This is a genomic window from Desulfotomaculum sp., from assembly GCF_982386235.1.
Window position 1 is genome coordinate 57,672 of the sequence record NZ_CEVWQM010000002.1, and the last position, 57,671, is coordinate 115,342.

General features: G+C 44.9%; 59 protein-coding genes and 2 riboswitches (1 of these 61 only partly in view). Of the genes, 12 read left to right on the forward strand and 47 right to left on the reverse strand.

The window, feature by feature from the left end:
- The 3 genes from AC1U9Z_RS01345 to AC1U9Z_RS01355 all read right to left on the reverse strand — a co-directional run.
- A protein-coding gene (locus AC1U9Z_RS01345; protein WP_333530712.1) for a DNA topoisomerase III crosses the window boundary here: on the reverse strand, nt 1–646 show its start. It extends 1,442 nt beyond the left edge of the window; the window shows 646 of its 2,088 coding nt (coding positions 1–646); it begins with the start codon at nt 644–646; its stop codon lies beyond the left edge, outside the window.
- A gap of 135 nt (nt 647–781) precedes the next feature.
- Nucleotides 782–1,573, reverse strand: coding sequence for an NRDE family protein (locus AC1U9Z_RS01350; protein ID WP_479955414.1), 792 nt, complete (start codon nt 1,571–1,573; stop codon nt 782–784).
- Between the two features lie 35 nt (nt 1,574–1,608).
- Complete coding sequence (locus AC1U9Z_RS01355; RefSeq protein ID WP_479955416.1) at nt 1,609–4,158, reverse strand: PEP/pyruvate-binding domain-containing protein; 2,550 nt, start codon at nt 4,156–4,158, stop codon at nt 1,609–1,611.
- Nucleotides 4,159–4,592: 434 nt separating this feature from the next.
- On the opposite strand from AC1U9Z_RS01355, the gene AC1U9Z_RS01360 reads away from it, so the two are divergent.
- The gene (locus AC1U9Z_RS01360) at nt 4,593–5,375 is read left to right on the forward strand and encodes a respiratory nitrate reductase subunit gamma (protein WP_479955417.1); all 783 of its coding nucleotides are present in this window, start codon (nt 4,593–4,595) and stop codon (nt 5,373–5,375) included.
- Between the two features lie 344 nt (nt 5,376–5,719).
- Here AC1U9Z_RS01360 and AC1U9Z_RS01365 read toward each other — a convergent pair whose 3' ends face one another.
- From AC1U9Z_RS01365 to AC1U9Z_RS01435, 15 genes are all read right to left on the reverse strand, one after another.
- The gene (locus AC1U9Z_RS01365; RefSeq protein ID WP_479955418.1) at nt 5,720–7,009 is read right to left on the reverse strand and encodes a TerD family protein; all 1,290 of its coding nucleotides are present in this window, start codon (nt 7,007–7,009) and stop codon (nt 5,720–5,722) included.
- Between the two features lie 3 nt (nt 7,010–7,012).
- The gene (locus AC1U9Z_RS01370) at nt 7,013–8,416 is read right to left on the reverse strand and encodes a protein kinase domain-containing protein (RefSeq protein WP_479955419.1); all 1,404 of its coding nucleotides are present in this window, start codon (nt 8,414–8,416) and stop codon (nt 7,013–7,015) included.
- Nucleotides 8,417–8,421: 5 nt separating this feature from the next.
- Nucleotides 8,422–9,672 carry a PP2C family serine/threonine-protein phosphatase gene (locus AC1U9Z_RS01375; protein ID WP_479955420.1) on the reverse strand — a complete coding sequence of 417 codons (1,251 nt, stop codon included), beginning with the start codon at nt 9,670–9,672 and terminating at the stop codon, nt 8,422–8,424.
- Between the two features lie 61 nt (nt 9,673–9,733).
- A complete protein-coding gene (locus AC1U9Z_RS01380; RefSeq protein WP_479955421.1) occupies nt 9,734–10,393 on the reverse strand; it encodes a vWA domain-containing protein in 660 nt (219 codons plus the stop codon).
- Between the two features lie 235 nt (nt 10,394–10,628).
- Nucleotides 10,629–11,888, reverse strand: a complete 1,260-nt coding sequence (locus AC1U9Z_RS01385) for a TerD family protein (protein WP_479955422.1) — start codon at nt 11,886–11,888, stop codon at nt 10,629–10,631.
- A 43-nt stretch (nt 11,889–11,931) separates the two neighbouring features.
- Nucleotides 11,932–12,618: a TIGR00266 family protein gene (locus AC1U9Z_RS01390; protein WP_333530721.1), complete on the reverse strand. Its 687-nt coding sequence runs from the start codon at nt 12,616–12,618 to the stop codon at nt 11,932–11,934.
- Nucleotides 12,619–12,668: 50 nt separating this feature from the next.
- The gene (locus tag AC1U9Z_RS01395) at nt 12,669–13,463 is read right to left on the reverse strand and encodes an HAD family hydrolase (RefSeq protein ID WP_479955423.1); all 795 of its coding nucleotides are present in this window, start codon (nt 13,461–13,463) and stop codon (nt 12,669–12,671) included.
- The gene (locus tag AC1U9Z_RS01400) at nt 13,460–14,659 is read right to left on the reverse strand and encodes a cysteine protease StiP family protein (RefSeq protein ID WP_479955424.1); all 1,200 of its coding nucleotides are present in this window, start codon (nt 14,657–14,659) and stop codon (nt 13,460–13,462) included. The genes AC1U9Z_RS01395 and AC1U9Z_RS01400 overlap by 4 nt, the downstream gene beginning before the upstream one ends.
- On the reverse strand, nt 14,652–15,995 hold the full coding sequence (locus AC1U9Z_RS01405) for a phosphoribosyltransferase family protein (protein ID WP_479955425.1): 1,344 nt from the start codon (nt 15,993–15,995) through the stop codon (nt 14,652–14,654). The genes AC1U9Z_RS01400 and AC1U9Z_RS01405 overlap by 8 nt, the downstream gene beginning before the upstream one ends.
- Nucleotides 15,934–17,121: an HpcH/HpaI aldolase/citrate lyase family protein gene (locus tag AC1U9Z_RS01410; protein WP_479955426.1), complete on the reverse strand. Its 1,188-nt coding sequence runs from the start codon at nt 17,119–17,121 to the stop codon at nt 15,934–15,936. The genes AC1U9Z_RS01405 and AC1U9Z_RS01410 overlap by 62 nt, the downstream gene beginning before the upstream one ends.
- Nucleotides 17,118–17,888 (reverse strand): TerC family protein, encoded by a 771-nt coding sequence (locus AC1U9Z_RS01415; RefSeq protein ID WP_479955427.1) that lies wholly within the window; start codon nt 17,886–17,888, stop codon nt 17,118–17,120. The genes AC1U9Z_RS01410 and AC1U9Z_RS01415 overlap by 4 nt, the downstream gene beginning before the upstream one ends.
- Nucleotides 17,889–17,919: 31 nt before the next feature.
- Nucleotides 17,920–18,372, reverse strand: a complete 453-nt coding sequence (locus AC1U9Z_RS01420; protein ID WP_333530727.1) for a tellurite resistance TerB family protein — start codon at nt 18,370–18,372, stop codon at nt 17,920–17,922.
- A 79-nt stretch (nt 18,373–18,451) separates the two neighbouring features.
- Entirely contained in the window at nt 18,452–19,030 is a 579-nt protein-coding gene (locus tag AC1U9Z_RS01425) for a TerD family protein (protein WP_333530728.1), read from the reverse strand.
- Nucleotides 19,031–19,061: 31 nt separating this feature from the next.
- Entirely contained in the window at nt 19,062–19,676 is a 615-nt protein-coding gene (locus tag AC1U9Z_RS01430) for a TerD family protein (protein WP_479955428.1), read from the reverse strand.
- A gap of 18 nt (nt 19,677–19,694) precedes the next feature.
- Complete coding sequence (locus AC1U9Z_RS01435; protein ID WP_333530730.1) at nt 19,695–20,270, reverse strand: TerD family protein; 576 nt, start codon at nt 20,268–20,270, stop codon at nt 19,695–19,697.
- 121 nt (nt 20,271–20,391) lie between these two features.
- Between AC1U9Z_RS01435 and AC1U9Z_RS01440 the strand changes: the two genes are divergently transcribed.
- Nucleotides 20,392–20,685 carry a helix-turn-helix domain-containing protein gene (locus AC1U9Z_RS01440; RefSeq protein WP_479955429.1) on the forward strand — a complete coding sequence of 98 codons (294 nt, stop codon included), beginning with the start codon at nt 20,392–20,394 and terminating at the stop codon, nt 20,683–20,685.
- Between the two features lie 75 nt (nt 20,686–20,760).
- Here AC1U9Z_RS01440 and AC1U9Z_RS01445 read toward each other — a convergent pair whose 3' ends face one another.
- The 23 genes from AC1U9Z_RS01445 to cobT all read right to left on the reverse strand — a co-directional run bounded on the left by AC1U9Z_RS01445 (nt 20,761) and on the right by cobT (nt 44,651).
- Nucleotides 20,761–22,677, reverse strand: a complete 1,917-nt coding sequence (locus AC1U9Z_RS01445) for an ABC-F family ATP-binding cassette domain-containing protein (protein WP_479955430.1) — start codon at nt 22,675–22,677, stop codon at nt 20,761–20,763.
- Between the two features lie 307 nt (nt 22,678–22,984).
- On the reverse strand, nt 22,985–23,668 hold the full coding sequence (locus AC1U9Z_RS01450; protein ID WP_479955431.1) for a response regulator: 684 nt from the start codon (nt 23,666–23,668) through the stop codon (nt 22,985–22,987).
- A complete protein-coding gene (locus tag AC1U9Z_RS01455) occupies nt 23,665–26,382 on the reverse strand; it encodes an ATP-binding protein (protein ID WP_479955432.1) in 2,718 nt (905 codons plus the stop codon). The genes AC1U9Z_RS01450 and AC1U9Z_RS01455 overlap by 4 nt, the downstream gene beginning before the upstream one ends.
- A gap of 67 nt (nt 26,383–26,449) precedes the next feature.
- On the reverse strand, nt 26,450–26,590 hold the full coding sequence (locus tag AC1U9Z_RS01460; protein WP_479955433.1) for a hypothetical protein: 141 nt from the start codon (nt 26,588–26,590) through the stop codon (nt 26,450–26,452).
- Between the two features lie 338 nt (nt 26,591–26,928).
- Nucleotides 26,929–27,582, reverse strand: a complete 654-nt coding sequence (locus AC1U9Z_RS01465) for a potassium channel family protein (protein ID WP_333530736.1) — start codon at nt 27,580–27,582, stop codon at nt 26,929–26,931.
- 12 nt (nt 27,583–27,594) lie between these two features.
- Nucleotides 27,595–28,929 carry a TrkH family potassium uptake protein gene (locus tag AC1U9Z_RS01470; protein ID WP_333530737.1) on the reverse strand — a complete coding sequence of 445 codons (1,335 nt, stop codon included), beginning with the start codon at nt 28,927–28,929 and terminating at the stop codon, nt 27,595–27,597.
- 427 nt (nt 28,930–29,356) lie between these two features.
- A complete protein-coding gene (cobO, locus tag AC1U9Z_RS01475; protein WP_479955434.1) occupies nt 29,357–29,905 on the reverse strand; it encodes a cob(I)yrinic acid a,c-diamide adenosyltransferase in 549 nt (182 codons plus the stop codon).
- A gap of 92 nt (nt 29,906–29,997) precedes the next feature.
- On the reverse strand, nt 29,998–30,576 hold the full coding sequence (cobU, locus tag AC1U9Z_RS01480; protein ID WP_479955435.1) for a bifunctional adenosylcobinamide kinase/adenosylcobinamide-phosphate guanylyltransferase: 579 nt from the start codon (nt 30,574–30,576) through the stop codon (nt 29,998–30,000).
- 14 nt (nt 30,577–30,590) lie between these two features.
- A complete protein-coding gene (gene cobD / locus AC1U9Z_RS01485; protein WP_333530740.1) occupies nt 30,591–31,661 on the reverse strand; it encodes a threonine-phosphate decarboxylase CobD in 1,071 nt (356 codons plus the stop codon).
- Between the two features lie 11 nt (nt 31,662–31,672).
- Nucleotides 31,673–32,578: a GHMP family kinase ATP-binding protein gene (locus tag AC1U9Z_RS01490; protein ID WP_333530741.1), complete on the reverse strand. Its 906-nt coding sequence runs from the start codon at nt 32,576–32,578 to the stop codon at nt 31,673–31,675.
- Nucleotides 32,530–33,279 carry an adenosylcobinamide-GDP ribazoletransferase gene (gene cobS / locus AC1U9Z_RS01495; protein ID WP_333530742.1) on the reverse strand — a complete coding sequence of 250 codons (750 nt, stop codon included), beginning with the start codon at nt 33,277–33,279 and terminating at the stop codon, nt 32,530–32,532. Before cobS ends, AC1U9Z_RS01490 begins: the two co-directional genes overlap by 49 nt.
- Nucleotides 33,280–33,297: 18 nt before the next feature.
- On the reverse strand, nt 33,298–34,245 hold the full coding sequence (cbiB, locus tag AC1U9Z_RS01500; RefSeq protein WP_479955436.1) for an adenosylcobinamide-phosphate synthase CbiB: 948 nt from the start codon (nt 34,243–34,245) through the stop codon (nt 33,298–33,300).
- Nucleotides 34,242–35,780 (reverse strand): cobyric acid synthase, encoded by a 1,539-nt coding sequence (locus tag AC1U9Z_RS01505; protein WP_479955437.1) that lies wholly within the window; start codon nt 35,778–35,780, stop codon nt 34,242–34,244. Before AC1U9Z_RS01505 ends, cbiB begins: the two co-directional genes overlap by 4 nt.
- Nucleotides 35,781–35,792: 12 nt before the next feature.
- Nucleotides 35,793–36,416, reverse strand: a complete 624-nt coding sequence (locus tag AC1U9Z_RS01510; RefSeq protein WP_479955438.1) for a precorrin-8X methylmutase — start codon at nt 36,414–36,416, stop codon at nt 35,793–35,795.
- Nucleotides 36,417–36,422: 6 nt separating this feature from the next.
- A complete protein-coding gene (cobK, locus tag AC1U9Z_RS01515; protein ID WP_479955439.1) occupies nt 36,423–37,205 on the reverse strand; it encodes a precorrin-6A reductase in 783 nt (260 codons plus the stop codon).
- Nucleotides 37,202–37,912, reverse strand: coding sequence for a precorrin-3B C(17)-methyltransferase (gene cobJ / locus AC1U9Z_RS01520; protein ID WP_479955440.1), 711 nt, complete (start codon nt 37,910–37,912; stop codon nt 37,202–37,204). Before cobJ ends, cobK begins: the two co-directional genes overlap by 4 nt.
- Nucleotides 37,897–38,961, reverse strand: a complete 1,065-nt coding sequence (locus AC1U9Z_RS01525; protein ID WP_479955441.1) for a cobalt-precorrin 5A hydrolase — start codon at nt 38,959–38,961, stop codon at nt 37,897–37,899. Before AC1U9Z_RS01525 ends, cobJ begins: the two co-directional genes overlap by 16 nt.
- Entirely contained in the window at nt 38,939–39,685 is a 747-nt protein-coding gene (cobM, locus tag AC1U9Z_RS01530) for a precorrin-4 C(11)-methyltransferase (RefSeq protein WP_479955442.1), read from the reverse strand. Before cobM ends, AC1U9Z_RS01525 begins: the two co-directional genes overlap by 23 nt.
- Nucleotides 39,686–39,781: 96 nt before the next feature.
- Entirely contained in the window at nt 39,782–40,384 is a 603-nt protein-coding gene (gene cbiT / locus AC1U9Z_RS01535; RefSeq protein WP_479955443.1) for a precorrin-6Y C5,15-methyltransferase (decarboxylating) subunit CbiT, read from the reverse strand.
- Nucleotides 40,377–41,003, reverse strand: a complete 627-nt coding sequence (gene cbiE / locus AC1U9Z_RS01540) for a precorrin-6y C5,15-methyltransferase (decarboxylating) subunit CbiE (RefSeq protein WP_479955444.1) — start codon at nt 41,001–41,003, stop codon at nt 40,377–40,379. Before cbiE ends, cbiT begins: the two co-directional genes overlap by 8 nt.
- Nucleotides 40,982–42,094 carry a cobalt-precorrin-5B (C(1))-methyltransferase CbiD gene (cbiD, locus tag AC1U9Z_RS01545; protein ID WP_479955445.1) on the reverse strand — a complete coding sequence of 371 codons (1,113 nt, stop codon included), beginning with the start codon at nt 42,092–42,094 and terminating at the stop codon, nt 40,982–40,984. The genes cbiE and cbiD overlap by 22 nt, the downstream gene beginning before the upstream one ends.
- Nucleotides 42,081–43,478, reverse strand: coding sequence for a cobyrinic acid a,c-diamide synthase CobB (locus AC1U9Z_RS01550; protein ID WP_479955446.1), 1,398 nt, complete (start codon nt 43,476–43,478; stop codon nt 42,081–42,083). The genes cbiD and AC1U9Z_RS01550 overlap by 14 nt, the downstream gene beginning before the upstream one ends.
- A gap of 117 nt (nt 43,479–43,595) precedes the next feature.
- Nucleotides 43,596–44,651: a nicotinate-nucleotide--dimethylbenzimidazole phosphoribosyltransferase gene (cobT, locus tag AC1U9Z_RS01555; RefSeq protein ID WP_479955447.1), complete on the reverse strand. Its 1,056-nt coding sequence runs from the start codon at nt 44,649–44,651 to the stop codon at nt 43,596–43,598.
- A gap of 168 nt (nt 44,652–44,819) precedes the next feature.
- Nucleotides 44,820–45,001: riboswitch (cobalamin riboswitch) on the reverse strand.
- 124 nt (nt 45,002–45,125) lie between these two features.
- Nucleotides 45,126–45,307, forward strand: a riboswitch (cobalamin riboswitch).
- 107 nt (nt 45,308–45,414) lie between these two features.
- Here cobT and AC1U9Z_RS01560 point away from each other — a divergent pair.
- From AC1U9Z_RS01560 to cobI, 6 genes are all read left to right on the forward strand, one after another.
- Nucleotides 45,415–46,236, forward strand: a complete 822-nt coding sequence (locus AC1U9Z_RS01560) for a sirohydrochlorin cobaltochelatase (protein ID WP_479955448.1) — start codon at nt 45,415–45,417, stop codon at nt 46,234–46,236.
- A gap of 77 nt (nt 46,237–46,313) precedes the next feature.
- Nucleotides 46,314–47,066, forward strand: coding sequence for an energy-coupling factor ABC transporter permease (locus AC1U9Z_RS01565; protein WP_333530756.1), 753 nt, complete (start codon nt 46,314–46,316; stop codon nt 47,064–47,066).
- Nucleotides 47,050–47,373, forward strand: coding sequence for an energy-coupling factor ABC transporter substrate-binding protein (locus AC1U9Z_RS01570; RefSeq protein WP_333530757.1), 324 nt, complete (start codon nt 47,050–47,052; stop codon nt 47,371–47,373). The genes AC1U9Z_RS01565 and AC1U9Z_RS01570 overlap by 17 nt, the downstream gene beginning before the upstream one ends.
- Nucleotides 47,333–48,139 (forward strand): cobalt ECF transporter T component CbiQ, encoded by an 807-nt coding sequence (cbiQ, locus tag AC1U9Z_RS01575; RefSeq protein ID WP_333530758.1) that lies wholly within the window; start codon nt 47,333–47,335, stop codon nt 48,137–48,139. Before AC1U9Z_RS01570 ends, cbiQ begins: the two co-directional genes overlap by 41 nt.
- A complete protein-coding gene (locus tag AC1U9Z_RS01580; protein ID WP_479955449.1) occupies nt 48,139–49,002 on the forward strand; it encodes an energy-coupling factor ABC transporter ATP-binding protein in 864 nt (287 codons plus the stop codon). The genes cbiQ and AC1U9Z_RS01580 overlap by 1 nt, the downstream gene beginning before the upstream one ends.
- A gap of 3 nt (nt 49,003–49,005) precedes the next feature.
- Nucleotides 49,006–49,716, forward strand: coding sequence for a precorrin-2 C(20)-methyltransferase (gene cobI / locus AC1U9Z_RS01585; RefSeq protein WP_479955450.1), 711 nt, complete (start codon nt 49,006–49,008; stop codon nt 49,714–49,716).
- A 69-nt stretch (nt 49,717–49,785) separates the two neighbouring features.
- Here the strand turns inward: cobI and AC1U9Z_RS01590 are convergent, their stop codons facing one another.
- On the reverse strand, nt 49,786–49,986 hold the full coding sequence (locus AC1U9Z_RS01590) for a hypothetical protein (protein WP_333530761.1): 201 nt from the start codon (nt 49,984–49,986) through the stop codon (nt 49,786–49,788).
- 28 nt (nt 49,987–50,014) lie between these two features.
- Nucleotides 50,015–50,269: a hypothetical protein gene (locus tag AC1U9Z_RS01595; protein WP_333530762.1), complete on the reverse strand. Its 255-nt coding sequence runs from the start codon at nt 50,267–50,269 to the stop codon at nt 50,015–50,017.
- A gap of 278 nt (nt 50,270–50,547) precedes the next feature.
- Here AC1U9Z_RS01595 and AC1U9Z_RS01600 point away from each other — a divergent pair, with 278 nt between their 5' ends.
- Both AC1U9Z_RS01600 and AC1U9Z_RS01605 read left to right on the forward strand, forming a co-directional pair.
- Nucleotides 50,548–52,008 carry an AlkA N-terminal domain-containing protein gene (locus AC1U9Z_RS01600; protein WP_479955451.1) on the forward strand — a complete coding sequence of 487 codons (1,461 nt, stop codon included), beginning with the start codon at nt 50,548–50,550 and terminating at the stop codon, nt 52,006–52,008.
- An 11-nt stretch (nt 52,009–52,019) separates the two neighbouring features.
- Nucleotides 52,020–52,559, forward strand: coding sequence for a methylated-DNA--[protein]-cysteine S-methyltransferase (locus AC1U9Z_RS01605; protein ID WP_479955452.1), 540 nt, complete (start codon nt 52,020–52,022; stop codon nt 52,557–52,559).
- Between the two features lie 160 nt (nt 52,560–52,719).
- Here the strand turns inward: AC1U9Z_RS01605 and AC1U9Z_RS01610 are convergent, their stop codons facing one another.
- Nucleotides 52,720–54,276: an ABC-F family ATP-binding cassette domain-containing protein gene (locus AC1U9Z_RS01610; RefSeq protein WP_479955453.1), complete on the reverse strand. Its 1,557-nt coding sequence runs from the start codon at nt 54,274–54,276 to the stop codon at nt 52,720–52,722.
- A gap of 131 nt (nt 54,277–54,407) precedes the next feature.
- Between AC1U9Z_RS01610 and AC1U9Z_RS01615 the strand changes: the two genes are divergently transcribed.
- The gene (locus AC1U9Z_RS01615; RefSeq protein WP_479955454.1) at nt 54,408–55,712 is read left to right on the forward strand and encodes a hexokinase family protein; all 1,305 of its coding nucleotides are present in this window, start codon (nt 54,408–54,410) and stop codon (nt 55,710–55,712) included.
- Here AC1U9Z_RS01615 and AC1U9Z_RS01620 read toward each other — a convergent pair.
- Nucleotides 55,705–56,061 (reverse strand): hypothetical protein, encoded by a 357-nt coding sequence (locus AC1U9Z_RS01620; protein ID WP_333530766.1) that lies wholly within the window; start codon nt 56,059–56,061, stop codon nt 55,705–55,707. The genes AC1U9Z_RS01615 and AC1U9Z_RS01620 overlap by 8 nt on opposite strands.
- 225 nt (nt 56,062–56,286) lie before the next feature.
- Nucleotides 56,287–56,538, reverse strand: coding sequence for a YgiT-type zinc finger protein (locus tag AC1U9Z_RS01625; RefSeq protein ID WP_333530767.1), 252 nt, complete (start codon nt 56,536–56,538; stop codon nt 56,287–56,289).
- Between the two features lie 168 nt (nt 56,539–56,706).
- Between AC1U9Z_RS01625 and AC1U9Z_RS01630 the strand changes: the two genes are divergently transcribed.
- A complete protein-coding gene (locus AC1U9Z_RS01630; RefSeq protein ID WP_333530768.1) occupies nt 56,707–57,033 on the forward strand; it encodes a hypothetical protein in 327 nt (108 codons plus the stop codon).
- Nucleotides 57,034–57,219: 186 nt separating this feature from the next.
- Here the strand turns inward: AC1U9Z_RS01630 and AC1U9Z_RS01635 are convergent, their stop codons facing one another.
- Nucleotides 57,220–57,642 (reverse strand): GatB/YqeY domain-containing protein, encoded by a 423-nt coding sequence (locus tag AC1U9Z_RS01635; protein ID WP_479955455.1) that lies wholly within the window; start codon nt 57,640–57,642, stop codon nt 57,220–57,222.
- Nucleotides 57,643–57,671: the final 29 nt, after the last annotated feature.

Here is a 57,671-nt window from a genome sequence, read left to right on the forward strand (position 1 = left end):
GCTCCCAATAGGGTACAGAAGTGAAATTTTTTATTTCCTTTTCCCTGGCTACAACGATCCCCAGGGTTGGGGTTTGCACTCTGCCGATGGAGTATAAATCACCGTGCTTTTTGGTAAAGGCTCGGGTGGCATTAATTCCGATCAACCAGTCCGATTGGGACCTGGACTCAGCTGCTGCCGCCAATAAATCCTTCGCTTGGCCGGGTAAAGGATTAGCAAGTCCCTTTCGGATGGCCTCCGGCGTTGTTTCTGATAGCCAAAGGCGTTTAAAGGGTCTGTTGTAGCCTGACAAATGCAAAATATATCTAAGAATTAATTCCCCTTCTCGCCCGGCGTCAGTACCTGCTATTAACTCAACGTCAGGCCTGCTGAGAAGCTGTTTGACTATTTGATATTGTTTAATTGTGTTGGGGTTTGGCTTTAGTTTAAAGGAAGTTGGTATGATTGGCAGGGTCGACAGCTGCCATCTTTTAAGGTTGGGTTGATAATCCTCTGGTTCGCATAATTCCACTAAATGACCAATGGCCCAACTAACGATGTGCCGTTCACTTTCGAAATAACCATCCCTTTTTTCAAAGCGGCCCCCTATGGCATTTACGATATCCCTTCCCACTGATGGTTTTTCCGTAAGAATAAGCTGTTTCATAGTACCCCCAAGAATCTTTCACCTTTATTGTACATGAAAAATAAAAGCACTCCCTGCAGAGTGCTTGATGTTATCAATATTTACTTTACCTTGGCTGGCTTGATCAGTCAAGGTCCGTTTTTACCCTACAACACGTTACGACGGATTATTCTCTCGCTGCTCCTCAATATCAAACTCGAAGAAAACATCCTGCCATTTACTGGGATCTTTCTGAACGAAACTGCGCTCCCAGTACTGCACATGGTCATGGTGATCCACCAGTACAACCGTAGAGCATTTGGTTCCGTAGAAGGAACTTACAACAAAGGCTGGTGACATGATACGCTCCCACTCCAGGCTTAAGCCAGTTTGGGGTAATCGATGATCCTCCGGTTGCTCCCGATCTGCCATTATGGCAAACAACTGCTCTTTATTTATCGTTTGACTTTGCAGGCAGTCTGCCAGGGCTTTCTTCCCTTTGCTTACCTTGGGCCATGGCACATCAAGAAAGCTATTGCTAAGGCCATGGATACCGCTATCTACTTTACGAATAACCTTTTCTAAATTGGAGTAGTAGTAGATTCCTTTCGTGCTTCCCATGAGGAGGTTAAAACCATTAAATTCCGTTACTCCACTGCTTATGCTGTTTATATAGTTTTCAGGAGAAACCGCTCCGCTAAGATATTGATAAACCAGATGTCCCCGTGATGGGGCCTGGGAGTTAAAACGGGCAGGATCCCTGTAATTAGTCAAGGAGGAAAAACGACCGGTGGTGGTGAGACCCAACCAGGTCCCTCCTTGTTCTAAATCTTTCCCCGCTAGGATTACTTTATGGTCATCCCAAAAGGCAGCAGGCCTAGTGGGCCGACCATAAAACTCATCCCTGTTGGACGCCAATACCAGCCGGTATTGGGGGTGACAATTAGTGGCAAAAAGTATCAGGCACATGGCTACCTCCATAAGTGAAAAATCGCCTACATTGTTTACCTACACAAAACCTTCTGTGTTACAATGTCTGAAAAAACTTCCATTCCCTCTGTTTTGGCAATGTGGATTACATCGGAAAACGGGGTGCTTTGGGGCAAAAAGTAACCCAACAGGTTTTCTTTTTCTAAAATACGGTTGGGATTAAAGATTACATTCTTATGTCCATTAAATATTGCCACATAAAAAATTCCCGTTTCCACCAGATCCTGAAAAAAGTGACTGCCATAGGATAGTTCAGGCATAAATCCTTCATCGACGGATGCCACTTCGCAAATAACCGACATATTGCATAACTCTGTAAAGTGTACTGGTATCCCTAAGGATGGTGTTGTGGTTCCCCACCTGCCTGGTCCCAGCAGCATAACGTTTTTCTCTTTCAAAACACTGTTAATCATACCAATCTGTCTAGCAATCGTGTATTTGTTCTGTTCATTAAGTTTTAGGTAGGACTGTGCACGAACAAAAACAACAAAATCAATGGGCAAGCGCACATTGCCACCCATGAAATTTCCCTTGGTGGTAAAGAAACAATCCTGTTTATCTGCCAGCTTGGGGATTGCAACGGATTTACCTAATCCTCTTGTCTGTAAAGGACGGCACTGGAGAAGATTAACCTTAAAGCGATGGTCCTTTGTAAAATTCGCTGTAAACTCAATATCTACGGGGTAATCATAAACTTTAGACAACAAAGCAAGCATGTCTCTCATAACCTTGGGTAATTCTGTATCGACAAGTAATTTTTGAAAATCTAGAACATAGGGTACTGTGATGTCGGTATAGCCAAGTTCACGCAGGCTATTTACCCTCTTGTAATCGAAATGGCCAAATAGCTCTTTATCTACCTTTAAATCACAGGCCATAATTTCTTCCAAATTTGTGGTCTTTATAACGTTTTCTTTTAAGGAAAGTGTATCAACATAATGCTGAGAAAATTTATTTTTATCTTGGTAATTCATTGGCGGGATGCGCAAAGGATTATCGAGACAGACAATTCTCACATAATCGCCAACATTTCTGTCCACTGCCCTTGTACCAAGTCCAAAGACTAGGCGAAGCATCCCCGCGTCCATATCTACGCTTTTATCCCAGACATATAGATTTGAAGAGTTTCCGACACCCGCAGCATGGGGAAAGAAATTTTGTTCATAGTAATCCCCGGAAACGCGCTGAACCAATATCGCCATCTGTTCATCTTTCTCAAAGAGTCCTCTATTCATCCTGTAGGTAAGCGCGTCCTCATTCATGGTGCTGGCATAAACGGTGCGAATAGCCTGTTCAAAAGCTTCATAGCGTTCTTCCGGGGTGCCTTGGTTCACACAAAATACACTATCATATTTGCCCGCAAAAGCGTTGCCAAAGTTGTCCTCAAGCAAGGAACTTGAACGTACAATAATCGGAGATTGCCCAAAGTATTCTAATAACTGAATGAACTGCTCCTGGATGTTTTCTGGAAAACTACCATGCAATATTTTTTCTTTCAGCTCAGGGGCATATTTAAAGTAGCCTTCTTTCGTTTTTTGCTTTGTCCAGAGTTCCCAACAGCCGTTTTGTACAATATAAGTATAAAAAATATCGGAGCCAAGATAATACGAATCATGATGCTCCATAAAAGGAATAAAACGCTCCCCACCATCATGCTCTAAAATTTTTCTGGCCAATAGCATCCCTACACTTTTGCCGCCGATAAAGCCAGTTCCTACCTCTCTGGATGCTATTGCCAAAATATCCTTTAAGGTAAAGTATTGGTCGCACAATTCCAACATTCTTGATTCATTGCCAATCAGCATGGACATTAAAAGTTGTTTCGTTTTTTCCTGCTGCTCAGGCCGGTGCTTAAGATCTTCTTTAGCCTTGTTAAGTACAATCTCCCAATAATCAAGCCATTCCCCACCGCGATTGATACTGGAAAACAATTCAGCTGCCTGGGAACTGGCCGTGATGCAGACAGCCTCCTGACCTTGTATTAAATGAGGGAAAAACATCGTGGGGGAATAACGCTGCCAGGCCTTAAGGGGGTGGATGTAGTATTTATGATTTACCTGGTATAAATCAAGCAGAAGCTGTGTCGTTTCACGGATACCAGCAATGGTACTGTAGGTATGGGTATTACGGATGATGGCAAAATAGGCAATGGCATCCAATTCATATAAAAATGGACAGGTAACTTTAAAAAAATTACCAATCATTAGATCGGAATACCAATATTCTAGTAAATCGGTCAAGCAGTCAAAAACGTATAGGGTTTTTTTGTCCTCCTGTTCAATCAGGCTTCGTACAGCAATGGCAAAGCTTTCAAAGCCTTTTTTAGCCTCAACGGAATAAATTTTTATATCTGAGCTGCCATTTAGCAACGATTTATGTTTGCCAAAGCGAATATAGATTACCTTTCTTTTATCCTGCATAGCCTGTGCGACATAGGGCTCAACCATCTTTTTGTAATCTGATACAGAATCCACCTGCCAAACAACATTGTCTCCCAACCTAAGTTGGTCAATTATTTGATCAAGACCAGCCATACCTGTACTTACCCTATCGTGCATAACCATGGTTGGTACCTCATTTCTACGTAATTTAACCTCTCTTGTTGCTCAGCTGCGATACTTCTTATTCGGCAGCAATTGTTCAGAAGCTAAATAACTTACATAAAATATATGCACCAACGACATAGTCCTTCATAAGCCTCAGCACCTTTATAATATTTTAAGAGTCAATTGTGCTCATGATTTCAAATTATGTTATTTCAGAAAGTATTGTATAATTCGGTATTAAAATTCAAAAAACCTCTCTTTTGTTGTAGGCAATTATTAATAAAGGCTAGGATTTGCCTGTTTTATAACATCGATGGTTTAGGTTTAAAAATTTGGACTTCATATCTGACTAGGCTGAGGCAATAATAAAAAAGTATAAGAGAGACAAGAAAATAGCTAACAAAATATGAATCCGTTGCAGCCCTTTTTTCAATAAAGGAGGAATTCGAGCAATGATCACTTATTTTATTATGCAGGTGCTGCCCTATATTTCCATAACAGTTTTCGTCATTGGCCTGCTTTACAGACTGGGCAGATGGGCCAATGCTCGTATCGTCCATGCTATAACCTTAACCCCGGCACCTACTACAGAGGCAGGTGCCATCCTGAACATTGTCAAAGAAGCAACTTTTTTCAGCAGCCTCTTTAAAAGTGATCGAGCTCTTTGGGCTGGGGCCTGGATTATGCACATGTCTTTGTTTTTGATACTGGCGGGTCATGTACTGGGTATTGGATTACTAGGCAGACAATTTGCTTATATCGGACTTACCTCTGAGGAAACCAGCGAATTACTGTCAACCTTGATGGGAACTTTTTTTGGTATGGTGCTGCTGATTTCTTTGCTCTATCTCTTATACCGTAGGATAAGTATGAATGAGGTTAGAATCATATCAGCCCCCAGTGATTATATGCTGCTGCTGCTCTTAATCGGTATCGTTCTAGCCGGTAACCTAATGCGCTTTGTTCCCCAGTGGGGAATTCATTATGAACCGGTTCGTGATTATGTTGCCCGATTAATCACCCTTGCTCCTATTACCAGTGAAATGGAAGTAATGAGTAAGCCAGCTTTAATGATTCACATCCTTTTGGTGCAATTACTTATGCTAGTATTTCCCTTCAGTAAGCTGCTTCATTCTGCCGGCATGTTTGCCCACCGCTATATTATTAATCGTCCCATTGTAGAACCAGCACCTGGATTGCCGGGGTCTCAGGACAAGGTGCCGGAAGAGAAGTAACAAATGAAGGAATTTAAAAGGCACACCAAAACGAATGGGTGTGCCTTTACTTAAGCTCAAAAATTACATATTTATTCTGTTAACTTGGCGAAGTTATGAAGTAAAGGCTTCGGGTTGGTATATAATCCCTTGTCTTTTTTGGTGTTTGCTACATGACCTTATGACCGATCAAAGCATAATATAGGGAACGACAGCATAGGCAGGTGATAATTGTGAGTGAGACTCTAGCAATCGCATTGGTAACGTCCTTCGTTCTTAAGATGATGATCACACAACGCCTAGATATTTTTAAAATAACTAAAAACCGCAGTAAACACCTTGATCATCTTATTAGACGTTAACAATTAATCCTTTACTTCTAAACCGTATTTACGGCATAAATAAGCTAAATCTTCGCGGTAGCCGGAGCCAACCGCAGCAAACTTCCATTTCCCTTTATATCTATAAATTTCTGCTGCTATTAACGTTGTTTCAAGCATTGTCTGGTCATTCATTTCAAAACAAAATAATTCTTTGCCAACGGCAGCGTCTTTTGCTTTGATAAAAACCCGGGACATTTGAGCAAAGCCTTGCCGTCTCTCTTTTCCTTGATAGACCGCCAGTGCAACTATAATCTTTTGCTGTTCCGGATGGATCTTTGAGAAATCAATAATTATCCTCTCATTTATACCCTCTGCAGAATTGGGGCCAAGCAACTCCAGACTTTCATCCATCGTCCTGCGGTTACCATAGAAGATAAAATCCTCATCTTTTAGAACCTTTTCTCTTTCTCCCAGCAGGAAGGCAACTACATCAACTTCGATATGGTCGCTTATCCTACTTTTCCACCCCAATTCAAAGGTAATTTTGGTTGGGGAGTTTTCCGCAACCAGATCAACCCGATGACCTTTTTTTAACTGCTTAGGGTGTGTATTTTGCTGCACTTTTTGTAGCATCTCCGTACTTAGTTTGTTAGGCTGCGGAGCAATAAAATTTTCATTTGCCGCTCCCTTTGGTGACCAGATGATTTGTCCGTTATGGATATCGCGACCTTGAATTCCATTGACCGTACTACTAACAGCAATTCTTCGAATAAATTTAGAAACCATCAAAAAACTTCCACAAATAATCGAATTCTCCAGTAGTGGTTCAATCTTAATTGTTGTCTCAGAAAGTCCAGGACCTATATCTTCTGGTTCAAATTTAATTCCAGCGACCTTAGATATAAGCTTACAACGAATCGGCAATCGTAACCTCATTTTAAAATGGAGAGTTTGGCCATGGGGCAACTTGCCAAAATTTAGCGACAAGGGGTAATCCCAATCACCTGATTCTTCCCCGAACCCAACTACCTTCCCTTTTACCTCCACATTTTCTATGAGGGTACCGTATTTAGGGTCAGTCATGATAGCCGCTTGACAAATATCTTTCGTTTGACCTTGGGTAGCCTCTACCTGCAGGTTTTTAAGCACAACCCCTCGACAGTTGACCCGCACCACCGGACCCGTTCTTGACCAAATGGTTGTGTTGTTACCTTCGATAATTGCTGAATGGTTAAGAATGGCCGGCCCTTCATACTCCCCCGGACGAAGTTTAAGATAACCCTTTGGTTGCAGTTGGTTAATTTGATCTTGTAAATTAATTGTACCCACCATCCTTTAAACCTTAAGAAACTGCGTTAGCAGCAGACGTCCTCGGGGGTCGGAAGAAAGTCTAATCTGTAAGCCCTCTATAAGTTTAACATATTGACCCTTGGCAACATTTCTGTGTATGCCATTATCAATAATCGTTAAATTCATTTCGATATTATAGAGATACCATTCGTAATTATGATACACAAAGTATCCCTGAGGAGTTTTATCTACATTCTCCCCCGGCCAAATATTGTCAAATACGTGCCATTTGTATAGGTATAAGCCATGCCACACCACTAAACGGTGTTTTTCATTCAAAAAATTACCCGGTTTTCCAGGCTGCTCCCTGTAAAAATGCAGTGATGGAACATAGGGTGCTTGGGGCTTTTGTTTACAGAAGGGGCATGTATAATTTGTGGACTTAGACAAGACAAACCATTTCATTTCACAGCCACAAGGATAAATTAAGTCCGTAGTTCTCACTAAGGCAGTTTCCCAATCCATTGCTGTTGGCCGGTTATCCGGCATATGGAGCGAAGAAACAAAGGACTGGGTGATTAATTCAGAAAGATAGGGACCTAAGCATTCATAACCAGTTGCTAGCCCCTTGGGCCGATTGGATTTATTTAAGGGATGCTCTATGAAAAGGGCATTTTTACCCATTGATAGCTTTTCATCTTCTTCTGCAGATACGGTGGAGTTGACCTTGGGACCCCTCAGAGGATGTCGAAACATTAATGTTTGGTAAATCAGTACAGCCAGAGCATGAAGATCCGTCCGAATAGAAGGCTCAGCAGTCCCCATCATGACCTCTGGCGCAATTAATCCCGGGGTGCCGGCAATTTTAGGGGGGTGTAGCCCAGGTACCACAAGTCCGTCAAGATCAATCATGACAGTCATGCCGTTAACAGGGTCCCCTAGAAAGTTATTGTAAGAGAGATCGGAGTGGGCTAGCCCCGCTGAGTGAAGGCGTCTTGTTGATCGAGCCATGGTGATAGCCATTTGTAAATGGCCTAGCCAGGTTCCCCTTTCTTCTTGGGGTATCAGTTTGCGGCTTTTGGGATTGACAAACCAACTCAATTTTTTCTCTGTTCCGTCATTGGTAAAGAAATTCTTGGGATAAATGGGCACCCGAACACCAAGCTTGGGTGATACCACAAGACCATCTGGCCAGCAATAAAGTTTTTTCCAATATTCACCGGATCGGGTATCCAAGGTGGGGTTGTACTTTTCCACGATATTAATAATACGTTCCATTCTTTCAGGGTCCCTGAGATCGTCGTCATCCTTATAGAACTTGATAACAGATTTTCTGTCGGCAGTGAAATGAACAACTCCTTCACTACCCTCTCCAATGATTTCAGGTAAATACGCTACCCTCGTACCATCGGCCAACTTTGCCATGAGCTTGTTTTTATTTTTTGCCATGGGTATTACCTCCTGTGGAGAATCACCATCGTTCTGTCATCAAAGGAACCCCTGCGTTCGTAAGATAGCCATTTGAGCAGATTCTCGTTGGGTTTTGCCGAGCTAATAAGCTCTTGATAGACACTTTCAAACATCTTCGGCATAATGGTTTCCGGGGGGAAAAAATCATCGGACACCCCATCGGTCATCACAGCTATGGCATCTACAGCGGGCTTTATTGCGAAGAATACTTTGTGTTCCAACTCATTTTCAATACCCTTGGTAGTAATAAATTTTGTTTCGCTGGCAAAAACCCCGCTATCCGCTTTCCCTAAAATAGAAACATTACTACCTCCGTGCCAGATAGCAATTAGCCCATCACCAATTTGGATGCTTGCTATCATATTTTTTCCCTGCCAGTGGTGGTGAATTGCTATTAGAATGGTCGTGGATAGTAGGTCGAAGGTGACGCTTCTCTTTTTTGCTTCATCTTTTACAGATTGAATAATCCGTTGTACGGTCTCGATAAGAAACCGTTTTATTTGTAAAAGATCAGATTCCTTTGGTATCGCTGAACCTTCATTTTCTTCTATGATAAAATTCTCTAGGTAGGTCTTGAGGTGCTCAACCGCCATGCTGCAAGCCATTTTAGCTCCTACTCGGGATAGGCGATAGGAACCTGCCCCATCTGCCGCTGCTAGGATGCTCCAGCCATTTTGAAACCCGAAATCAAAGGAATCGTCCCTGTGACTTCCTTCATGGGCATGTGTCTTACCCCTACGGCTGGCTGCAGCCACTGCCCAGCCATCTTTTCTTTCCTGGTAGCCGGACTCTTCGATTTCTACCCAATCTTCCTTATCCGTTGGCTCAAGGTTCTTCCACTGAGGCGTTACTTCCTCTGGCCTCTGTGGCATTTGGCTTTCCGGTTCTTGGTTTGATTTTATTAGAAATAATTTTATGCCATTTATTCTAACCTCTATGGGTCTCAGCGGCTGTGTTGTTTCACCAATCATTATGCCTTGCGTCGTTCCCCATTTATTTATGATCCTTACTGAATGATCATGGCAAGTAAATTTTTTCTTTGCCTCAACTAAAAATTGGTTCATATCAATTTGCCCTGCATTAAATCGATCAATTAATTGTTGCTGCTCTGGGTCCTTGGCCTGAATGATGATACTATCCTTCGATTCTAAAATGGAGAAATCTAATTTTTTTACTAGAAGGTTGCGTATTTCCTCTAGTTTTACTGAATCTTTAAAATGCTTCTTTAAATCCACAACTTCACCTCCTAATATCAAGGAGGCCCCCTGCTGCTGCAAGAGGCCCTATGCTTAAAGGTTAGGGAATGATTTGAATAGTCGGAGGAGGTGCAGGTAAGTTTGTTGGTTGATCGCTATCTTTGGTGAATTTAATACTAGCTTGTTTAACCGATTGAGAAACCCAGCGGAAGAACTGTCTGAAGTCATCCGGCTGGTATGAAGTCATTATTAAAACAATCTCAGTAATCTTCTTAAGGGTATCCTTGTTCACATGGGGACCGCAACCAACCGCAACGATATTGGCGAGTTTACCTGCTTTTTTCTTGATTTCTTGGGCGATGTTTTCCCAGTTGTCGGTTGGCTCTCCGTCTGTCATAATGAATACGAGAGGTTTATAGTCACCCTTTTGGGTGGGTGTGGATTTACGCACTTCGGTTTCCAGGCATTGATTTAAAATGGACAGAGCTTCACCCAAAGCGGTAGTTCCGTTGGCTTCAAGGAGTGGTTCTTTAAAGGAGGTTAATTCGGTCAGTGGTATATCTTGCCTGGCATCGCTGGCAAAGGTGATCACCGATATAAATGCTGTCTCAATGGCCTGGGGTTCTTTTTTCAGTTCAGAAATCATGTACTTAACACCCTGTTTAACAGACTCGATGGGTTCTCCAAACATGGAACCGGAACGGTCTAGGAGTAGATAAACAGGTAATCTACGGGATGCACCTTCCACTTCGTTAAACATATAAAATTACCCCCCTTGGAATTTTTTTGTTTTAGTCCCAGCCTCGCAGCAACATCCTCAAGTCTCGGGTCTGCGGCATAAATGGCTGGATCGTCCTTGCCAGACCGCTTCACATCTGCCGTCTCTTCGTACATTCATCCACGCATGTATCTGACACAGAGAAGCAATTCCTTGGGCCGATCCTTTTTCCTTTTAAAGAACCGGAATCCTCTTGTCAGAGCACCCGATTGCTATCTTAATCCTTGGATCCCGCTTTCCACCGGAGACCCCACTTAAATGCTTTATCCATTTCCGAGTGTCCAGAGAAGTAGCGCACAATACGTTCAATGCTAAAGGTCTCGTTCTTGACGTTTTCGATGAGGGCAATGGCACACATGATTTTCCGATTATCGTGTTCATCCATTCTTACCACGATGTCCGGCCCCCCCGGTTGCTTAATGGTTACAATACCATCTGCTTCCGCCCAGTTGGCAACGCCATCATAGATGAAAGCAAAGACGAGGATTCTCTTGAATTCCGGTATGTGGTCGCCATTTATTCTCAAGTTTTCGCCTGCTGAAGCTGCTCCGGTTCTGTCATCCCCATCCAATGAGATGTATGGGAAGCCATGATAATTGCCAAAGCTTTTTCCCAGTGCTTGGATTACTCCTTTATCACCGTTTCTCATTTCTATTAAACAGCCAAGATCTAAGTCAACGCCACTGCTCCTGCCACCAAAGATCGAACCCAATAAACCAGTGGGCTTGCCAGATTTTTGATTCCAGTTTAGGTTGATTAAGATTTCCCCTAATTGGTTGTTGGCCTTTTTCTCAAGGCTGATCTTATCACCTTTCTTTTTAAGTTCAATCTTAGATAGATTGAGTTTTTGCTTTGGCTGCTCCGCCGGCGGTTTTGGTAGATCGATGGTTGGTGCCGATTCTTTCTGGGCCTGGTTTGCTGGTTGATCAGATACCGCAATACCAAAACCACCACACAAGGCAGCCAAGCCACCTTGATAGCCCATGGCAATGGGATTGAATTTCCACTCCCCATTATGCCGATAGATTTCTGCAACGACGATGGCTGTTTCGGAATGGAAGCCTTGCTCCACATTAAAACGTAAAATTTCTTCTTTTCCCTGATTCATTAATCTTATGTAAACTTGAGGCACTTGTCCAAAGCTATGACCTCTTTTGGGACCCTCATAAATCGTTAGGGTAAAGGCAATTTTCTGTACATCCGTGGGAACTTGCCTAAGATTTACGACTAGTTGTGTTTTATCCGGTGTGTTAGCGTTTTCTACTGATACCGCACCACCACGTCCCTTTGGATTACCGTAAAAGATAAAATCTTCATCGCTTCTACATTTTCCATCTTGTTGAAGCATAAAAGCTGCACCATCGATTTCAATGCCAGTCTGATTTGTTTGCCAACCCATTCCAATAACGACTTGCGAAAGACCAGGATACCTCTTTGTAAGATCCGTCTTTTGCCCTTTCATTACGGTCAGAGACATGAGAATCACCCCTTATCTTTAGTAGTTAACCTACGTTAAGGAATTAAGAACTTCTTGAGTTGGGCAGGAATCTTCTGATCCAGCTACCAAAGCCTCGTGGGTTTCTTGTTTGGATAATAACAGGACCAGGCCCTGTGAATCTGCAGACTAGAGCCTCGCCAGACGTAAAGGAGGAGATCCAACCCTGTGATGCCTTTTCAATGGTGTAATGCATATAATCAGGCCAAGCAACCAAGTGGCTATTGTCCACGATGAAGGATTGACCTGGATCTAAGTTAATGACATGGATGCTGCCATAGGTGTTAATAAATACGACTCCTTTTCCGCTAACCTTTACCACAAAGAAACCTTCTCCCGAGAAGAGGCCTTGGGAAAGGTTTTGCATCTTGGTAGATACTTGCAGACCCGCAGAACCTGCTAAAAACCCATCCTTTTGAACCACTAGGCTGTAGGTACCATCTAGCTCAACATCCAGTAAGTCCCCAGGGATGGCCGGTGCCAAAAGCACCTCCCCAGGTCCCCTGCGGGCAGTTAGTGTTTGAAAGAAAAAACTTTCCCCCGCTACCATTCGGGCAAGTCCCCCTAAGAAGCCTCCGTCCATTTTTCCTTCAACATCTACGGTGGTAGACATACCAACCATGGCATCTGATTCTGCTTTAATTGTTTCTCCCTGTTCTAAATTAACTTGTACTAATGGATACGCACCTTGGTATAATATCTGATACTTCATATTTAAAACCTCACTTTTGGCAAGTTAATAAGCACACGACAGGAATCATTCTAATTATCACTGCCGCAGACCATGTGATATACTTGCTGGAGAATTTCTTCCCCGGCAAGTATTCCGGATGCCTTTGTAAATTTCCATTCTTTTTCGGAACTACACTGTTCAAACAGTTCTCCATGGGCGGGTGAAATCCGATACTGAGCTTCTTTTATTAGGGGAATATCCAGCAAAGAGTCACCAGCACTGAAAATTGCTGCTTCTCCAATCCTTTCGGAAATGATCCTTAGTGCTGCCCCCTTATTGATAACACAAGGTACGAGATATAGTTTTCGACCTTGGATGGACATTTCCCACCTTTGATCCTCTGCCCACTTTTTGAAAAAATTTAATTCTTGCCAAGGGGCCTTATCCCGATCAATAATGCAGTAGTGAAAAACTCCATCTGCATGTCTCATTGGCTGGGTCCAATTGCCACAATTCAACTTATCAAATTCTTTAAGAATATCTTCACTGGCCAGACAATTATTTGCTAAAGCTTGGGCGATGCTTTTTTGGTAGTCTAGGTCTAGGTTACCATCTACTAAAAGGTTGGCCCCGTTGCTTACCACCGCATATTTAGGAGTTACTTCCCTTTGAAAAAATTGAATCCGTTGGTATTGTTCAATCGTCCTGGTGGTACAAGGAACAAAGGTGATTTCACGGTTAATTATTTTTAATAATTCGCTGGCAGGTTTGGTCATATAAGAGTTGTATTTACCATATTCAACGGCTACAACTTCTCCGGAGAAGTCCCTGAGGAACTTATCTGAGTAAATAATGGTACGGTCTAAGTCGCTGGCAAAGATCATTTAGCATCCTCCAGGTTTTTTATCAGTCCGTAGCAGGAGTAACTCAGTTCGGGATACTCTTCCACCGGAACCCCTCGGTTCTCTGCCAACAGCAGTACGTGTTTAACATCCGGGCTATTGATGTCTTTGACCAGTATTTTCCACGGTATCCGGCGCAGGAGAACCCTTGTTGTTTCCCCTACCCCAGGCTTAACATAGTTGATATTTTTAATATCAAACTCAACTTGAACCTTGGTGGTTTCTTTTTTACCAATCCAAGCAGGCGTATCATCCATACCAGTTGAGGGGTTGTTTTGAAGTATTTTTCGTGCTTTTTTTTGGGCATCTACAAAGTAACCGGATATAGAGTCAACAAAGTAGTTTGATAAATCTTTAGCCAGAAGTTGCCGATAGAATTTTGCACCATGAAAATCAAAGGGACCGCAAAGGTCATCCCTATAAACAGTGCGGGACATTAATCCGGATACAGTGGAGTTTAGGCAGGCACTGGGAATCAAAAAATCCTCCCTTGTGCCAAAGATATTGGCACAATAACCAGGGTCCGCCAGCACAGCCAGTTCCTTACTAATTGTATCAGGAACCATCTTAAATTCCTTTTCAAACGCAGTAACGGATTTAATTAATTCCAAAGTAATGGCACCTTTACCCGTCCAGCCATCGATAAACTGAATCTCGCAGCCAGGGTGGTTTTGCAGGATATAGGCAAGGGCATTTTTATCGATCCCTTTATCACGAATAATGGAGATACTGTAATGTGGGGCGGCAATGCCGTAGAACTGATGGATATATTTTTTAATCAAAACACCGATGGGCGTTCCAGCCCTGGCCAAGGATACCAATGCCACCCCTTGACCCCTCTTGATTAAAATATTTTCAGAAACAATGGCGGTGGCTAGGGCCAATCTAGGGCCATTCTCCCTCAGGGATTGATGGAATAGTTCAATGTACTCTTGGCTTGGCTCATATTCAATGGGCAGCATTTCTGAGTAGTGTCGCCCACTTTGCATGGCTCTCTCTCGTTCTTCATTACCTTGTTCTTGAATGTATGGTGCAATATCTTTTAAAAGAAAAATTGCATCGCCAATGGGGTAACTGCCAAGGGGTTCTGGACTGGGAACCTTTGGGTAGTTCTTGAAACAACCGTATGCTTTACTCTTATTAGCAGTATTTATAAAAACACCTCCCAGATCAGACACCAAAATACACAAATACAATATTTTCTATGCCAAGTTTTTTGAGTGCTTTAATGAATGGAGCCACTTGTTCAGCATCAACTCGTCTTTCCCAAAAGACGAACACTTCCTCATAACCATTAGGCGGAATATTATAGATAAAGTTTTTAATGCCGGGCCTAAAGGGATCTTCAAAGGATATGGCATGTTTTACCGCGTAGTTATTTCTAGCATGTGGATGAACCGGACTGCGGGTAGTGGACTGCACCATTACCCCATCCCCCATAAAATTGGCGATTAAGAAAGGGATATACATAAATTCTCCGGTACCCAGACACAAAGTTTTCTTACCTTTTCTCATTTGCGAAAGTTTCAAACCAATTCTCTTTGCCTCAATCAATGCCTGGTTGTTCTTTTTCGCATTGATCCCAAAGCGGCCGGTATAGCCAAGATAGGTGGCTTTAAAGCCATCTGGGGAGATTGTGTCGATCCCATAAGCCATTTTTTCATGTACATTTTTTACATCGGGAAGATCCTTTTCCATAACCAGCGGGGCTGTGTTAATCACCGGAGATTTTCCCCAATGCCGGAATTGACCTTTTAGTAAGGAGAGCACCTGAATTTTTATGCCTAGTTCCTTTTCAAATTGGCTGTATCGAGAGATTGCTTCTTCCGAACGCCAATCTAAAATCGTTAAAATGGCATAGCGTTTTTGTGGATATCTCTTTTGTATATTTCTTATAATATTCAGACAGGTATTACCTGTAGTAATTTCATCGTCAATCAACACGAACAAGTCATTATCCTTAACCATATCGGTATCACAAATTAGGCAACGCTGGTCGGGCGCATGGCAGTGGTCTTCGGTAAAATAGATGGTATCATCCGTACCCTTGAGATCCTCCCTCGTTGTATGAAGAAAATTAACATTGCCAGTGAAATTGTTAAAAACAGTATGGCCTAGGGCTGTGGCAGTTTCAGCAAAACCAATGAATAATGCTTTATTAGGAAACGGATAGGGCGAACAATAAAAATCAAGATTGGCAGGGGCGGCTAAAATAGTTGCCGCTTCGTTGATTTTGCCTTGGTCAATTTTAAGCCCCATCCATTCCGCAATTCTAGTTGCTAATAAAAAACCAGTAATCAAGGGAATATGTGGCAATACGGGTATATGTTTGCCAATTAGCTTACTGACAAATAAGAAACTTCTCTTGGGGTTATTTCTAGCTGCCATTGAGAAAATGCTCTCGGGCGGTAAGGAGTAGGGATTTTCCTCTACCCTTATACCGACCGAGAGGCTATCGAGCACGTTGTAGTTTCTCTCCTGCGTAAATGATACTTGTGTGGTCATATCTTTCATTCAGCACTCCATATATTTTTGAAAGTGTCATAATTTTTCTTGCCCAATTGGTATGTGGTTTGGCTTCGTTCATTTTATTACCGTAAACACTCTTGGTTACGCCGCCATTTCCACCGTTGGCTAAGATGTCCTTGGCATCACAGTACTCTTCGTGTGTAACGGCATACATAGCCTGGACGGGTAGGATGTGAGAGGGGTGAATAACTGTTTTACCAATCAATCCGTTTGCTTTATCCAACATTACCTCGTGTAAAAGACCATCGATATATCTGTCTAACAGGTCTAAACGAATCCTGCTCCCTTCCCCGCCAAATTGCTCTTGGAAGGGCGTTTGTCTTAGCTGTGGTTTTAACAGCCTGGTATTGCTGCTAAAATATTCCCAGACCGGGCCGGAAATCACATAGCCGTCCTGGGGTTTACCAAATACATTGACCAGGTTGGCAATAAAATCTCTTATGACTGAAATGTCATAAATGGTTAACTCCGGACTCCTTCTAAGTCCATATAACCCGGATAAATCGGTGGCACCCATGCGTACATTAAGAACGAGTTTTTTATACTGATCAAGCAAAGATTTAATGTTTAGCAAGGTTTCTGACCTTGACTCCAGATGAATGACCGATGGCCCCTCCAAAATGGGCATACCGAAGATGGTTTTTTCAGTAGTCTTATTAACCTCTACCAAGTGTTCAAAATACTCAAATCCTGAAGTCGTATCAAATTTCGGAAAGACAAAACCAGTTAGGACATTCATTGCCTCACCCAGTGTTTTCGTCAGTCTTTTCAATTGCTCTACATTGCGAATCCTGATAAAGATTAAGGGGAGCGAACTCCCCTGTCCTTTAAATGAAAGCATCGTCCCAAGCTGCAGAGCAAGATTTTGCTCTGCAGCTTCAACCTCTCGATCATCCACAGCATCCTCAAGGCAAAGAACGGTGGAAGTAAGTCCCGGAATTTCATTATTAATGACCTTACTAATTGACCGATTAGCCGTACCAGGCATATAAAGGGTTGCGCCTAAGGCGTGGGCCAAAATATTTTTATCTGTAGCCAATGAGCAATCTGCCGGGGAAATGTAGAACATTTCTTCTTTCTGTTCGATGCTCAAATAATCAAAATAGATCATGCAGCCTTTTTACCACCTTCACGAATGTGATGCAGCACAATGGTACCAACAATTACCAACGCCATAACGGAGAAGAAGATGGTGTGGGATACATGATATCCAAAGGCCTGCCCCATCAGTTTTGCACCGATTAAAGCGATCAGCACATAGGCTGAGGCTTCTAATTCAGGGTATTTATCCAGTAGTTTAATAAAGACAGTGGCAACGCCCCGCATCATGAGAATACCCAATAATCCTCCAACAAAAAGAACCCATACTTCATTGCTCAGGGCAAAGGCTGCCAGAATACTATCCACGCTGAATGTTATGTCCATCATCTCAACGGTGATTACAGTGGCCCAAAAAGGACCAACTAATTTTATCCAGAAACCGCTAACCTTTGTTTCTTGCTCCTCTTCGCCTTCATCTTCCGTATTCGATTTAGATAGGAAGAACTTCCCTGCCATCCACAATAGGTAACCAGCACCTACTATTTGAACCCAGGTTATCTTAACTAAATAGGTTCCCAGTCCGATTGCCACAAAGCGGAAGAAATAAGCGCCCCAAATACCATAAAGCAAGGCTTTCTTTTGTTGATGTTTGGGTAGTTTATTAACCAGCACAGCTAAAACCAATGCATTATCACAGGAAAGAAGACCTTCTAAAATGATTAGCCAAAAAATAATTCCCCAACTCACCGGGTCGGTGAGAACCCTCTGAACTTCTGCTAGGTTGAAAAAGTGTCCATAGTTGGCGATAAGCCCAGATAAAAACGTTGTAGCTTCCACTAAAGTAAATGCCTCCTTAAAAATCTAGGTCTTACAGTTGGAATTCCGAGGTCTCGATGCCAATTTCACGACAGATATCTCTAACTACCGCTTTTTCTTGTTCGTCAAAATTTCCATCAGCCATCCCAATGGCACAGCAAACGCTTACAACCACGCGAGCTGCCTCTCTGTTAGATCGCATTTTCATGATTGCTTTATATGCTTCTGCCTTACCAATGGTATGGTCAAAACCAAAGTTTTCCGTAAAATGGTTAAATCTTTCAATTACCTTTGAAGTATCGAATACTTTTAGTTCTTCACTTCTTTGAATATAGCCTAACATTTTGGTCTTTTCTGCCGAATCAATGTGTCCATCAGCGGCAGCCACTAGGGCGCAGCCTGCTATTACAGCATCCAAAAATTCTTTGTTTTTGAAACGTTTAACCGAATCGAGCAGGGTACTCTTTGTACTGTTAAAAAAACCTTTTATGCCAGAAAAACTCAAGAATTATCACTCCTATATTTTTTATGACTTTAAGAAGGGGTGCACGAAGCACCCCTTCTCACATATTTAATTGTTAAATCTAGCCTGCGCTTAAGCCGTAAGTTTCAGCCAAGGAGGCCAGTCCACCTTGGAAACCACTGCCCACTGCATTGAATTTCCACTCGCCATTATGACGGTAGATTTCGCAAGCAACGATACCTGTTTCGACGGAGTAATCTTCGCCCAGATCGTAGCGCATAAGTTCCTCGTTTGTTTCGTTGTTGGCTACACGAACATAGGCGTTGGAAACTTGTCCAAAGTTCTGATTGCGAGCAGCAGCTTCGTGGATGTTAATGCAAATAGCAATCTTTGCAACATCAGCAGGAACAGTGGCTAGATTGACGGTTAAGGATTCATCATCACCATCACCTTCGCCAGTACGGTTGTCCTCGGAAAGAACCACAGAACCAGAGGGATCTTGCCGATTGTTGTAGAAGATAAAGGCACCGTCGCCAGAAGCCTTACCGTCTTCTTTTACCAAAAAGGCGACGGCATCTAAATCGAATTCATTACCGCCATCATATTTATTGGTGTCCCAACCAAGTCCAATAAAAATTTTGGTTAGCCCAGGATTGGTTTTCGTTAAATCTATCTTTTGACCTTTAGCAAGAGAAATCAAATTAATTACCTCCCATATTGTTTTTATATTATTACATATATCGTCTGGTCAAGGTTTCAAGACCGGTGTCATTGGTTGCCTCGCCAGTGGCAGCAAATTTCCATTCACTATTATGTCGATATACCTCGCCAAGGATGAGCGCTGTTTTTCCATCGTATCCCTGGGATAGGTTAAATTTGCAGATTTCCTGACCGTTGGCACTGTTTACCGCACGGATATAGGCGTTTTGGATCATGCCGAAGTGTTGTTTCCGTTGAACACATTGGTAGATATTGACCACAAACACTAGACGATGAACGTCAGCAGGAACCCTTGAGAGATCCACATTAATTTGTTCGTCGTCACCATCACCTTCACCGGTTAGGTTGTCCCCCATGTGCTGAATGGAGCCACATGAGCTTTTCTTGTTGCCAAAATAAATAAGATGGTCCTTTTTCTTTAACTTTTGATTAGCATCTAACATGTAAACGGAAGCATCGCAGTCAATGTTGGCACCACCGCCACCGCCGCCAAAAAGTGATTTTAAAAGACCACCACCGCCGCCGCCGCTTTTAATGGGGTCCCAGCCAAGACCCACCGTTATTTTTGTTAGACCAGGGTTCGTTTTGGTTAAGTCAATTTTTTGACCCTTTTGTAAGTTAATCAAACTAGCTAACTCCCTTCTTTATGCATCTAAACCGTAAAGTCGCACCAGCCCTTGCAGTCCATCATTAAAACCTTGTCCAACTGCAGCAAACTTCCACTCTGCACCATGACGATACAGTTCTGCAAACACGAGGGCAGTTTCGACACTGTAATCCTCACTTAGGTCGTAACGAAGCAATTCTGCACCGTTGGCGTCATCAACCACACGCACGAAAGCATTGGATACCAGACCAAAGTTTTGTCCCCGTTCACGGGCCATGTGGATGGTTACAGTAATCGCTATCTTCTGTACGTTTGCCGGAACCTTGCTCAAATCAATGGTTACTTGTTCGTCGTCACCATCACCATCACCCGTAAGGTTGTCCCCCATATGTTGAACAGAACCGCTTTTGTGCATGAGGTTATTGTAAAACACAAAGTCATCGGCACTGGTGCATTTGCCGTTTTCACTGAGAAGGAAGGCAGAAGCATCCAAATCAAAGTCTGGTCCATCAAATTTATTGGTGTCCCAACCAAGACCGACAACAACCTTAGAAAGACCTGCTCTACCCTTTGTCAAATCAACCTTTTGGCCCTTTTGTAAATTAACTGCCACAGAAAATATCCTCCTTTATTTGTTTTGACAAAAACTACAACTTTATGTAGAATTATACTAGCTAATCGCAATTTTAGCAAGAAATATCTCGTATCCAAAATACTTTCTGGAGTTGGTATCATTGTTTTCTTATAAACCTTTAATGCTGCAGTTAATGTTGCGTGGCATTAAAAAAGCGGATTTGCAAAAAGCACTCTCCCTAAGCCCCACAACAATTGCCAAAATTAAAAAAAATAAATATCTTTCGATGGAAATACTGGATCGTATCTGTACCTACTTAGATTGTGAGATTAATGAAGTTATCCAGCATATCAAGCCATCTGTAAATAAACGACCAAAGGTATCATTAATGAAGCCGGTAAAGGTGATGCTGCTAGATAAAATTCGAATGAACAGCCAGGAGAACAATCCCTAATTTAGTCAATAGAAAGGGACTGTTTGTACTAGAACCACTGGTTCATTGTGCAACAGTCCCCTTAACATTTTATTCTTAGTGTCGACTTTGTTTTTCTATTTCTTCGGCCAGTTCATTTAAATAGGCCCAACGATCCATTAATTCTTCTAACCGAAGTTCCAATCCCTTTTGCTTCTCTATCAGTTCCTGCAATAACTCATAATTGCTGCCGGCCTGGTTAATCTTATTATTTATTTCTGCCAGTTCCACCTCTGTCTCGGCGATAATATCGTCAATTTGTTCATATTCCTTCTGTTCTTTATAGGTAAACTTTAGGGGTTTGGCTTTTTCCTTGGCCTGAGGTTCGATGGTTTTAGGGGTTGGCGGTTTCCTGTCTGCTGCTGGTTCTTGGGGCAGGTTTTCAATAAAATCCTGATAATCAGAATAATTTCCCACAAAGTTTCGGATCTTGCCATTTTCTTCAAAGGCCAAGATGTTTTCGATGGTTCGATCCAGAAAGTAGCGGTCGTGGGAAACCACAATTAAGGTGCCAGGGAAATTATCCAAATAATCTTCAAGGATGGTCAAGGTTTGAATATCCAGGTCGTTGGTTGGTTCATCAAAAAGCAGCACATTGGGAGATTCCATCAAAATCCTTAATAAATAGAGCCTTCTTTTTTCCCCACCGGAGAGGTCGGAAATGGGTGTCCATTGAACCCTGGGCGGAAATAAAAAACGATTTAACATTTGTGAGGCACTGATTAGCCCACCATCTGAGGTCGGCAAATATTCGGCTGCCTCTTTGATATAATCAATGACCCGGATATCCCTGTCCATTGCCTGGTTTTCCTGAGCAAAATAACCGATTTTCACCGTTGGGCCATGTTCTGCCTGGCCGCTATCGGGATTTAATCTGCCGGCTATTATGTTCAGCAAGGTTGTTTTGCCGCTGCCATTGGGACCAATAATTCCTACCCGCTCATCCTTAGTAAAAATATAGTTAAAATCTTTAATTAAATTTTTCTCCCCGAAGTCTTTGTTAACATGTTCTAATTCAATGACTTTTTTGCCCAGGCGTGAGGCTTCGATGGAAATTTCTAATTTGTCCGTATTGCTTTCAAATACTTTTTCCTGCAGCTTTTCAAAACGATCAATTCTGGCCTTTTGCTTGGTGCTTCTGGCCTTGGCCCCCCGCCGAATCCAGGCCAATTCCTTTCTTAGAATGTTTTGTCTTTTTCTTTCCGAGGACTCCAACTGCTCTTCTCTGACCGCCTTTGCTTCCAGATAGGTGCTGTAGTTTCCCTCATAGCGGTAAACCTTACCATTGTCTAATTCCCAGATGTTATTGACCACTCGATCAAGGAAATAACGGTCATGGGTAATCATTAGCAGGGCACCTTTGCGTTTGTGTAAGTACTGTTCCAACCAGGCAACTGTTCCATTATCAATATGGTTGGTAGGCTCATCCAGAATTAAAAAATCCGCAGGGTTTATCAGGGCACCGGCCAAGGCAACCCTTTTTCTTTGGCCCCCGGACAGAACTTCAATGGGGTCATTAAAGTTAGCGATGCCCAGTTTGGTTAACACGGTCTTTGCTTCATTCTCCAGGTGCCAGGCATCCAGCTCATCCATTTTCTGCCCCAAGACAAGAAGTTTATCTTGCAATTCTTTACTGTTTGGTTGGCAATTTAACATATCCATGGTCTTTTCATATTCCAGAAGTAGTTTCATAACCGGCGATTGTCCCCTGAAAACCTGCTGCAGCACCGTGGCAGATTCATCAAAGAGAGGATCCTGGGGAAGATATTCCACCTGTAGGTTACTTATCATGGTGATTTTGCCGGCATCAACCGGTTCCTTGCCAGCCAACACCTTTAACAAAGTAGATTTTCCCGTGCCATTTATGCCCACCAGGCCAATCTTTTCCCCTTCCGAGATGCCAAAGGAAATGTTGTCTAATACTTCCTTAACGCCAAAGTTCTTTGAGATATTTTCAACTGTTAGTAAATTCATAGAGATTCCTTCTTTTATAATTATTCTCTAATAATGTAGCACAGGATATTAACCGGTGTCCATTCCCGCTTGTTCAATCTGGGAAATGGCCATGAGTCAGGGGCTTTGGGCTTTAAGCCATCAGATTGCCATCCTGGGCGGTAGCGAATAATCTTTCTTACATGAGCACCTTCTACACCATAGCCTTGTATAATGCCGTATCCTCTATCACCAACAACCCCATAATAATATAATACATTAAAAACAGACCAAAAGATTTGAATCTGTTAACCTGCTTACCAGACTTTTCTGTCGCATCATAAGTATACTATACTAACCGATACCCCACTCCGGGCTCTGTGATTATATGACGGGGCCGGGTCGGGTTTGCCTCTATTTTCCTACGAAGCTGTCCTATGAAAACGCGTAGATAGTGTGTGTCATTTTCATAGGTTGGACCCCAACAGGCAATCAATAACTGCTTGTGGGTTAAAACCTTTCCTGCATGAATGGCTAAGTTCTTAATTAAATCGTACTCTGTAGGGGTTAGCTTAACTTCTTCACCCTGAACTAAAACCTTTCTGTGGGCTAGGTCTATTACTAAATCATCAAACTTTAACACCGGTTCATCTGTGACCTTCACAGAATGTCTCATGGCGGTCCTGATGCGAGCTAATAGTTCGCCCATGCCGAAGGGCTTAGTCAGATAATCATCGGCACCGGCATCCAGTGCTACTATTTTATCCTTCTCCTGCTCTTTTGCCGATAAGATGATTACAGGTGTCTTGGTCCATTCCCTTAAACGGGTCATTACTTCCAATCCATCCATATCCGGCAGACCCAAATCTAATATTATTATATCTGGACGAAAGGTGGTAGCTTCACTAAGTCCCTGTTGACCAGTGGCCGCTTCTGCCACTTCATAACCATGACTAGTTAATGCCACCCTCAGTAGTTTTTGAATTTGACTTTCGTCGTCAATAACCATAATGCGTGCCCCTTTACTTTTCATAGTTCTCCTTTGTAAACTAACCTATCGTTTACTGTTGGCTGATTTTCTAAGGGTAAGGTAAATATCATCTCTACTCCTCCACCCTGCCTATTGGCTGCCCAAATTTTACCCTCGTGAGCTTCCAAAAAGCCCTTACAAATGGCTAAGCCTAGTCCTGTGCCACTAACAAGTCTGGGTGATTGTAAACGGTAAAATTTATCAAAAATCCGTTTCATGTCTTCCTCTGGAATTTTCGGTCCTTGGTTTGCTATGGTTATTTCAATTTCCTTTTCATTTTGAAGGGCTGAAATGGTAATCTCGGTACCAGATTCAGAGTATTTTAACGCATTATCTAATAGGTTAACAATTACCTGTTCAATCAATGTAAAATCCACTTTTACTAAGGGGAGGTCGTTATTAATTTTGATATTAACGGACCTGTCCCCTAATGATTTCTCCAAGGAGCTAATGGCAACACCAACTATATCTTGTAAATCACACCATTCTTTATTGGGCTGGACCAGGCCACCTTCCAACTTGGCCATATGTAAAAGGTTATGGACAAAGCGGCTCATGCGCAGTGCACCCTGCTGAATGCTTTGCAGCAGATCCCGCCTGGCCTCCTTGGTATAAACCTCGTCACTTTCCAGCAGTCCGGAAACTGCACCAAGTATGGAAGCCAGGGGCGTCCTTAAATCATGGGACAAAGAATTAAATAAGGCACTACGTAAGCGTTCAGACTCTGCCAGTGTTTGGGCTTCTCTGGCCTGTTCAGCCAGCTTAACCCTGGCTATGGCCATGGAGGATGTTCCGGCAATGGCCTCCAGTAGGCGTAGTTGTTCCGGTTCAAAATAGGTATCAGGGTCTCCTGAGCGTATTCCCAATACACCTCTAATTTCATTATCTGTTCGCAAGGGTAAATAAAGCCCTTCAGCAGCACTCAAGGTCTCTGTACCTTTGCCAGCCTTTTGGCCCCGGCTGAAAACCCAGTCGGCCACTGCGTGCTCATTTGCATTAAAAAAACTATTTTCTACGGTTATATAACTTGCCTTAAGCTCTAACTTCTTGTCTCGATCCGGCAACAGAAGCACAACCTGACCTTCAATGGTTTCTGCAACCTTTTTTACAATGCTTTCCAGAACAGGTTCTAACTCCGCCACCGCCGCTATCTCCTTGCTTAAAGAGTAAAGGGCAGAAACCCTGGCCTCCCGGCGACGGGAGTTGATTACCTGTTGTCTAAGACGGGTAGATAAACGACTGGTAAAAAGAGCCACCACCAGGAATATGCCAAAGGTAATGACATGGCGTATATCGGCAACCGTTAAGCTAAAGGTGGGTGGCACCACAAAGAAGTCAAAACCTATCATAGCCATTATGGACGTGGCGATTGAGGGGCGGGTGCCCCATCTTACAGCACTAAGAAGAACCGGCAACAAATAAAGCATGGCAATATTAACTACCCCCAGTTCCTCTTTTAAAGATGAAGCTACCAGTGTTAGAGCCATAACGATTAATAACAAAGTTAGATAGGTAAGAAAAAAGGACAATTTCCTGGTCGGTTCCTGGGCAGGTTGTTGTACCTTTTGGCGTTTTTGAAGCAATTTTGGGTTTCCTGGAATAACGTGAACACTCATTCCATCACTCATCCTGATAACCTTATCTACCACCGATCCGTGCATTAGTTCCCAAAGTCTTGAATAAAGGGGCTTTCCAAGGATAATCTGGGAAATATTTCTCTTACGGGCCAGTTCCAGTAACTCTTCTGCTGCATCATTACCTGTTAGGTTTATAGTTTCTGCTCCTAATTCCTCAGCCAAGTGCAAATTCTTAGCCAGTTGATCCTTTTCTTCCTCACTTACAGGAAAGCGCCGTGGAGTATCCACATAGACAGCCATCCACTCCGCTTGCAAGCCCTCTGCCATTCTTCTTCCTATTCGAATCAGTTGGGCGGAGAAAGGACTGGCACTGATACAAACTAATATTTTTTCACCAGTGGGCCAGGGCCCGGCAATACCGTGCACTCGCATGTAAGATTCCAGTTGACGGTCTACCCTTTTTGCAGTATACCGTAGGGCCAGTTCCCTTAGAGCATTAATATTGCCCGTTCTAAAGAACATCCGCCTGGCCTCCTCAGCCTGCCCGGGTATATAGACCTTACCGTCCTTTAGTCGCTGAATTAATTCTTCCGGTCGGAGATCAATCAATTGAATTTGCGCATTTTGTTCCAGAATTCTGTCCGGAACGGTTTCTCTAACGGTAACGCCAGTAATTTGAGCCACCACATCATTTAGAGTTTCCAGATGCTGAATATTGATGGTGGTATAAACATTAATCCCCGCAGCCAGCAGTTCTTGAACATCATGATACCGTCGGGCATGACGGGACCCTGGTATATTGATATGGGCCAATTCATCCACCAGGGCAATTGCAGGTTTACGGGCCAGCAGGGCATCTAGGTCCATCGCCTGGAACTCTTTACCCCGGTATTCCATTTGTCTTGGAGGAACGACGGGAAGGCCTCTAACAAGGGCCTCCGTCTCAGCTCTTCCGTGGGTTTCCACCCAACCGATAACAACATCTACACCTTCGGACAACCTTTCCCAGGCGTCCTCCAACATAGCATAGGTCTTACCCACACCAGCTGCGGCACCAAGAAAAACAGTCAGTTTTCCCTGTCCTTCCTTTTCAATAGTGGCCAGTAGGGCATCTGGGTCTACCCGTCTTTCTTTAAACATTAAAACGATCTCCTATCCTTAAAAGGGAATCCAATTCCATATTTAACTTTAGCACAGTAACCCTAAGTTACCAAAGGATCCAAATTGCCATCCCGCTTTTGCTGCTCTGCCAATCTGTAACTGCCAGTGGATAGGCAAGGCCTGTTACCAGTGTCATGACTAATAAAGAGTAATCATGCTCGGGATACTGTTTTCGCCATTTTCTCATACTTCCCTTTCCTATTTTCTTACTAACCCTAAACCAGTTTTTTCATACAATTGCTTTAGGGGTTACCAGAAAATACTTATTGGACCCCCACATAGCAAAATTCGATAGAAATTGGCCTAACCCAATTCTTTTATAGAGGGTTAGGCCTTGCGTATGATCAAAAAATAAAAGCTCCAAGTTATCCAAACTTAGGACTTTTAAGTGAATGCCTTTATTGAACCAGATAATCAAACTTATAATACCTATAAGGGATCAACTTGCTATCCCTTAATTCTATATGGGGTTTTTTTATGCTATGCATAGTAAATATAGAGATTGATGCTCCATGTGATTAACTCTTATACTTCAACTGTGTCAAAATATTGCAGCCGTTCTGTTTTGCCAATGACCACCAGTATATCTCCTTCTTCTATAACCTGACTGGCGTTTGGGGATATAATCATCTCTCCGCCCCTGCGGATGGCTAAAACCGTTATACCATAATTTTGACGAGCACCTGACTTCTCCAGCGATTTGTTAACAAGTTTGGGTGGGGCGACCATTTCCACCAAGCTGTATTCTGGGGAGAGGGAAATCTGGTCCATAACATTTTTAGATACCAAAGCAGAGGCCACTTTTATCCCCATATCCCGCTCCGGGAAGATAACTTTATCTGCCCCTACCCTCTCCAGGACCTTCCCATGTAGTTCACTCTGTGCTTTAGCAACCACCTTATTCACGCCCAATTCTTTAAGCATAACCGTTACAAGTATACTTGCCTGAACTTCCTTACCGATGGCTACCACAACCACATCAAAATTTCTGATACCTATGCTTTTTAGTGCATGTTCATCTAAGGCATCCAAGGTAACGGCATGGGTTACATGCTCCACTATATCATTAACCCGTTCCTCATCGATGTCTGTGGCAAAGACTTGATAGCCCATTTTACTAAGGGTCATAGCAACGCTGGTGCCAAACCTACCCAATCCAATTACTGCAAATTGTTTCACTTAATAGTCCCCCTACCCTATGATTACTCGCTCCTCTGGATAGCGAATGTGGTTTTTTCTTTTAAGGCGTGAAGCCAATGCAAATGCCAAGGTTAAGGGCCCAAGTCGCCCGATAAACATGGTCAGGATAATTATAATTTGGCCAAAAGACGTAAGATTTGTGGTTAAACCCGCACTTAATCCCACTGTGCCAAAGGCTGAGACAACTTCAAACATTATTGCCAGGAAGTCTGCTTTTTCAGTTATACTCAAGGCTAAGGTAGCAAAAATCACCCAGCTAATAGCTAGTAAAACTATACTTAAGCTCTTGAATATTAAATCTTTAGGGAGTCTTCGTTGGAAAAGCTCAGCGTCTTCTTTGCCCTTAGCCAAGGTAATGACCACCAGCCCAAGCATACCAAAGGTGGATGTTTTAATTCCACCCCCTGTAGAACCAGGGGAAGCACCAATAAACATTAATAAAATCATGAAAAATAAGGTAGCAGGTCTTAGTGTTGCTATATCTATGGTATTAAAACCGGCTGTACGTGGAGTTACTGACTGAAACCAGCTGGCCCAAAGCTTAGTTCCAAAATCTAGCGGTGCTAGGGTATTATTGAATTCCAGTAAGAATATAACCACTGTACCTAGAACTAAAAGTGACGCAGTAATAAGCAACACAAAGCGGGTATGCACTGTTAATTTTTTTGTTTGACGAAAGCGTAATAGGTCTGCAATAACTGTGAAACCAATACCGCCTAATATAATGTTGAAAGTAATGGCAATGTTGACAATTGGGTCACCGACATAGGAAGTTAATCCCTTGAAGCCTCCCATTAAATCAAAGCCTGCATTATTAAAACCGGAGACAGCATGAAAAATACTAAACCATATTCCTTTTAAAGTACCAAATTGGGGTATCCAGCGGGTCATAAGAAGTAAAGAAACCATTAATTGAATGGTTAGGGTAATAAGAATAACCTGTTTGGCTAACCTAACTAATCCACTAAGGCCAATTAAATTTAGGGATTCCTGAATTAATAGCCTTTCTCGGAAGGAAATTTTTCGCCCCATTAGTAAAGCAAAAAGTACAGCCATTGTCATAAAGCCTAGACCCCCTACTTGAATGAGAGTCATTATAACTACATGGCCGAAAGTGCTCCAGTGTGTGCCAGTATCCACCACCACCAGGCCTGTAACACAAACAGCAGATGCAGAGGTGAAAAGTGCTGTCAGAAAGTCGGTATACTGGTTATTGGCTGATGAAATCGGTAGTGTGAGCAAAAATGCACCCGACAATATCACCCCTAAAAAACCTAACACCAATACCCTTGATGGATGATTTAATATAACCAATATTTTGTCCATGAGATATCACCTTCTTGTGTCCTTTAGCTTGCAATTAAAAAAAGCTAACGTAATCCGGTCGTTAGCTTTTAGATTTGCACTTTTATCTCTACGAACAATATTATATAGCTCATTCCCATAAATATAGGGTAAAGAAAGTGTTAAGGGATATAAAGAAAGTATAAAGATTTACAGTAAGTAATGCACAACAAGTCCGGCTAAGACAATCCTCAATAGCTGGTAACCACTTTTTACTGGATAAGGATGCAGTAAAGTCCTGTTGAATTAAGTTGGTTTTCGTTGGTGCCGCTAGCGGTATGGGGAACTCACCTAAACACGGAATAAGATATGTTAGTTTACATAATTATGTGATATGTAAACCAACATAAGTAAAATAATTTAATCAAATATACCCAAAAGCCCCTGGCTCATGGCCCGGGGCTAAAAATCACATCTCTATGCCCACAACAGCACCTACACCCTCATTGTAATAGTGCTTCACTGGGTTAACCTCGCTGACTAGATCCGCTGCTGCTATAATTTCCGGCTGGGCATTTCTCCCGGTAATTACCAGATGCATGCCCTGGGGCCTGGTTTTAATTAATTCCAGAACCTCCGCCAGTGGCAGAACATCATCAATGGGGAAGTTTTTAATGGCCAAAGCATTGTTTAGTTCATCAAGAATGACCAGATCATAGTCTCCGCTGGCAACCTTTTCTTTGGTAAAGGTCCAGGCCTGCCGTAAAGCCTCCCGATGTTCTTCCGGTGTCTTGGTCCAGGTAAAACCACTGCCCAGTTGAAACATAGCAATGCCAAGCCGATCGAATGCTATTTTTTCCCCGTAGGTATGTTCCGGGGATTTGATAAATTGAATCATCAGCACCCGTTTGCCTCTGCCCCAGGCACGAACAGCCAAGCCCAGTGCCGCTGTTGTTTTACCCTTGCCATCTCCGGTGTATACCAAAAGCAAACCCCGCTGGTTGTCAGGTTTGTCCATATGTTGCACCAAGCCTCCTTTTTCAATATTATTAGGGTAATTTTTATTACGGTTATATCCTTCCCACTCCACTCTGACAATAGCCTGGGGAATTACCTTGAAATTGGCAACTTAAACTCCAAGCTTTTCAGTTCAAGGGGAATCCCTGCGGTTACCAGAAATACTTGGCCGCAAACCTGAGCCAATCGTTGGTTCAGCCAGCCGGCCAAATCTCTGAATTCTCTGCCCAGCGGATAGGCAGGAACGATGCCGCTGCCCACTTCATTGCCCACCAGCAATAGGTGACCCGAAAAATCAGCGACGGCATTGACCAATGCGTCTATTTGCGAAGAAACCTTTGAGACTTCCGCTTCTTTTTCAGCCAACAGCAGCCAATTGGTGAGCCAGATGGTTAGACAGTCCACCAAAATCACTTTGTTCCCGGCCTGAACAGCAGCCTTTGTCCCAAGCCGCAGCAGTGTGGCGGCCAGTTCATAGGGTTCTTCGACGGTTGTCCAGGAAAATTCAGAATCCCTGCGGCGATTGCGGTGCAGTTGGATTCTTTGCTCCATTTCTTTGTCATAGGCCTGGGATGTTGCGATATAAATGCCACTGCTGCCCAGATAGGCTGCATATTTCTCCGCAAAGGCACTTTTACCGCTTCTGGTGCCGCCCGTTACCAGTGCGATCATTTGATCAGCCTCCATTAGGTTTTTGGCAATAATTCTCGTAGAGACAGCAGAAGTATTGCATTATCCTCTTCCGATCGAACCGCTACCCTAAAATAATATTTATCCAGGCCCATGTAGTTTTCACAAAGCCTGATTAAGATTCCCTTTGGTCCTAAGAAGTTTTGCAGCTCCTCCGCTGTATAGCCGCTTTCCCGACAGTCCACCAGGATAAAATTGGCTGTTGGCCAGAAGGGCCTGAGACCTGGGATGGAGCTAAGTCCATCTGCCAACAGGGGTCTAAGGCGATTCATTTGCGCGAACGTATTGGCACGATAGGGCTTATCCCGCAAGGAGGCAACACCGGCCACCTGAGCCATTAAGTTAACCCGCCAGGGTGGTAAAACAGCCGTTAAAGCTTCAACGACAACCGGCGATGCTGCTAAGTAACCCAGTCTAAGTCCAGGCATGGCGAAGAACTTGGTTAAGGAACGCAAGATATATAAGTGGCTATTAGCTGGCAGCTCTGGCAAGAGGGATTGTTCCGGCGAGACAAAGTCCATAAAGGCTTCATCCAGCAAAAGAGAGGCTCCGCTGGTTTGGGCCAGATCCAATAGAATCTTGACCTGTTCTTTTGCTACCAAATGGCCGGTGGGATTGTTGGGATTACAAAGGATAACTAAATCATCCTGTTTTAGCTGTTGCCCCACAGCCTCGATATCTAAGATAAAATTATTATGCCTGACCAAAGGCAGATGAACTTGTTCAATTTCCCTAAAGGCATCGGCGTACTCACTAAAAGTAGGCACTGGCAATAAAACCCTGCGAGGTTTTAATAACCTGCCCAGGGCATAGATAAGCTCTGCAGCACCATTCCCCAAGATCAGCATTTCCTCGGGCAGGCCGGTTAAGAGGGCTATTTCCTTTCTTAAAGTATCTGCCTGGGGTTCCGGATAATGCCTAATCTGGAGCAGTGACTGCTGGATAGCCTCCAGAGCCAAGGGTGATGGCCCCAGGGGGTTAATATTGGCACTAAAGTCCAGGATGGATTCTTCTTTCAGGCCATAGGTCTGTGCTGCCAACCAGACATTTCCACCATGCTTTTGCATTGCTGTCCCCCCTATTTTAGACCGCCGCTGACCATGGTTGTCTGCCAAACCTGCCACCCCGGTCTTTTATGGCCAATGTATTGGGCGGCCTCCCCTGCAGCAACCCGGTCAGGGTGCATAAGCATACCCATGACAGTACCGCTATGGGCCACCAGTACACCCAGGGCCTGCAGCTCCGCGGCCCACCTGAGCCATTGGGCTAAGTGAGGCTTGGGTAATATTACCTGGTTGGCCTGGGCGCTGATACTAGCTCCCCGCCCCAGCATTTCCCAATCCCTGGTTAATAAGCCTCTGGTTACTAAATCAGTGGCTTGACGTACCATGGGTTCCTTTTGTAAGTTCTTACTTGCCAGGTCCTTACGATGGTTAAAAAGAATGGTATCCACTGTCCCGCCGGGATCAGCAATAACCAGTTTAAGGGGCGGTGCTGGTCCTAAATATTTTTTTACCACACCGTTTAAATGATTGCAGATAATAATGCCGGGAAACATTATTCCGTCACTTGGTTCAATGCTGGTGGCAATTTTCGCGATGATTTCCGCCCTAAGCTCTTGACCAAAGGCTCTGGCAGTGGCCAGGCAAGTGGCGGCAATATCCGCACTGCTGCTGGCCATTCCTTTGCTTTCGGGCAATCGGGAGTTTCTTAGGATAGAACCCCGGTAAGTTGGCTGGCCCAAATAATCTAAGGTCATTTGCAAGGCATGGTAGGATTTTTCCAGCCCCCTGCTATGTTCACCCCACTGTCCCAGTTCAACTGTTACTTCACTCCAAAGATCAATGGGGCAAGTAATCAGAAAGGGTTCTCCCTCGATGGTGCCCTGTACCAGTTCACCACAGGTACCGGGAGCGGTGGCTGTACCACGCAGAACTATAGCATTAAGGTCTGCTGAATCAATAGGATAAGGAAAAACACCCACGTTTCCATCATCTCCCCCAAAGCTCCGTAGGTGTCACCTGTCATGCCACCTAACCTTTTTACAATGAATTCTATGGTAAACCAGGTAATCAAGCAGATTAGCCCCAGCAGGGCTAGTCCTTTCGGGCCAAAGAACCACAAACAGCCGGCGATCAGGGTTAATGTGGCCAATGCTAACTGGATTTTGCCCGCTTGCTGCAGACAGGTTCCCAGACCACCTGTGGCCCTGGCATAGGGATAGCGGGTAATGGCCAGAACCATTGCCCAGCGGCCAGCCATTGGAGCCAGCATCAAGGCTGTCAGCTTAAGTGGTAAATCAAGTTCAGATAGGAAAGATATTTTTAGGAGCAGTATTGTACCAAAGGCAATGGCACCCATTGCCCCCACACGGCTGTCTTTCATAATTTCTAATTTTCTCTGGTGATCACGTCCGCTAAAGATGCCATCGGCTGTATCCATGAGTCCATCCAGATGCAAAGCACCGGTGAGTATAATGATGGTTATCAGTCCAAGGGCATCAGCCGCTAAGTTTAAGCCAAGGGAGTGTAAAGCATAACAAACCCCGGCTGCCAGTGAACCCAGCAGTAAACCCACCAAAGGGTAATAGGCAACGGAATTAGCCAATTCCCTATGGCCTGCCATTTTATTGTAAACAGGAAAGATTGTTAAGAAACTGATTGCCAGCCGTAAAGAGCTAAACAATGGTAGGCCTCCCGTATCTTAATGAAATAAGTAATCAAATACCATGCCAACTGCCACCACCGAAGCGGTAACCCCATAGGTAAGCTTTAGTGCTTGGGCAATATGCCGATGGGATAGGGGAAATTTTTCTTCTCCCATCACGGCTCTGTGGGATACCTGACCTCGGTAGTAATTGGTACCCCCTAATTGAATTCCCAGGGCACCGGCCACCGCAGCTTCTGGAATACCACTATTGGGACTGGGGTGCTTAGGGGCGTCTCGCAGCATGGTCCGAATGGTGGCCCTAAAGCCACCGGGGTAGAATACGGCCAACAATGGATAAAAGAAACCCGCCAATCTTGCCGGGAGGTAGTTGGCCAGGTCATCCAGCCGGGCAGCGGCCCAGCCCAGATAGCGATATTTTTCATCCTTGTGACCAATCATGCTATCCATGGTGTTGACCGCCTTGTAAGCCATGGCCAGGGGTGCACCACCAATAAAAGCATAAAAGAGCGGTGAAATAATGCCATCTACGGTGTTTTCCGCCACGGTCTCCACCGTGGCCCGGGTAATTCCCCGGTCATCTAATTGATCCGTATCCCGTCCAACGATCATGGCAACCTTAGAGCGGGCTTCCTTTAAATCACCCCTGGTCAAGGGCTCAGCCACTGCCATGGCATGCTGACCCAGACTCTTCACGGCCAGTGTGGTGGCAAGTAACCATAGGTGTACCCCAAAGCCCAGATAGGGATGGACCCTTTCCGCCAATTTAATCAAGGTCCAGGTTCCCAGCCAGGCAAAGGATACAACCACGAAAACCAACAGGATACCACCCAGCCGTAATCCTGTAGGGCTTGTGGTTAATTTTCGCACAGTCCTTTCGCACCGATTAATCAGACTGCCCATGATGACCACCGGGTGGGGAATAGGCCGGGGATCACCCACCAAGATATCTGTTAGCAATGCCAGCAGGATCAGGCTGATCATGGCTTCCCTGCTCCTAAACCCATCATTTGATAGAGCTTTTGCATATCGAGATGCTGTCGCACAGCTTCTGCCAGGTGATCATATTTTTCTTCCCGATTTTCCGGCAGCTGCGCCAGGGTAAGCTTTTGTATGCCCTTAGCCTGGCGCAGGGAATTGATCCAGGCCAATAGCAGGGACTTATTATCGAATAACCCGTGCAGATGGGTCCCCCAGACAGTACCCTGGTTGTTCACGGCACCATCTTGTAAATCTGTACGCTGACCGGAACGTTGGGTTATCTGCAGCAGAGGTTTTACTTCATTACCCAGAGTGACCTGGCCAGTGTGAATTTCGTAGCCGGTTATTTCCTGGTTCGTTACATCACAATCAATAAATTCCGGACAAATTATTTTTGCTTTGCAACGGTGGGTTTGCTTTTCCTGGTAAAAGGTTGTTTCTATATCCAGCAGGCCTAAGCCAGTTACACTGCCTAAGCTTGCTTCGGTGCCCCAGGGGTCATAAAGCATTTTCCCCAGCATCTGATAACCACCACAAATTCCCAAAATGGGTAGACCACTTCCGGCCAATTCAATAATTACTTGATCGGTGCCCTTTTCTTTGAGGTACTGCAAATCTTCGATGGTATTCTTGGTTCCTGGCAATATTAGGGCATCCGGTGTCCCCAGGGGTTCCCCAGGACGTACAAAACGCAGGGAGATTCCCGGCACCTGTCCGATTAAATCAAAATCTGTAAAATTGGAGATACGGGGTAATTTGATAACAACGATATCCAGCTCAGACCCGGCCGAAACATGTACATTTCCCTCTAAAGCAACGGAATCCTCCTGTTCAATGCCATGCTCATGCAGGTAAGGTATAACACCCAGCACGGGTTTGCCTGTGCGCTGCTCTAAAAATTCCAGCCCTGGTTTAAGCAGCTCAATATCACCCCGGAATTTGTTAATCAGAAAACCTGCTACCTTTTCACGCTCATGGGGTTCCAATAGTTCTAAGGTCCCCACCAGGGAAGCAAAAACACCGCCACGGTCAATGTCTGCCACTAAGATTACCGGGGCTTCCGCCAGCATAGCGGTTCGCATATTAACGATATCTCGATCTTTTAAGTTGACTTCCGCAGGGCTGCCAGCCCCTTCAATGACCAGCACCTGAAATTCCCGGCGCAGTTCCTCAATACACTGACTCACTAAACTGACCGCTTCAGGTAAAAATTTTGCCCGGTAGTCCCTGGCACTCATATCTGCCAGAGGTTTTCCCAACACCACAATTTGAGCGTTGAGATCCTGTTTGGGTTTAATTAACACAGGATTCATGGTCACTGTGGCCTCTATACCCGCTGCCTCTGCCTGGGCCCCCTGGGCCCGTCCAATTTCCCCCCCGGCTAAGGTTACGTAGCTGTTGAGGGCCATATTTTGGGCTTTAAAGGGTGCCACACGAAAACCGTCCTGTTTAAAAATACGGCACAGGGCCGTACATAGCAAACTTTTCCCCACATGGGAAGAGGTTCCCTGAATCATGATGGTTTTTGCAAGGGCCAAAGCGGCACCTCCCTATTTGTAATACAGCAGGGCATTGATGGTTGCTGCTGCCAGGGGACTGCCACCACGGGTACCTAATATGGTAATATGGGGCAGATCCATTTGGGACAGCAATTCTTTGGAGTGGGCCGCGCCCACAAAGCCCACTGGCATACCCACAACCAGGGCCGGCTGCAAGCCTTCCTTCATCATGCGCATCAAGGTATACAGAGCGGTGGGGGCATTGCCGATGGCCACCACTTGACCCTGCAGGCGATTGCCAAACCTCTCCATGGCCACAGCCGAACGGGTAATGCCCCGCTCTTTGGCCTCTGCCACCACTTCCTGACTGTGTACCGCACAGTGTATCTGACCACCCAATTCTGCCAGTCGACGGCTGTTTATCCCAGACTGCAGCATGGTCACATCCGTATAAATATCGACGCCAGCTCTCAAAGCTGCCAGTCCCTGCACCACGGCCCGGGGATGGAAACGAACCTGTGAACCTAATTCAGGATCACCGCTGGTATGTATAATTCGGCTAACCACAGCCTTTTCTGCCGGCGGCAAATTGAATGACTTAAGAAACTCTGCCACCTGCCGCATACTTTCACGTTCAATCTCTTGGGGCTGCCAAATGATATCCTTAAAGTCCATATTTTTTCACTTCCTTGTCTGCCGGCTCGCCTTAAATTTTTGGCAATACTGCAAAACTTCTGCCGGGGCATGCAGTATCAGGGGGTAATTGATTAGGGGCCGCTGCCAGATAACAATGGGTATGCCTAGCTGCAAGGCCGCCTCTAGCTTCTCCTCTACGCCGCCGGTATTACCGCTATCCTTGGTGATGACGACCTCTGCCCGGTACTGTTTATATAAGGCCAGATTCAATTCCCGGCTGCAGGGTCCTTGTAAAGCAATGATGTCCCTGGGTATTAAGCCCAACGCCAGACAACTGGCGACAACCGCCGGCTCTGGCAATACCCTGGCCACCACCCTTACATCCGTTTCCTTAGCAGCAGCCATGAGCAGAGGCAGGTTTTTACTGCCCAGGGTTGAGAAAATAACCTTGCCCAGGGACAAGGTTTTCTTAATACTATTGTTGAGGTCGTCGCATGCATGGACCAGTGGGTGAGCAGGGAGCTTTGTTTGAGGTCTTTCCAACCGCACATAGGGAATGCCCACTTCTTGGGCAGCAGCAATGGCCGTCTTTGAGGCTTCGGCTGCAAAGGGGTGTGTGGCATCCACCAATAACTCAATGCCTTGAGCCAGGAGTTCCTCCAAGGAAGCTTTGTCCAAAGCCCCAGCTCGGACCTGCTGCACTCCTTGGTCGCTAAGAAGCTTACTGCCGTAATCTGTCACAGTGGAAGCCAGCACGGTAAACCCAGCTTTCTGCAATAATGCAGCGGTTTTTCTGCCTTCCAGTGTACCGGCCAGTACTAGGATCACAGGCGGTAGCCCCTTGGGGTTACCATCTGCCCATCGATTACCCTGGTCTGGGAATTGCCAATAATGACGGTGGTTAGCATATCAATATCGTGGTCTAACATTTCCTGCAGGGTGGTAAGGATTTTTTGTTCATCACCGCGCCGGGCCAGGCGTACAATGCCCACCGGCGTATGGGGTGCCTTATGTTTTAGCATCCGTTCCTGGGCAATTTTGATATTGTCCGGTCGACCGTGGCTGCGGGGGTTGTACAAAGCAATAATAAAATCTCCGGCTGCTGCTGACTCCACCCGTTTAAACATAATTTCCGTGGGTGTTAACAAATCACTCAGACTGATCACAGCAAAGTCATTCATGAGGGGTGCTCCCAGGCTGGCTGCTGCCGCTGAGACAGCCGTAATACCGGGAATAATCTTCACCGGAACCCGCCCCTCGGCGACCTCCAGGATTAGTCCGGCCATACCGTAGATACCGGGATCACCGCTGCTGACCACGGCCACCACTTTTCCCCCGGCGGCCAACTCCACCGCCTGTTGGGCCCTGGCTACTTCACCCCGCATGGGTGTGGTCACCCTTTCCTTATGCCCAATTAAATCTGGGATTAATTCTAAATAAGTATGATAGCCCACCACAACCTGGGCAGCTTCGATGGCTGCCAGGGCTTCCGCCGTAAAGGTCTCACGGTTGCCTGGCCCTAGTCCCACCACCATAATTTGGCCTCTGCCAGGGCCACTGTCACTGGCCCTATTTTCTGCTTGGGTACTTTGATCTGTCCCATGCCACTGGCTGTTATGGCTGCCGGTTCGCATACTCCACCAACTCCTATTTGTTCTTTAACAAAATCTGATTGGTTATATTGCACGGTAAGATGCTGTATTTGTTCCCTGGTCACTTCAATTAAGGGAACCCTAAAATATCTTGCTGCCTGCAATAGTCCAGGTTCCTGCATTTTTAAATCCACTGTGGTCAGGTATTTTAGAGAGAGTAAACTATAACCTGAGCATCTAAAAGTTTCTTTGATTGCAGCAATAATTTGTTTCCCACTGACCCCTTTGCGGCAGCCCACTCCGGCTACCAGATTCCTTGGCCTTAACATTAGTCTTGGTTCCCCACGGTGCTGCACCAATTGGTTGGTAATATATACCACAGGTCCTTGGGAACTGCCTTGATCCGTCTGGGACACAGTTAAACCCTGCATGACCTCTGGCTTTAGCTGCCAGGGGGAAACAATTTGTAATGGTTTTCCTTCCACCAGAAGTCGATTAAATAACTTGATCCCTCGAAAAGGGTAAACCTCACAAGCCAATTCCTTCGCTAACAGATCCAGGGAAGGTACACCCACCACATCCGTGGCAGTGGTAATAACTGCCGTGCCACCGATTAATGCAGCGATCCTTCTGGCCAAAACATTGGCACCTCCCAGATGTCCGGCAAGCAGACTGATGGCGTGCTGACCCCTTTCATCCAGTACCACCACAGCAGGGTCGGTCCTTTTGGACTGCAGCAAAGGTGCCAGTGTCCGGACCACAATGCCTGTGGCCATGATAAAAATAATTTGGTTATATTGGTTAAAGACAGTTTTTACTGTTTCCTGCCAATGATCAAAGAAAATTGTCTGAGCAGGATATCTGTCACTGGTAAGCCGCTGCGGCAGGTAAAGATCGGCACCCTGGCAAAGTCCAGCCAATTTCTGGGCTAAACTGGCGCCACCATCCGTCAGAGCCAGTACTGCAACCCTATTCTTCTTTGCGATAGCCATGCTCAAACCCAGCATCGTAAAGTAAAGAACGACCTCCTGCGGTTAAAAATTCACCCACCAAGATCAGGGCTGTACGTTTGATACCCGCCTTTTCCACCAGCTTTGTCAATTCCTGGAGTGTGCCGCGGCACACTCTCTCCTCGGGCCAGGAGGCCCGCTCCACCACTGCCACAGGTGTGTTTGGCTCATAGCCCTGCAGCAATTCCTGCTGTACTTTTTCTGCCATTCCCACCGAGAGGAAAACAGCCAGGGATGCTCTATGCTGGGCCAAACTGGACAATTCCTGAGCCGCCGGTACCGGCGTGCGTCCGGCCAGGCGGGTAATAATAACTGTCTGGGAACCGCCGGGGACGGTATATTCCCTTTTAACAGCAGCAGCGGCGGCCAAAAAGGAGCTGACCCCTGGTACGATTTGGTAGGGAACTCCCAGCTTATCCAATTGCGTCATTTGTTCCCCAATGGCCCCATAAATGCTGGGGTCTCCTGTATGCAGCCGCACCACCAACTGATTACGCTGCTGGTATTCCACCATCAAGGATACGATTTCTTCTAAAACCAGCGGGGCACTGTCAACCAACCGGGCCTCTGCCCGGCAGCAGTTCATTACTTGTAAAGGCACTAAGGATCCTGCATAAACAACCAAGTCAGCCTGTTGCAACAACCGCCAGGCCTTAACCGTTAGTAGCTCCGGGTCCCCTGGCCCTGCTCCGACAAAATAAATCATCCGTTCATCATCCGTTCCGGTTTATTTATTTAGGAGTGTCGTAAAACTACTCGTTCGTACGCAACACACCCCGAAAAGTCCCACGGCCCATGGCCATTAATCAGCTTTCTGTCCGCTAACTATCAGCACCGGGTTAAGACCCTGCCACATCTGGGATTGGCCCACCTGCCTGGCCCTGGCCACTGTGATATTGACAGCCTCTGTTTGCTGATAACCTTTATCCGCCAGGAATCTGAGTACCCGGGGACCTGTTTCCAGGGTTATGGCAGTGGCCACCAGCCAACCACCGGGCTTAAGCTTGCGGTGGGCTGTCTCCAGAATTTCCGTCAAGGCCCCGGCACTGCCGCCAATAAAGATACGGTCCGCCGGCGGCAGCTTTTCCATTGTGTCAGGGGCAAAGCCTGGTACCAGACGAACATTCGTAAGTCCAAAGCGTCGGGCATTGGCTTCTACCAGTTCATCGGCAGAACTGTCCTTTTCCAGAGCAAAAACAGTACCGTTTTTTATCTGGAGGGCACATTCCACCGTCACACTGCCGCTGCCTGCCCCCACATCATAGATCACAGCACCGGGAAATAATTTCATTTTCCCGATGGCAATCATGCGAATTTCCTGTTTGGTTATGGGCACGGTGTTTGACTGTTTAAAAAGCTGATCCGGTATACCGGGTGTTGTATAGGCCCATGCCACTTTAGGCACCGATAACCACCACGCAATTCTCAAATTTTTGGTTAGACTCTGCCAGAGCAGCTAAAGTTCCTCGGAAAATCGTTTCATTGGCACAGGAAAGATTGCAGCCCACCGAAACCGGCAAGTTATGGCAACCATTGGCTAATACTTCCTTGGCTAAGGCCTGGGGACTATTTTTAGCATCTGTTAAAACAGCAACCGTAATCCCTGCCTTAACCATGCCGACTAACCGATGGTCCTCTCTGCCGTGGCGACTTAGCACCACAGCATCCTGCCAGGGACTTTTTAGCCTGGCAAACATCAGTTGTACAGAGCTAATGCCGGGAATAAACTCTAAACAGTTAGGCGACAGCTTTTCTGCCAGGGTGGCGGCAAAACTATAGATTCCTGTATCTCCGGATACCAGCACCACCAGCCGCTTGTGTTTATAGTTTTGTTGTATAAATTCAATGGCAGCATCCAGATTGGCAGCCAGAGCATAGGTTTCTTGTCCCGGGCGGGCAAACTGATCCAATAGCCTGCGTCCACCCACCACCACTTCCGCCTGTTGTATGGCGGCAGCCCCGGCAGCAGTAAGGTAGTCCGGTCCACCGGGACCCACACCAACTACTTTGATGATATTTTCCATCCCAGTGCCTCCCCAATTTCTCTGGCTCCCTCATCATAGCCCACAATTTCACCGCTGAGGGCATACATGACCGTTCCCACCTTGAACTTTTCCCTGACATAGCCAGCAGCCCTCTGACTGGCTGCCGCAGCCAAGTTTTCAAAGACCTGGGATAAGTCATGGCGACCTAAGATAGTTACCGCTTCCTCAGCGGTATTCATGTTCATTAACAATTCAATGACCGAGCGGGGTGCCCCCAAAAGAGCCGCGTGGGCCGCAATGGTTTCCCGCCGTCCATCGGCAAGCTTGCCCAGGGTATGAAAAATTCCCGCGGCTAGCTTGACTAATTTACCCAAGTGACCCAGTAAAAGTACCCCTTCCACAGGCCTTTTGGCACACTCTTCCAGCATGGTGCCGATAAAATTACTGGTTTCGATCACTGCCTCAGAGGGTAGTGCAAGCTCTGCTGCCTTTTTTACCCCTAAACGACCCGGTGTCAGTACCAGTAAGCTGTGTCCCAGGGCCAAGGCCTGATCAATTTGCGGCACCAAAGACCGTCGGTAAGCATCCTCAGACATGGGCCGGACAATGCCGCCGGTGCCCAGGATGGAAATACCTCCCACAATACCCAGTTTGGGATTCATGGTTAGATTTGCCACCGATTCCCCCTCCGGCACGGCTATGACAACCTTTGCTCCCCGATCCGGCCCCAATACTTCCCTTACTTCCTGTTCAATCATTTGCCGGGGTACCGGGTTAATGGCCGCTTCTCCCACTGGCACTGACAGGCCGGGCTTGGTAACGACTCCTACACCCTTGCCGCCGGTAATCTGAATTTCTCCGGGTTGCAGCGACACTTCAGCCACAACCGTCATGCCGTGGGTCACATCTGGATCGTCACCGGCATCCTTCACCACGGAACCACGACAGAACGGATCTTCTTTGTCCACCCGGTCAATGTCTATTACGATCTGACCACCACCGGGTAGGGAAACAGAAACATTTTGGGCAATGATGCCCTTTACCAGGGCCATTGTCGCTGCCTTGGCCGCCGCTGCAGCACAGGTGCCGGTGGTAAAGCCAGATCTTAACTCCTTTTTACTTTCTTCCATGATTTACTCTCCGTACCCTGTATCGTTGGCAGGCCGCTAAAAAGTTTTGGGCCGCCCCAGGGTTATAGCGAAAATGAATGTGTACATAGGATGCCAGAATTTCCTTATGGGCATAGCCTTCACCACGGCCTTCCTTGCCACGTCCTCCGGTTAACTGATAGACATTCGATGCGGCAGGTAGATCCTCCATAATGGACCAATGAAACTCATGTCCTTTCAGGGTCATATCTGGTTCTCCCAACAAACAGGTTTTTGTTAACTTGGCCTGGACATAACCCAGGGCTGCCAGGCGCTGTCCCATTTTTACCCGAGCCGGTACCAGTCCTACCCCGGCAAAGGCTTGGCCGGCTAGATCCGTAATGCTTTCACACAGATACATAAACCCACCACACTCTGCATAAACGGGCATTGCTTGCCGGCTGCGCTCTACTAATTCATGCTTTAATAATTGATTAGCGGCTAACATGGGTAAAAATTGTTCGGGAAATCCTCCGCCAATATAGATGCCGTCTATATCCGGTGGCAACAGGGTATCCCTCAGGGGACTAAAAAATACTAATTCCGCCCCTAACTCTACAAGGTAATCAAGACTGTCTTGATAATAAAAATTAAAGGCTTCATCGCTAGCCACCGCTAACCTCACACCCTTAAAGGACTGTTGTACCGGCAGTATTTCACGATCTGTCAGCTCCGATGCCTGTTGGGCTAGAGTCAGCAGCCGTGTCACATCGATTTGTTCCTCAACTAACTGGGCCAGTGCTGTTAGGGTTTGGTTTAATTCCTTATTTTCTGCTGCGGGCAGCAGTCCCAAATGACGCTGGGGCATCACAATATCCCTTTGTTTGACCAATGCTCCCAGTAAAGGAATGCCCAGTTCCCCTTCCAACACCTGTTTAATAAATTGTCTATGACCCTCACTGCCTACTCCATTGGCAATAACGCCACAGACCTGTAAATTCGGATCAAAATTTTGGTAACCGCTAATTAGGGCCGCAGCACTGCGGGCCAACCCCTGGGCTGAAAAAACCAAAACCACCGGGGCCTTAATAATTTTGGCAACCTGGGCTGTACTGCCCCTTTCCCCTTGCCCTCTGGCCCCGTCAAATAAACCCATGACGCCTTCCACCAGGGAAAGATCCATTCCCTTGGCCCTTTTAATAAATAACTCATGCACTTTCTCCGGTGAGCCCATCCAACTGTCAAGGTTATGGGAAGTGACGCCAGCGGCTGCTTTGTGGAGGCCGGGATCGATATAATCAGGCCCTACTTTGAAGGGTTGTACCTTAATACCCCTCCGTCGGAAGGCTGACAGTAATCCCAGGGTGAGGGTAGTCTTTCCTACACCACTGTGGGTTCCGGCCAGAACAATTCTTGGTATTCTCATAGATTGCTCCTGTTTGAATATTCATACTTTTTAACGAGAGTTAGTAAAACAAATTATAGTATAAAATTTATGGCAATACAAGGAAAAGCAGCCAGGGTTTGGTTTCACCTTTTCTATCTATCCTTCACTAACTCCTGCTTCTGCGAAGGTAGCCATTTCGTTAATAATACGTAGCGCAGATTCGATAATGGGGAAAGCTAAGGCGGCACCTGTGCCCTCGCCCAATCTCATTTCCATATGCAGAATGGGTTTTAATTCTAACTTCTGCATCATATAACGGTGGCCTGGTTCTTCTGATACATGGGAGGCAAACATAAACCTACGGCTCAGAGGAGCCAGGGATTTGGCTAGCATTGCCGCTGCACCGGAGATAAACCCGTCCAGCACGACCGGAATTCCCTCTGCGGCACAACCCAAGATAACCCCCGCCATAGCACCTATTTCTAAGCCACCCACCTTGGCCAGCACATCTAGGCCATCCTTGGCATCGGGTTGATTTACCGCCAGCCCTTGCTTAATCACAGCGATCTTATGTTGCAGTCGTTGATCATCAATACCTGTGCCGCGACCAGTAATTTCCTCCGGGGCCACGCCTGTAAAAGCGGCTAAAATAGCGGCACTGGGCGTGGTATTGCCAATGCCCACCTCACCAATCCCAACCAGGGCCGGACGTTTTTTAACTTGCTGACTTAGAAGGGTGATACCAGCCTCCATGGATCGAATGGCATCATCCCTGCTCATGGCGGGACCGATGGCAAAATTATCTGTGCCGGATCTTACGCGACAGGAAATCAGACCTTCCCTTGCCAAGGGTGGTCCGGTAACCCCGACATCAGCCACCACAACCCTGGCACCAGCCTGACGGGCCAGTACATTGATACCTGCACCACCTTGCAGAAAATTGAAGATCATTTGAGGCGTTACTTCCTGAGGAAAGGCACTGACCCCTTCTGCCACTACCCCGTGATCTCCTGCTAAAACCAGTGATACCTTCTCCAGAGGAAGTTTCGGCAGAGGGGACCGCTGGATACCAGCCAACCGCCAGGCGATCTCCTCTAATATGCCCAGGCTGCCAGGTGGTTTGGTCAGTCTGTCTAACCTCTGTTTGGCCTGTTCTTCACAGGTCTGGTCCGGTAGTTGAATCCTGGCAAGTGTTTCAGTTAATAAAGACATTTTTTTACCTCCTTTATTTCAAATGGCCATGAGCCTTGGGCTTTTTTAGCCATCAGCCATCAACCATCTACCCATGTCATCCTTGCTGGTGCCGCTGGCAGGGTGAACTTGCCTGAAAAATAAAAAGTCCTCAGCCTTAATAGGCCGAGAACTTTTCCATCATTCTCAGAATTTGTATTTTTACAGGCAGGTCTCCTGACTTGCGGGTCATTGCCGGATACCCGCCTTCCCAACCCAAGGTCAGTGGCAAAATGGGTATTCGCTTACCGCTTACAGTGGCGGGACCGTTCGGGACTTGCACCCGATTCCCTATTCTCCCCTACCGGGGCACCTGGAAAAATTATACTCTTTAAAGGATTGTATCGTTTTTTTATGATTCTGACAATATATATTTTCTATGGCATAAGAAGGACTCGGTTTTTTACATGGGTTTTTATGGACATAATGGAATATATATGTTATGATGGCACCATAATTTAATACTTCGTGTTTGGTTCCCCCTATGGGGGCTTAAAAGGGAATCGGGTGCAAATCCCGAACGGTCCGGCCACTGTAAATGGCTAGTTTGTTTCAGTTTACACCACTGGTACTACTGGGAAGGTAGAAGCAAATTTTTATGCCTGAGTCAGGAGACCTGCCAAACAAAAAAACTGACCCTCCCGAGGAGAGGTAAGCAGTTAAACCGGGGTTTATCCTGGTTTTTTTGACTTGCCTTAACGTTTAATTAGTTAAGGTTTTTTATTTTGTAAAGGTGGTTATTGTAATGGAAAAAAAAGCTATTCTACTGGTAACCTTTGGCACCACTGTGGATCAAGCAACCGCTGCATTTAAAAAATTAGAGGATCAAGTCAGAGTAGTTTTCCCCGGTATCGAACTACGCTGGGCCTACACGGCAAAGAGTATTCGTGGGGTATTGGCCAAAAGAGGTATCCAGATAGACAGTCCGATTACTGCTTTGGCTAGGCTGCAGGATGAAGGCTATACCAGGGTAGTGGTACAGTCCGTGCATATCATACCAGGCATGGAATACTATGATCTGGTCAATGTGGTAGATAATATGTCTCACCTGCGAGGTATTTCCGGCAAGCAGTTTCAGAGTAAAATAGGTAAGTTTGGTTTTCATCAATTAACCCTGGGGGCGCCACTCCTTTATCATCTGACAGACTACCAGGAGGTTGTGGCCTGTATCAAGGATCTGGTTCCTGCGGACCCCCAACATGCTCTGGTACTGGTGGGTCATGGCAGTGATCATCATAGCTTTAGTGTCTACGGTTGCCTAAATGATATGCTGCGTCAAACCTATCCAAATGTTATCCTTGGTACCATTGAGGGTTATCCTTCATTAACGGATGTTAAGGCTGATCTTGCCAGGAAGGATTTTCAAAAGGTAACGCTCGTCCCCTTTATGAATATTGCCGGTGATCATGCCATCAATGATTTGGCCGGGTCTGAGCCAGATGCCTGGCAAAATGAATTGGCTCAAAACTATCCGGTAACAACTCTTCTCAAGGGCCTTTTGGAATTTGATAACATTGTGGAAATCTACATCAAGCATATACGACAGGCCTATGAACTTCTTAACTAGTTAGAAAACCAGTGCTAAAACAGGCAAGCGATATGTCAAAATATTGGGAAAATTGTATTAAAGGGGGACTTAGAACCATGAAATATCGGGTTACTTCACTTTGGGTCGTTTTCTGCTTATTATTCCTTACTCCTAATGCCGCCTATGCGATGCATATTGCCGAGGGTTTTCTACCTGCCGGTTGGTGCTTATTCTGGTTGGCCCTATCGGCTCCCTTTGTTATCTGGGGACTTCGCTCCATTCGCAAAACTTTACAGGCAAACCCAAATCTAAAAATGCTGCTGGGTTTGGCGGGGGCCTTTGTGTTTGTTCTTTCCGCTTTAAAAATCCCTTCGGTCACAGGCAGTTGTTCTCACCCCACCGGTGTGGGACTGGGTGCCATTTTGTTTGGTCCCGCCGTGATGAGTGTTCTAGGTTGTATTGTTTTGTTATTTCAGGCTTTATTATTGGCCCACGGTGGGATAACAACCCTTGGTGCCAATGTGTTTTCCATGGGTATTGTGGGTCCCTTCGTATCTTTTGGCATTTACCAACTGTTAAAGAAGCGGAATGCGAAGGTTGCGGTGTTTTTGGCTGCTTCATTGGGTGATATGGCGACCTACATGGTTACCTCCCTCCAATTGACCTTGGCATTCCCCGACAGTACGGGCGGTTATTTAATTTCTTTTTATAAGTTCATGAGCATTTTTGGTATTACCCAACTTCCATTAGCCATAACAGAAGGATTATTGACTGTATTTGTTTTTAGCTTACTGTACAATTACAAGGAAGAATTTCTGCCCGGGCTAATCAAAAACGAAAGGAGCGGTCCCTATGATTTCGTCAAGTAATAACCCTTCTTCCAATCGGTCCTTAAACTGGGTACTTTTAGGTATTGTGGTCCTATTGCTCATTATACCCCTTATTTTCTTGCCCGAAGCAGGATTTGAAGGTGCCGATGGACAAATTGAAACCGTGATTAGCCAGGTAAATCAGGACTACCAACCCTGGTTTGAACCATTCTGGGAACCACCGAGTGGGGAAATTGAGAGCTTACTTTTTGCTCTTCAGGCAGCAATAGGTGCCGGAGTAATTTGTTATATTATCGGTTTCTGGAATGGCAAAAGAAAGGCGGCAAAAAAATCAAGTGCTGCTTGATCGATTTTCCTATAACAGTCCCTTAGGGCAAGTACACCCGGTGGAAAAAACATTTTTTGCCATTGTCAATATGATTATTTGTATCTTAGCGAATTCGGCTATTATATCTTTTCTAGTTTTGGTTCTAATGGCAGGAGGCACTACTTTCATGGGGAAAGTGCCTCTGCGTTTTTATTTAAAGCTCCTGTTACTGCCCATTACCTTCCTCTCCTTAGGAAGCTTAAGTATTGCTGTAACAACCATAAACCCAACGGATATGGTCATTTGTCAGTGGAGCTTACTGGGTTACCCCCTAGGTATAACAACCGAAAGCTTGCATACTTCCCTTATGGTCTTTACCAAATCCTTGGCCTGTTCCTCCTGTTTGTTTTTTTTAATCCTTACCACATCGATGCTGGATATCATTGATCTGTTACGAAAGCTCAGGATCCCAGAGTTATTTCTGGAACTGATGCTATTAATCTATCGTTTTTTATTTGTACTCTGGGACAGCGGGCAAAAAACATATCTTGCCCAATCCGCCCGGTTGGGTTATTCCTCTGGTAAAAAAGGTTTGCATTCCATGAGCATGTTGGTCAGTGGCCTGCTGCTGCAATCTCTCCGCCGCTCCAGGGAACTTACCTTAGCCCTGGAAGCAAGGGGGTATAATGGTTCCTTACAAGTTTTAGCCAGGGATTATACCTACTCCACAAGAAATATTACGATTATTTGCTTTATTGAAATACTGTTATTATTGGTAGCATATAAAGGCGGGAGTATTATATAATGACAGACATTATTCTGGAAACATGCAATCTCCGTTGTCAGTATCCCGATGGAACCATCGCCCTGCAGGATATCTCCATTACTATTAAAAAGGGTAAAAAAATTGCTTTATTAGGTACGAATGGTGCAGGAAAATCCACTTTGCTGCTGCATTTAATTGCACTTATAAAGCCAACCTCAGGAAAAATCTTTTTCCAGGGTAAGGAACTGCACTACAACCGTTCTTCCTTAGCTAATTTGCGCAGCCGAGTTGGTCTTGTTTTCCAGGATCCTGAAAGTCAGCTATTTGCACCCAGTGTACGTCAGGAGGTATCCTTTGGCCCAATAAATTTGGGTTTGGCCAAGAAACAAGTGGAGGAACGGGTATTTAGCTCCCTTGAACTAAGCGGCATCCCTCATTTAGTTGACAAGCCAGTACATTTGCTAAGCTATGGCCAGAAAAAGTTGGTATCCATTGCCGCTGTTTTAGCCATGAAGCCGGAGTTACTGATCCTGGATGAACCAACTGCCTCATTGGACCCGCATAACTCAAAGGAAATCATGCAGCTACTAAATACACTCAATCAGAAAGGCATGTCCGTTCTTCTGGTGACTCACAATGTGGAAGAAGCCTATGGCTTTGCAGACGAAATTATTTTAATGAACAACGGGCTGATCACTGGCCAGGGGGCCCCGGAAATTATCTTGTCCCAGGATGAATTATTGGCAGACAACCACCTTACCAAACCAATTGTTTTAGAAATATTCAATTCCTTACAACTGGCAGGGCATCTGCCAAAAAACCTGCCTATTCCCCGCAGCCGGCAGGCTTTAATGGATTTGATTCAGAATAATACCCCTATACAAGATAATAATGGGAGGTAAAGCATGAAAGGTATATTCTATGGCATTGGCGTAGGTCCCGGTGACCCGGAATTGATTACACTAAAGGCCGTACATATCTTAAAAGAGGTGGCGGTGGTTATTGCCCCTCGCCCCAATGCACGGGCTGCTAGCACAGCCCTTCGTATTGCACGTCCCCACATTAAAGAGGATACCGAGATCCTGGAATTAACCTTCCCCATGGTGGATGATGAGCTGGAATTAAACGAGGCCTGGGAAAACAACATGTTAACCATTCTGGATCTTTTGCAGGCTGGCAAAGGGGTAGCCTTTTTGACCCTGGGCGATCCCATGCTTTATAGTACATACATCTATATTTATCGGTTATTGGCAAAACATCAGGTGGCAATACAAACAATTCCCGGTATTACTTCCTTTGCCGCTTCGGCCAGTCGGGTTGGCTTTCCCTTAGCAGAAGGGAATGAGATACTCACCATCATCCCCGCCACCTGCCAGGCTGAAAAGCTAAGCCAAGCCTTAGCCTTGGCCGATAATGTAGTGCTCATGAAGGTTTCCCGAAATACCTCTAAGCTAATCAATGAAATGTCTGATCACGATTTATTGGATCAGGCCGTAATGGTAAGTAAGTGCGGCCACAAGGATGAATCAATCCTTTTTGATTTAAGAAGCCCGGAACTAAAACCAACCTATTTGTCTACTATTTTGGCTAAAAAGAACTCCAGCGGAACAGCTTAAACAAATTTAATTGTTTCTTCTAACGTTGTGACTATAAATAATGGGAACGACCCCTCGGTCGTTCCCATTTTAGTATTCTTTTAACTCTTGAATAAGCTCCTGGATCGGGTCGACTCCTTTACCCTGGGCTAAGGCGGATTGCTTAGCATTTTCCAACATATCAATTATGTTTTCAATTTTCTCAGAGGAAATCTTGCCATTCTGTGAAGCAGTTTGGAGAAATTCCCTAATATCTGAAGCAAATTTTACAACATCATTTTCTGTTTCCATAAACTGTCCCTTCCTTATTATATTATTTTTACCTACTACAACTACAGCCACAGCTTTTTTTAGTTTGTTCCTGCTGTTGAACAGAGTAACAGGTATAGACCTTGCCTTCAAATTCTTTCTCTTTTTCTTGGTGGTCATAGGCCCCATTTAATACAAAGTCAATAAATCTTACAGCCTCATCAGGGTCTTCAAAGGCAATGGGTTCCTTAAAATTGCTATGGGATTGAATAAGACCAGCACGATCAACCAATTCACCAGAAATATTATGACAAACGAAAAACAATGGCAACCCTCCATATTAAGCAGTATATACATAGTATTGACATTTTACACAAAATTATGGTTAGAAAAAACACAGTTGCATATGCCATGATGACATAATCAATGTTTTTATGGCAACGGGCAAGCGGGAACGCTACTAAAACTGAATATCGAACGAAAAAGGGATACTGCGAAGGGTATCCCTTAATTGCTTATATCAAGAAGCATGTCCGAAAATAGCGAGTTATTTGCGTGAAACGTGCTATAATTTAATTGCTTCAAAAAAGGGGGCGAAAAAGAATGATCGATAACGATAGCGGTCTATACGTAGCCTTTAAGGCGAAAGACGCTCGCTTTGATGGACGTTTTTTTGTAGGAATATCTTCCACGGGCATATACTGCCGCCCGGTGTGCCGGGCAAGACAACCGAAAGCCGAAAACTGCACTTTTTATCGGACCGCAGCGGAAGCTGAACAAGCCGGGTACCGCCCATGCCTTTTATGTAGACCTGAGCTTGCCCCCGGTACTTCAATCACGGACGCTACCGCTAATTTAGTTTACCGGGCAGCAAGAATGTTAGAAAAAAATTGCGGAAGCGGACAGAATTTAGAGGAAATAGCCGGGCGGCTTGGTTGTACGGACCGACATTTGCGGCGTGTTTTTACCGCAGAGTATCATGTGTCGCCGGTCCAATATTTGCAAACATGCAGATTGCTCCTTGCTAAAAATCTGCTTACAGACACAGATTTGTCGGTTCTGGAGGTTGCAATGGCGGCTGGTTTTGGCAGTTTGCGCCGTTTCAATGACCTTTTCAAAAAACAGTACAAACTTTCACCCACAGCTTTACGGAAACACACCTCAGAAGAAAAAAAACCTAATGATAACATTACTTTAGCATTGGGCTACCGCCCGCCCTATCCTTGGGAAGAAATGTTGAACTTCCTTGCCGGACGCGCCATAGCAGGAATTGAGGTTGTAAAAAACGGTGAATACATGCGTACCGTACATTGGAAAAACCCGGCGGGAAAACATGTATACGGCTGGGTAAGGGTAGGCCATGTGCCTAAAAAAAATGCATTGAGTGTTACCGTGAGTGAAACGTTACTGCCTGTACTCCCGCAAGTATTAGCGCGAATACGACACCTATTTGACTTATATTGCGACCCTGAGGCGGTGTATGAAACACTCCGGGTAATGAACAACATTCGACCCAGCCTTTGTGTTTTGGGCACCCGTGTGCCGGGATGCTTCAACGCTTTTGAGATGGCAGTACGGGCGGTGCTTGGACAGCAAATCACCGTGAAAGCAGCAACCACATTAGCGGCAAGGATTGTTGAAACTTACGGCACGCCTATACAAACTGGGATGAAGGGCTTGACCCATATCTTTCCTTTACCCGAAGCGGTATTCGCTTTGGACGGATCCATTGAAAATCACTTTGGCGTGTTAGGTGTCACTGCTGCGCGGTCAAATACGATTTACGAACTGGCACGGGCATTCGTGCAAGGGGAAATTGATTTTGACCTTTGCGCCCAACCGGAGGAAGAAATGAAAAAGCTGATGGCTATTCGTGGTATTGGAAGCTGGACAGCGCAATATATTGCCATGCGTGCGATGGAATGGCCTGACGCTTTCCTTGAAACAGACGCGGGTGTAAAAAAAGCCTTACAGCCCTACACAGCAAAAGAATTGTTGAAAATAGCAGAAGCCTGGCGACCGTGGCGCAGTTATGCCACCGTCAACCTTTGGAACACACTATAAGGAGGTATAAAATGTATTATCGGGCAACCTATCCGTCACCCGTAGGAGTAATAACACTTGCATGTGACGGAAGTAATCTTGTTGGCCTATGGATTGAAGGACAAAAGTATCACGGGAATACGATACTGGAAGATATGATCGAGAACGACGACCTGCCGATATTAGACACCGCTAAAAAATGGCTGGACAGATACTTTGCGGGTGAACAACCCGACATTTCAGAATTGCCGTTAGCGCCCGTTGGCAGCGAGTTTCGTCAAGGAATATGGCATATTTTATGCGAAATACCCTATGGCAAAGTTATTACTTATGGCGACATTGCAAAAAAAATGGCGGCGAAGATGAAAAAGGAAAGTATGTCAAGTCAAGCGGTAGGCGGTGCGGTTGGGCATAATCCCATCTCTATTATTATCCCTTGTCACCGGGTTGTAGGCTCAAACGGCAGCTTGACAGGGTACGCTGGGGGTGTTCAGACAAAAGTAAAATTGCTTGAATTAGAGGGGGCTGACATGTCCCGGTTGTTTATACCGACAAAAGGAACGGCACTTTAGACAGAGAAAAGAGTTAATTTACAGTAAATGGGTTGCTACATCACAAGCCCAAGATAACCACGCAATGGCAAAAGTCGGCATAACCGAATGTGCCATGCCGACTTTCGCATTAAATGTTTTCCTGACCCGCCGCCGCTTACCCGGGTGCTTTGCATAAAAATTAAACGATTTTAGTTGTCCAATCCTCTAAATTCCATATGTCGGTTACCCAATCCTCATAAAAGTCAGGCTCGTGGGATACTAGAATAATGGTTCCTTTAAATTCCTGGAGGGCCTTTTTTAATTCTGCTTTGGCGTCAACATCCAGGTGGTTGGTAGGTTCGTCTAATAAAAGCCAGTTAACCTCCTTGAGCATCAGCTTACATAATCTAACCTTGGCGTTCTCACCGCCACTTAAAACCATCATTTGACTGGTGATGTGTTCATTGGTCAGACCGCATTTGGCAAGGGACTGACGAACCTCGTAGTTACTCAGCCCTGGGTATTCATCCCAGATTTCTTCCATGGCCGTATTACTATTATCCTTGCTGCTTTCCTGTTCAAAATAACCGGCAAAGATACTTTCCCCCAGCTTTACTTCTCCTCCAAAGGGCTTAACTTCACCCATTAAGGTTTTTAACAAGGTAGATTTACCCAGGCCGTTAACTCCCCGAATGGCTACTTTCTGGTTTCTTTCCAAGATAAGATTCAAGGGCTGGGTTAGGGGTTCATGATAGCCTAATACAAGGTCCGTGGCCTCAAAAATAATTCTACCAGGAGTTTTGGCCGGGTTAAATTTAAAGGTTGGTTTCATTTTTTCCTTTGGTTTTTCTAGAATTTCCATTTTATCCAGTTGCTTTTGCCGGCTTTTCGCTCTGCCAGTGGTCGATATGCGGGCCTTATTGCGGGCAATAAAGTCTTCCAGTCTTTCTACTTCTTTTTGTTGTTTTTCGTAGGCCTTAAGTTCCTGTTGCTTTTTTAGCTCGTAACCCTGTAAAAATTGATTATAATTGCCCGCATATCGGGTCAGAATGCTGTTTTCTACGTGATAAATAACATTAACCACGTCATTCATAAAGGGTACATCATGGGACACCAAAATGAAGGCATTTTCGTAGTTGGTTAAATACCTTTTGAGCCATTCAATATGTTCAAAATCCAAAAAGTTTGTGGGCTCATCTAATATTAATATAGTAGGGTTTTGTAGAAGCAATTTGGTTAGCAGGACCTTGGTTCTCTGGCCTCCGCTAAGGTCGGTGACATCCTTGTCCAAACCGATATCCGCTAGGCCTAAACCGTTGCTGATTTCCTCAATCTTGGCATCAATGGTATAAAAGCCATTGTGTTCTAAGATGTTCTGAATATCTCCTACATCTTCCATCATTTTATTTATTTCAGCCTCAGAGGCTTCACTCATTTTATCGTATAGCTGAAGCATTTCGGCTTCCAGATCATACATGCCTTGAAATGCTTCCCTTAAAACCTCACGAATCGTTTTGCCCCTGGTTAAAATCGTATGTTGATCCAGGTAACCCACCGTAACACGGTTGGACCATTCAACCTTTCCTTGGTCAGGGGTTAATTCACCCGTTATGATAGCAAGAAAAGTAGATTTTCCCTCGCCGTTTGCCCCCACTAAACCGACGTGCTCTCCCTTAAGCAGGCGAAAGGATGCATCCTCTAATATTGCCCTCCCACCAAAACCATGGGTCACGTTTTCTACTGTTAATACACTCATAGCGTTCTCCTTTTTTCTAAATGAAAAATCACCCTGAAATTATAACATAAAATATTAGTTTAAAGCGAAAAGACTTATAATATCATAAAGGTGCAATATGCAAGCCTGAACCCTAAAGGAGGGTGAATGTGATGCGTGTTTTGAGGGAACGGTTAGAGGAATTGGAAAGGGCCTTTGCTGTGCCTGGGGAAACAGTTTGTGAAATTGCCAAAACCTTTTCGGAGGAAATGCTGGCTGGTCGATGGGGCCAAGGGTCTTTAAAAATGTTGCCTACTTTTATAACACCCCCCACCGGCAAAGAATTGGGTGATTTTTTAACAATTGATTTTGGTGGGACAAATGTTCGGATAGGGTTGATAGGCCTAGGGGGAGATGGTTGCTATAAAATAAAAAGGACCTGTTCGGTTACCCTGCGGGACTCGGCCGGTAACTATGACTATACATCCGAAAATACAACTGCTGAAGAATTATTTGATTTTATTGTGCTGCAGATTGGCCATTTAACGAAGGACTGTCGTACAGGTACCAACCTGCTTGGACATACCTTTTCCTTTCCCACCCAGCAAATAAACTCCGCCAGGGCAATTTTATTAAACTGGACAAAGGAATTTAAGACAGGGGGCGTTGAAAGCAAGGAGGTAACCGCCTTATTAGAGGCTGCCCTGGACAGGATTTCCCTACAGCATATTAAGCCAGTGGTGATCTTAAACGATACCACAGCCACCCTTTTAACTGCTGCCTATTTGGATTCGGATGCCCATATTGGCTCCATTTGCGGCACTGGTCATAATACTTGTTATTTGGAAGGATCGATGCTGATAAATATCGAGTCTGGTAATTTTAATAAATTTCCCATAACAGTCTTTGATAGACTCCTCGATGAAGCCAGTGAAAAGCCAGATCAACAATTACTGGAAAAAGCTGTGTCAGGCAGGTATGTGGGTGAACTAATCCGTTTAATTATCGGAAGCTTGGTGGAAGAAAAACTCCTTTTTGGGGGTCGAGCTGCAGCGATTGAAGTTGCCCATTCAATTTCAGCACCGGAAGTAGCTCTTATCATAAAGGATGAAAGCACAGACTTATCCTCTGTGGCAAATTGGGTTAAGACTAAATGGGCCGTTCAGGAGCTTTCCTTTAAAGAATTAAACTCCCTACGTCAGATCAGCCTCATGGTTGTTCGTCGCGCAGCCCGCTTGATTGCTGCCACATTTATTGGCATTTTGCTGCGAATTGACCCCGGGTTAAAGTCACGTCACGTTATTGGTATCGATGGATCGATGTTTGAAAAGATGCCTTTCTTTTTGTCTACTATTTTTCAGGCCTTTCATGAGGTTTATCCGGAAAAAAGTGATGCTATTGTGGTAAAACACATAAACGATGGTTCAAGTGTAGGGGCTGCCGTTGCTGCCGCAGTGGTAGCACAAAGGGTTATTTAATAACAAAGCTAAATTTCTCTGCTAGTTTAATATCTGCCTCTGTCATTGCTGCCAAAATATTATAGCTTTTCTGTTTCTCAAGCTTAAATTCACCGTTAATATCGTAATAGCGGTCACCGATGTTGCTAATAATGTGTTTGGGCAGAAAATCTGTTTTGGTAAGATTATTGGGGTTTCGGCAATAGGCTACTTTGTAAGGCTTGGCCCCTGGAAAAACAGTCTTAATGATTAAATGAAAACGGTAGCATCCCCCCTGGGTAAATATTTTGCCCATTTCCTTAGGAGCCGCCCCCTTTAATAATTGGATAAAATCTAACACTTGATCATGTAGGGAGTATTGAATGGCCAACAAAAACCCCTCCTCCTGTTTTTCGATGATAAAAACAGTCGTTTCATATGGTCAGGTTTCATGTTGTTATTGATAGGCTATGTTTGTTGAAAGGTGTGCTGGTGAGTATTTGGTTAAGTAGGTAGTGAGTGTATACTGATTATTCTTTATTTATCGTGGAAATCCTTTTCGATAAATAATTTAGCCGGGTTTTACCCGGCTAACAGTTCAAATATAAAAATTTATTTATTCATCAATTAGGTGGGAATACTTGTACTTTTCAAAGTCTATAACCTTAGGCCTTTTATCTTCAGAGAGACCCGATAATAAAACCGTAAGATTTAGTAAAAGATTTACCTCTTCCGGTTCATAAAGTATCTTACCGCAGGAATCACATTTGTAAGCCCTTACACCCTTAATATCTACGAGGTACTCCCCCCATTTGGCATGATATGTTTCCTTTGTTCCATTCATCGTGCCATTACAAGTACAATTCATCAAACCACCTCCAAAACTTCTTAATAAATTAATTCTTCACCTTTTTTATTACACCTTTTATTCAAATAATTATGCTTATTTAAAGGAAACTTGCAAATTTTTAGCGAATTCCTTATGTTGAGAGATTTTATGTCTAGGGTCCTAGTAGTATATTTGGGGGTGTTATTAGTGGATGAAAAAGAAAAATTATATGTAGATTTAATGATGGATCATATGCCTGAAGATTGTGATGCCCTTGGTCTAAAAAAACTGGGTTACTTTAATGATCAAATGAAACTTACACCAAAGGCCTATACCTTTATGGAGGATTTTCTTGCCTCCAAGGAAAAAGTAGTGCTTGCAGCAATAAAGGAATTGGGACCTGGGGCCAGGAAAAGTGCAATCATGCAATCTGCCAATATAAGACAAATGGGTACTTTGTCCGATGTGGTGAAAAGGCTCGAACAAGCAGGTAAGATAAAAAGAGAAAATGGCGATTTTATCCCTTTAGTTTAAGTGGAAAGAAAACAGAAATCCGTACGGGAATCACGGGGAATCACGGGGAATCACGGGGACGGTTCTCCGGATTCCCGAGATCACCAATAAAAGTGTTTGTGTCAGCCTGGGCGTTAGCGAAGGAGCGAATAACTGAGGGACTAGCCCTAAGATCCTTTGCTGTCGCTCAGGCTGATAAGAATATTCCTAAGCCAATAACTCCTTAACGATGCTGTTGACCAGTTTCCCGTCTGCTTTTCCTTTAACCTTGGGCATTAAAGCTCCCATTAGTTTGCCCATGTCCTTCGGACTTTGTGCTCCGGTTTGTTGAATGGTTTCCTGAATCAAGATTCTTAAATCCTGTTCGGAAAGTTGAGCCGGCATATAGGCCAACAAAATATTGATCTCTTGTTCTATTTTTTCCACAGCCTCTGGGCGATTTGCCTTTCTATACTCCTCCAATGAATCCCGGCGCATTTTTATTTCCCTTGTCAGGATGTCTAGTACCTGTTCATCTGCAAGCTCTTTTTTGATGTTTATTTCTGCGTTTTTGATTGCCGCATTAGCCATTCGAATGGTATCAACCTTTAATCTATCCTTTGCCTTCATCGCTGTTTTAAGATCATTCATCAATTTTTCCTTCAACTTGTTCATCCTTT

Bases quoted from the DNA above. Each gene is read 5' to 3' on its own strand.
- AC1U9Z_RS01405 (WP_479955425.1), bottom strand. From the start codon at position 15,995: ATGAAAGATATGACCACACAAGTATCATTTACGCAGGAGAGAAACTAC.
- cobJ (WP_479955440.1), bottom strand. From the start codon at position 37,912: ATGGTGGTGGGACTAGGGCCAGGCAACCGTGAGACCTTTACGGCGGAA.
- AC1U9Z_RS01525 (WP_479955441.1), bottom strand. From the start codon at position 38,961: ATGGCTATCGCAAAGAAGAATAGGGTTGCAGTACTGGCTCTGACGGAT.
- AC1U9Z_RS01600 (WP_479955451.1), top strand. From the start codon at position 50,548: ATGATCGATAACGATAGCGGTCTATACGTAGCCTTTAAGGCGAAAGAC.
- AC1U9Z_RS01605 (WP_479955452.1), top strand. From the start codon at position 52,020: ATGTATTATCGGGCAACCTATCCGTCACCCGTAGGAGTAATAACACTT.
- AC1U9Z_RS01450 (WP_479955431.1), bottom strand. From the start codon at position 23,668: ATGAAAAGTAAAGGGGCACGCATTATGGTTATTGACGACGAAAGTCAA.
- AC1U9Z_RS01385 (WP_479955422.1), bottom strand. From the start codon at position 11,888: ATGTCTCTGACCGTAATGAAAGGGCAAAAGACGGATCTTACAAAGAGG.
- AC1U9Z_RS01570 (WP_333530757.1), top strand. From the start codon at position 47,050: ATGATTTCGTCAAGTAATAACCCTTCTTCCAATCGGTCCTTAAACTGG.
- AC1U9Z_RS01410 (WP_479955426.1), bottom strand. From the start codon at position 17,121: ATGATCTATTTTGATTATTTGAGCATCGAACAGAAAGAAGAAATGTTC.
- AC1U9Z_RS01365 (WP_479955418.1), bottom strand. From the start codon at position 7,009: ATGGTGGGTACAATTAATTTACAAGATCAAATTAACCAACTGCAACCA.
- cobU (WP_479955435.1), bottom strand. From the start codon at position 30,576: ATGATCGCACTGGTAACGGGCGGCACCAGAAGCGGTAAAAGTGCCTTT.
- AC1U9Z_RS01590 (WP_333530761.1), bottom strand. From the start codon at position 49,986: ATGGAAACAGAAAATGATGTTGTAAAATTTGCTTCAGATATTAGGGAA.
- AC1U9Z_RS01610 (WP_479955453.1), bottom strand. From the start codon at position 54,276: ATGAGTGTATTAACAGTAGAAAACGTGACCCATGGTTTTGGTGGGAGG.
- AC1U9Z_RS01470 (WP_333530737.1), bottom strand. From the start codon at position 28,929: ATGGACAAAATATTGGTTATATTAAATCATCCATCAAGGGTATTGGTG.
- cbiE (WP_479955444.1), bottom strand. From the start codon at position 41,003: ATGGAAAATATCATCAAAGTAGTTGGTGTGGGTCCCGGTGGACCGGAC.
- AC1U9Z_RS01560 (WP_479955448.1), top strand. From the start codon at position 45,415: ATGGAAAAAAAAGCTATTCTACTGGTAACCTTTGGCACCACTGTGGAT.
- AC1U9Z_RS01380 (WP_479955421.1), bottom strand. From the start codon at position 10,393: ATGTTTAACGAAGTGGAAGGTGCATCCCGTAGATTACCTGTTTATCTA.
- cobI (WP_479955450.1), top strand. From the start codon at position 49,006: ATGAAAGGTATATTCTATGGCATTGGCGTAGGTCCCGGTGACCCGGAA.
- cobO (WP_479955434.1), bottom strand. From the start codon at position 29,905: ATGGACAAACCTGACAACCAGCGGGGTTTGCTTTTGGTATACACCGGA.
- cobD (WP_333530740.1), bottom strand. From the start codon at position 31,661: ATGCAAAAGCATGGTGGAAATGTCTGGTTGGCAGCACAGACCTATGGC.
- cobT (WP_479955447.1), bottom strand. From the start codon at position 44,651: ATGTCTTTATTAACTGAAACACTTGCCAGGATTCAACTACCGGACCAG.
- AC1U9Z_RS01360 (WP_479955417.1), top strand. From the start codon at position 4,593: ATGATCACTTATTTTATTATGCAGGTGCTGCCCTATATTTCCATAACA.
- AC1U9Z_RS01635 (WP_479955455.1), bottom strand. From the start codon at position 57,642: ATGAATGATCTTAAAACAGCGATGAAGGCAAAGGATAGATTAAAGGTT.
- AC1U9Z_RS01580 (WP_479955449.1), top strand. From the start codon at position 48,139: ATGACAGACATTATTCTGGAAACATGCAATCTCCGTTGTCAGTATCCC.
- AC1U9Z_RS01350 (WP_479955414.1), bottom strand. From the start codon at position 1,573: ATGTGCCTGATACTTTTTGCCACTAATTGTCACCCCCAATACCGGCTG.
- AC1U9Z_RS01395 (WP_479955423.1), bottom strand. From the start codon at position 13,463: ATGATCTTTGCCAGCGACTTAGACCGTACCATTATTTACTCAGATAAG.
- AC1U9Z_RS01550 (WP_479955446.1), bottom strand. From the start codon at position 43,478: ATGAGAATACCAAGAATTGTTCTGGCCGGAACCCACAGTGGTGTAGGA.
- cbiB (WP_479955436.1), bottom strand. From the start codon at position 34,245: ATGATCAGCCTGATCCTGCTGGCATTGCTAACAGATATCTTGGTGGGT.
- AC1U9Z_RS01355 (WP_479955416.1), bottom strand. From the start codon at position 4,158: ATGGTTATGCACGATAGGGTAAGTACAGGTATGGCTGGTCTTGATCAA.
- AC1U9Z_RS01510 (WP_479955438.1), bottom strand. From the start codon at position 36,416: ATGGACTTTAAGGATATCATTTGGCAGCCCCAAGAGATTGAACGTGAA.
- AC1U9Z_RS01455 (WP_479955432.1), bottom strand. From the start codon at position 26,382: ATGTTTAAAGAAAGACGGGTAGACCCAGATGCCCTACTGGCCACTATT.
- AC1U9Z_RS01460 (WP_479955433.1), bottom strand. From the start codon at position 26,590: ATGAGAAAATGGCGAAAACAGTATCCCGAGCATGATTACTCTTTATTA.
- AC1U9Z_RS01615 (WP_479955454.1), top strand. From the start codon at position 54,408: ATGCGTGTTTTGAGGGAACGGTTAGAGGAATTGGAAAGGGCCTTTGCT.
- AC1U9Z_RS01565 (WP_333530756.1), top strand. From the start codon at position 46,314: ATGAAATATCGGGTTACTTCACTTTGGGTCGTTTTCTGCTTATTATTC.
- cobM (WP_479955442.1), bottom strand. From the start codon at position 39,685: ATGATTTATTTTGTCGGAGCAGGGCCAGGGGACCCGGAGCTACTAACG.
- AC1U9Z_RS01625 (WP_333530767.1), bottom strand. From the start codon at position 56,538: ATGAATTGTACTTGTAATGGCACGATGAATGGAACAAAGGAAACATAT.
- AC1U9Z_RS01445 (WP_479955430.1), bottom strand. From the start codon at position 22,677: ATGAATTTACTAACAGTTGAAAATATCTCAAAGAACTTTGGCGTTAAG.
- AC1U9Z_RS01370 (WP_479955419.1), bottom strand. From the start codon at position 8,416: ATGGCAAAAAATAAAAACAAGCTCATGGCAAAGTTGGCCGATGGTACG.
- cbiD (WP_479955445.1), bottom strand. From the start codon at position 42,094: ATGGAAGAAAGTAAAAAGGAGTTAAGATCTGGCTTTACCACCGGCACC.
- AC1U9Z_RS01390 (WP_333530721.1), bottom strand. From the start codon at position 12,618: ATGAAGTATCAGATATTATACCAAGGTGCGTATCCATTAGTACAAGTT.
- cbiQ (WP_333530758.1), top strand. From the start codon at position 47,333: ATGGCAAAAGAAAGGCGGCAAAAAAATCAAGTGCTGCTTGATCGATTT.